The following is a 57,671-nucleotide window of genomic DNA, read 5'->3' as shown; positions in this document are numbered from 1 at the left end:
TTGGAAGAGCAACAGCAATTCGCTTTGCAAAAGAAGGCATCAACGTAGTTATCAACTATCATTCTCGTGAGGATGAAGCAAATGCACTTGTCGATATTGTAAAAGAGATTGGTGTTGATGCACTTGCAATAAAAGCAGATACTACAAACAAAAACGAAATGGAAAGTTTAGTGAAACAGACAATAGACCATTTCGGTGCATTTCACATTATGGTAAATAATGCAGGTATTCAGTCTGATATACCGAGCCATACGATGCCAATTGATGAGTTTGATAAAGTAATTGATGTTAACCTTCGTGGTACATTTATCGGTTGTCAACTGGCATTAGAGCATTTTATGGATCGCAAATTTAAAGGCAGTATCATTAATATTTCAAGTGTTCATGAAATCATACCATGGCCACATTACGCTCACTATAGCGCTAGTAAGGGTGGGGTAAAATTAATGACGCAAAGTTTAGCGTTAGAATATGCGCGCGTTCAAATTCGTATTAATAATATCGCTCCTGGCAGTATCAATACACCGATCAATGCCGAGAATTTTAAAACACCTGAAGCGAAACGTGATGCTGATTTATTTGTTCCTATGGGCTATGTTGCCGAACCAGAAGAAATTGCTAGTGTAGCTGCATTTTTAGCCAGCAAAGAAAGTAAATATATTACAGGTCAAACGATTGTGGCAGATGGTGGACTCAGCCTTTATCCTTCACATCGTAATTTCGAATATGATGCATTATTAGAATCCTTTACAGATGAAATTTAAATAAAGACTGCTTTCTCGAATTGAGAGAGCAGTCTTTATTTTATTCTTCTTTTTCAAGGTCTTGTTTATATTGAATGATAATCTCATTTTCTTTATCCGGATGAATCTTATCTAACTGACTATATACATTGATATGTCGCTCTAAATTCACAAAATGCGCCGGTAGTATCCCACCAAACTCACCATCAACATTGAGCTGTACTTTTTCAAAAGATGATACTTTAATATCTTTCGCTTTTATATAATGTACTTTTGGATGTTTAATGTGATCACCACGTGAAGCAAGTGAGAAGACATGTCCAAATTCAGCAAAATTTACTTTTTCTAAAAATAATAATGTAAAGTAGCCATCATTTATCGATGCATTCGGTACTAACTTTTCAAAGCCACCTACTGAGTTTGTCAAACCGATTAAAAATAACATGACTTCTCCACTGAAGACTTTACCATCATATTCAATACGAATATCCGTCGCTTTTATTTCCGGCAGCATCTCTAACCCTTTAATATAATAAGCTAAAGGTCCAAGGACAGTCTTAAGTTTGCTCGGCGCTTCATAACTTACTTCAGTAATCTTACCACCACCTGCAATGTTGATAAAATAACGATTGTTCATCTTACCTACATCAACCGGTACAGTGTTTCCTTCTATTATCACATCTACAGCTTGTAAAATATCTTTCGGAATGAGTAATGCTCTACCGAAATCATTTACTGTACCCATCGGTATTACACCGATATTCGGGCGGTATTCCTGTTCAGCAATACCGTTTATTACTTCATTAATCGTCCCGTCACCACCCGACGCAATAATAAGATCAAAGCGATCCTCTACAGCTTGTCGTGCTGCTTGTATCGCATCACCTTCTGCTTTTGTTGCGTAGGCACTCGTCTCATATCCTGCATCTTCAAGTTTAATTAACACATCTGCTAATGACTTCTTAAATAATTCTCGTCCAGATGTTGGATTGTAAATAATTCTCGCTCTTTTTCTCAAAAAGCACACCACCTATTTCTTCTCTTTTAAAAATCCACGTTCTCTCAAATACATTCTAAATAAAATAAATGTCACAATCACGATACATACTTGTACACCTTTAATATATATTTCGTTATTCTGGACAGTAGGTGTCATCAATACAATCATCAATGAAATATTAATTGCGATGAGTATAATATAAATCCATCCACTTTTCATTATCTTCTTCTCCCGCCGAATATATTTCGTACAATTTCACGACCGATTTGTCTGCCAACACTAGTAAGTACACTTGTCGCAACTTTTTGTAATTCTGATTTTGGTTTTCTTTTTTCAGCTTTAACCGTTTTAGCTTGTAATTTAGCTTCTGCTGCCTTTTCTTTTTCTGCTTCTATTTGTGTAAACTTTTCCTGTAACATTTCATACGCACTTTCTCGGTCGATAGCTGTGCCATATTTTGCTTGATAAGGATTTTCTGCAAGGACAGTTTGTTTAACGATACTATCGATAACACCTATCTTACTTTCAGGTGGTCGAATAAAGGCACGTTCTACAATGCTAGGTTGACCCTCTTCATTTAAACATGATATTAATGCTTCACCTGTCTTTAATTCACCGATAACAGCTGCAACATCCAGGTCTGGATTTTGTCTGAACGTTTCAGAAGCACTTTTCACTGCTTTTTGATCTCTAGGCGTAAATGAACGTAACGCATGTTGTACACGGTTACCAAGTTGTCCTAAAACTTCATCAGGTAAATCTATCGGATTTTGGGTAATGAAATACACGCCAACACCTTTTGAACGGACAAGGCGAACAACCTGTTCTACTTGCGTTATAAATGACGTTGGTGCATCTTTAAATAATAAATGTGCTTCATCAAAGAAAAATACAAGTTTCGGTTTATCCAGATCACCCACTTCAGGTAATTCCTCAAACAATTCTGTTAATAACCATAAAAGAAAAGTTGAATAGAGTACGGGTTTTGTAAATAAGTTATTTGCCATTAGCACATTGATAATACCTTCACCGTTAGCATTTACTTCCATAAAATCAGTTAAATTTAGCGCTGGTTCACCGAAGAAGTTCTCAGCACCTTGTGATTCAAATGATAACAGTTTGCGTTGAATCGCTCCTACTGATTGTTTAGTAATATTTCCATATTTGCTGCTATAAACAGATGCATTATCCGCCATTTCTTTCAGTAAAGATTGCAAGTCTTTTAAGTCTAATAGCAATAATCCATTATCATCACTAATTTTAAAGGCTATATCTAAAATACCAGATTGCGTATCGTTTAATTCTAATAAACGCGCTAAAAGCATCGGTCCCATTTCAGAGATCGTAGCTCTAACTGGTGCGCCATCAACGCCAAATATATCCCACAAACGGACAGGATAACTTCTCGGCTGGTAATCTGTAATATTTAAGTCTTTTAATCGTTGTTCAATTTTTTCATTTATCGTCATCGGTTCAGCAATACTTGCCAAGTCCCCTTTAATATCAGCCAAAAATACCGGTACACCTGACTTTGAAAATTGTTCTGCTAAAACTTTTAATGTTACAGTTTTCCCTGTACCCGTTGCACCGGCTATCAATCCGTGACGATTTGCCATTTGTAATTGTAAAGTTATATCATTCGTATTTTTCGCAATATTTACTGACGTCATCCATATCCCTACCCTTTTTGTTTTGCATCGTTACTTTTTATTTTACAATAATCTATATATTATGCAATTTTGACATAAAAAAAGGCTAAGCATAATGCTTAACCTCTTTTCGCTTCATACCAGCGAAGTGCTTTTGCTTCTAATTTCAAAATATAGTCATTCTTCGTTACATTATAAGTGTTGAAGTCATTTCTATGTTGCACTGCTTGTTGCATCTTAAATTTGGCATATGCCAGACGTTCAAGTTTATGTTCACGTAAATAGTCTCTTAATGCGAGTCTTCTTGTAATTGCATTAAAGTTTGTTCTTTCAATCATCGTTACATAGAACGTCAGTTGATTTTTCTTTGCTACAAAGAGCTTGCACTGTTCATCAGTCATCTCTTTTACTTCAACTTCTTTATAACCGATAGCCTCCATCTTATCTTTATATAAACTCACTTGTGATAAAGTTTTTACGATTGGTAATATATCTATCGTCTGATTACCAGGTAAATCTTTCACTGAAGTGCTTCCAAAATGATGAAGTTCAACGATTTCATTTCTGAAAATTTCTATCAGTTCTTTTGCCTCATGGATAAAAATCTGATGATAATCTTTTTCATTCCATGGCGTATAATCAATCATAAATATCCTCCGATTCGGGAAATGATACTATCGACACTTATATAGAGATATTTTACCATATTAATTGTAGTATTACTATCTCATTTTAATCATTTTCCAATTTGTAATGTTCACAACTTAATTTGCAGATGTGAAATATATTTACTTATATTATCCTAAAAAAGTAGTATTAAACTTAAAATTTTATTTTATTTATGTCTTAACTGTATATGTTTAGGGTATATATCTTAAAGAAAAATTTATCAAATAGTACTTGTATGTATAAATTTTCTCAGTTTTTTGTTACTATATTAGTATTGAATAAAGATGGAGGAACAATTCGCAATGAAGAATTTATTATTTTGGATTTATATCGTTGCAGCAGTTATTCTAATTGCAGTAGGTTATACATTCTGGGAAACACGTGTAACTGACTCTGATGCTAGAGAAAAAGCAATCTCTGAGCAAAGCGGTAAAGATTACTATGCTGAACAAGATAACACGACGAAAAAAGAAGTAAAAAAAGATACAAGCAAGAAACCGAACACAAATCTATTCAAAAACAAAACTTTCCAGTCTATCTATAACAATGCAGTTAAAGATAAGAAAGTTATGAATATCACGCTGGTGTCTACACCGTATCAAACTTCTGACGAGAACACGACCGTCAAAGATGAATTAGCATATGCTTCTGATGATCATATTAAAGTGAATGAGGTAGAAGTATCTGGTTCTTCTTCAACAGTAAGTATCGATAAAATTAATAAAACGAAACCTGACTTAGTCATATTAGATGCATTAACTTTAAACGATTTCTCTGAAGATGTATCTTCAAACGATCACATCGCAACGGTTGAAAGTATCTATTCTGCAGCAGGTAACGATAATACGCCTGTCGTAATCATTGGTACAAGACCTGAATATAATGATTCTAATTTTGCTAAATATCAAAAAGCAGAAGCAGATTATTTCGGTAGTCAAAATAACGAATTTTTCTATGTGAATCAATCTAGTAAATGGCCGAATAATAAGGCAATTGAAGATTATTATAACGTAGATGATGGGTTATTGACAGATCGTGGTGTAGCAAGATGGGTAACATCAATTTCAGATTATTTATTTAATGATAAAGTTGAATAGTTAAAAAGCTTGTCTCCAATAATTTTGGAGACAAGCTTTTTTTGTATTTAAAATAATCCCAGAAATTTCTTTTTCTTTTTCTTTACAGGTTTCTCAATTTTATCTTCTTTCTCTACTTCAATTGGACTGACATAACGAATCGTTTCACCCTTCAACACTTTTTGGGCATTTTCTTTATACTTATTAACGGCTTCGTCGCCATATCTCTCGGCAATTGCTTCATACGCTTCATTCATATAATAGTTTCTAGATGTTACATTATGCGCATCACTCGCTACGATATGGATTAAACGATGATCCATCATCATTTCAGCACACTGCTTACTAAATTCACCTAATTGACCACATACCACACCTGCTGTAACTTGAGCTAGCGCACCAAGTTCTATAAGTTCAGCTAATTTATTTGGATTCTTCTGCAACTCAGCATTACGTTCAGGATGCGCAATAATTGGAATATATCCTTCTAAAGCCATCTTCGTAAATAATTGCTCTGTAAATATTGGTACTTCATGCGAAGGAAACTCAATTAACACATAAGGACTATCTTCAGATAAAGTTAAAGCCTGGCCATTTTTTAAATCTTCAACAACATCTCCATAAATTCTTACTTCCTGACTAGCATGTACTTTTACTGGTATACCTTCAGAAGCAATGATTGTATTCACTTCTTCTGTCAAAGCTTTAATTTTCGGACCAAAATTTTCATACACACCAATTTTATGATGGGGTGTCGCAATAATATCCGTTATTCCTTCTGCATGTGCTGCTTTTGCCATCTCAAGCATATCTTCCTTTGTTTGTGCACCATCATCGATGCCAAATAATATATGGTTATGAATATCAATCATTCTATTTCTCTCCTCGTCCTAAGTTCATTAAAATAATAGTATCAATTTGATAATAATTGTCAATTATTTTTTAACTGTTAATTATTACGCTTAACTATCATTGTATTATAAAAGCTCTAAAAATAGGCACGTATTGTCCTATTTTTAGAGCTGAAAATAAATATATTAACGTTTTTCTAATTCTTCTTTAAGAATTTTATTAACCATTTGCGGATTAGCTTGTCCTTTAGAAATCTTCATGATTTGACCAACTAAGAATCCTGTCGCTTTGCCTTTACCATTCTTAAAGTCTTCGATTGATTGTGGATTGTTATCTAAAGCTTCAGTAACGAATGCTTTCAGTTGTTCCGGATCAGAAATTTGAACAAGACCTTGCTCTTCCATGATCACTTTCGGTGCTTTACCTGTTTCTACAGTGTCAGCAAATACTTTTTTCGCAATTTTAGAAGAGATTGTGCCATCTGCAAGCAACTTAACCATTTCACTTAAGTTTTCTGGTGTTAATGCAGTTTCATGTAATTCCTTCTGGTTTTTATTTAAGTATTCGTTTACGCCACCCATTAACCAGTTTGAAGAAAGTTTAGCATCTGCATCTAAAGCAATCATAGCTTCGAAGAAATCTGACATTTCTTTCGTTAATGTTAATACGTGTGCGTCATATGCAGGTAATCCGTATTCCGAAACATATTTCGCTTTACGTACATCGGGAAGTTCAGGAATAGAAGCACGCACGAGCTCTTTCCATGCTTCATCAATGAATAAAGGTACTAAATCCGGTTCAGGGAAGTAACGATAATCATCTGAACCTTCTTTAACACGCATCAGAATTGTTTTACCAGTAGATTCGTCAAAACGACGTGTTTCCTGAAGAATTTCTCCTCCATTTAGTAAAACTTCTTCCTGACGTTTCACTTCATGCTCTAACCCTTTTTTAACATAAGAGAATGAGTTTAAGTTTTTTAGCTCTGCTTTCGTACCAAACTTCTCTTGACCAACTGGACGAAGTGAAATGTTGGCATCACATCTTAGTGATCCTTCTTCCATACGTACGTCAGATACACCAGTGTATTGGATGATTGCTTTTAACTTCTCTAAGTAAGCATATGCCTCTTCTGGTGTACGGATATCTGGTTCAGATACGATTTCTACTAAAGGCGTTCCCTGACGGTTTAAATCGACTAATGAATAACCGTCTTTGTGGCTGAGTTTACCAGCATCTTCTTCCATATGAAGACGTGTAATACCGATACGTTTCGTTTCACCGTTGACTTCGATATCAATATATCCATTCTCACCAATCGGCTCATCAAATTGTGAGATTTGATAGGCTTTTGGATTATCTGGATAGAAGTAGTTTTTACGGTCGAATTTCGTAGATGTTCTAATATCCATGTTTAATGCCATAGCAGCTCTCATCGCCCAGTCTACAGCAGTTTTATTCACAACAGGTAATACACCTGGATATCCTAAGTCAATCACGTTAACATTTGTGTTCGGTTCTGCTCCGAAATGTGCAGGAGAAGCCGAAAACATTTTTGATTCTGTTTTAAGTTCTACATGGACCTCAAGTCCGATTACTGTTTCAAAATGCATAGTATATTCTCCTTATAATGATTGATAACGTTCAGACATATTAAATACTTGCTCGTAGTTATATGCAACGTTGTATAATGTTTTCTCATCGAACGGCTTACCGATTAACTGTAAACCAATTGGACGTCCATTTGCTTCTCCACAAGGTACTGAAATTGATGGTAATCCTGCTAAGTTAATTGGAATTGTTAAAATATCATTCGCATACATTGTTAAAGGATCATTGATTTGAGCACCGATATCGAATGCAACAGTTGGTGCAGTAGGTCCAACAATAACATCGTATGCTTCAAATACGCGTTCGAAGTCTTGTTTAATTAACGTGCGGACTTTTTGCGCTTTTTTATAATAAGCATCGTAGTAACCAGAACTTAAAGCATACGTTCCCAGCATAATACGACGTTTCACTTCATCGCCAAAACCTTCCTGACGCGTCTTTTTGTATAACTCTTCTAAGTTTTTAGCACCTTCTGCCTGATAACCATAGCGGATACCATCGAAACGCGCTAAGTTCGCTGACGCTTCACTTGAAGAAAGAATATAATACGTAGCTACACCATATTTAGAATTTGGTAACGAAACTTCTGAAATTTCAGCACCCATTTTTTCTAGTTCTTTAATCGCGTTCTGCACTGAAGTACGTACCTCTTCAGACACACCTTCACCTAAATATTCTTTAGGTACTGCCACGCGTAATCCTTTAATGTCCTTTTCAATATTAGAAGAAAAGTCAACATCTTCTACCGGCGCACTTGTAGAGTCCATATTGTCGTGTCCAGAGATAATTTCTAATACTTTTGCATTATCCTTAACATTTCTTGTAATCGGTCCGATTTGATCTAGAGAAGATGCAAATGCAACTAAACCATAACGCGATACGCGACCATATGTTGGCTTCATACCGACAACACCACAGTATGATGCTGGCTGACGAATTGATCCACCAGTATCACTTCCTAAAGAAAATGGTACTAGACTAGCTGCAACAGCAGCGGCAGATCCACCTGAAGAACCACCAGGTACTGCAGAATGATCAAACGGATTGACAGTTTTCTTATAGAATGAGTTTTCAGTTGATCCTCCCATTGCAAATTCATCCATATTTAATTTTCCGACAACAATACCGTTTTCCGCATTTAACTTATTCATAACCGTCGCATTATATACAGGATTAAAACCTGTTAAAATTTTTGATGCACAAGTCGTTTCTAAATCTTTTGTCACGATGTTATCTTTAATCCCCATCGGAATACCGAATAGTTTGCCCGTAGGTTCCTGATTGTCCATCGCCTTCGCTTTATCCATAGCAACAGCTTCATCTAATGCTAAGAAAGAATTGATTGTTGCATCAGTTTGTTTAATATTTTTAAATGTTTCTTCAATTAATTCAGAAGGTTTTACTTTTTTCTCTTGAATCAATTTCGTTAAATTTTCTATAGATTCATATCTTAATGACATTTGTTATTCTCCTCCGTCTAAAATCGATGGTACTTTAAATTGACCCGCTTCAGTACTACGCGCATTTTTTAAGATTTCTTCTTGTGTTAAACTCTTTTCTGCAACATCTTCACGCAATACATTTTGAAGATCTAACACATGGAATGTTGGTTCAACATTGTCTGTATCAACCTCTTCTAATTGATCTGCAAAGTTAAGAATTGCTTCTAATTGAGAGCTGAACTTCGCTGCTTCTTCTTCAGTAATTTCAAGACGTGCTAAATGTGCAACGTGCTTTACCTGCTCGTTTGTTACTTTTGACATGAATATATTCCTCCTGAACTTTATATCATCCTTAAATTTTATCAAATTTTTTAAGAAAAATCTAAAATTATTAAAAATTATCTATGAAAACGCTTTAAAAGGACTTATAATAAAGTGTACAAAATATTCTGATTTAATGTATTAAAGGGATAAAAGGTATAAAGGGGGATAATTAATGTTTTTATTAGGTAATACGTTTCAAAACGTAAAAATCGAAGCAACATGGATGACATATGTCATGATTGCTGTGTACTTCCTGATATTGCTTGGCATCGGATATTACGCCTATAAGCAATCAACAAGCACACTAGATGAGTATATGCTTGGCGGTCGTAATCTTGGTGCTTTAGTTACAGCATTATCAGCAGGTGCTGCTGATATGAGTGGATGGATGTTAATGGGATTACCTGGAGAAGTTTATTCTGTTGGTTTATCTGCAACTTGGATTGCAATTGGTTTAACTGTGGGAGCGTGGTTAAATTATATTTTAGTTGCTCCACGTTTGCGTGTTTATACTGAACTTGCAGATAATGCAATTACGCTACCTGATTTCTTTGAAAAACGTGTGAGTGATCATACTCGTATCTTAAAGATTATTTCAGGTTTAGTAATCGTCGTATTCTTTACATTATATACTCAAGCTGGGATGGTATCAGGCGGGGTATTATTTGAAAGTGCATTTGGATTAAATTATCATGTCGGGTTAATTTTAACGGCAGGTATCGTGATTCTGTATACATTGTTCGGTGGATATTTAGCAGTATCTTTAACTGACTTCTTCCAAGGGGTTATCATGTTAATTGCGTTAGTACTAGTTCCAATTGTTGCATTACTGAGATTAAATGGTTTAGACACATTTAATACAATTACAGAATTAGAACCAACTAACCTTGATTGGTTTAAAGGTACTACAACTATTGGTATTATTTCAGCTGTAGCATGGGGTTTAGGATATTTTGGACAACCACATATTATTGTTCGTTTTATGTCGATTAAATCACATAGAAAATTGCCTGCAGCCCGTCGTATCGGTATTTCCTGGATGGCCGTTTCGTTAATTGGTGCCTGTATGACTGGATTAATCGGTATAGCATTTGTTAATAAGTCAGGTGTTAAGTTAGAAAACCCAGAAACTATTTTTGTAATGATGAGTCAAGTACTTTTTCACCCTTTAATTGCTGGTTTCTTCTTAGCAGCTATTTTAGCAGCGATTATGAGTACAATTTCTTCTCAGTTACTTGTAACAAGTTCAGCTTTAACTCAAGATTTTTATATGTTACTTAAGAAAACTGATATCAATGATGTAACAAGAGAAAAAGAATTTGTATTAGTAGGTAGATTATCCGTTTTATTCGTAGCCATTGTTGCAGGTGCTATCGCCTGGAATCCTAATGAAACAATTTTAGCATATGTTGGTAAAGCTTGGGCAGGTTTTGGAGCTGCATTTGGGCCTTTAGTCTTATTATCACTTTTCTGGAAAGGTCTATCGAAAAATGGAGCAATGACCGGTATGGTTCTCGGAGCTTTAACGGTAATTTTTTGGATTATAATGCAATCTGTTCTAGGAGATGACAAAGGTATATTTGTACTATATGAAATCATTCCTGGATTTATCATCAGCTTCGTTTCTACTGTATTAGTATCTCTGATGACACCAAAGCCAGAACAACGTATTATTGATGAATTTGATGAAATGAAACGTATTGTAAGAAGTTAACCATAATATATTTTTATGAAAGTGACCTCAGATTTATTTTGAGGTCCTTTTTTATTTTGAAAGATGGTGAGGTGCGAAAGTGGCTTCAGACCTATTTTGAAGTCGCTTTTATGTGTATAAGTCACACAAATTACATAGATATATAATTTTTTCGAGAAAATTTAGTTATTTAAAAATTTACTTTTGAAATAAAATATTCTCTTTCATATTTTCAGTATATAAAAACTATATAATGATTTAATATTTTGTCACAATAATAAAAACAGAAAATAAATTTCTTATTTTTCGTCAATGTAAGCGGTTAACTCCCAAACTGAATTTGCTTTAAATACTCACTTCTCTATAATGAAAGACGTACATATTCAAAGATATGTCTTTTTTTATGTCGAAATTTAGTTTCTAAAAATTATAAGGAGGAGATGTCATTGTTTTTAGGTAATACCTTTCAAAATGTGCAAATTGAAGTAAACTGGATGACATATGTCATGATTTTAGCCTACTTCGCAGTATTACTTGCCATTGGTTATTACGCGTATAAACAAGCAACAGGAAATTTAGATGAGTATATGTTAGGTGGTAGAAATTTAGGTCCTTGGGTCACTGCATTATCAGCAGGTGCTTCAGATATGAGTGGCTGGATGATTATGGGCTTACCGGGAGAAATATATTCAGTTGGGTTAGCTGGATTGTGGATTGCTATTGGACTATCTGTCGGTGCGTATTTAAATTATATAATTGTAGCACCTAGACTACGTGTATTTACTGAGTTAACAGATAATGCAATAACAATTCCTGATTTCTTCGAAAAACGCGTCAATGACCATACACGTGTCTTAAAGATCATTTCAGGACTAATTATCGTCGTATTCTTTACATTATATACACATGCAGGCTTAGTTTCTGGTGGCGTATTGTTCGAAAGTGCTTTTAAATTAGATTATCACTGGGGATTAATTATTACTGGTGCAATCGTTGTACTTTACACACTTTTCGGCGGTTACTTAGCCGTTTCATTAACAGACTTTTTCCAGGGTGTCATTATGTTACTTTCAATGGTTGTAGTACCGATTGTAGCCTTTATGGAACTTGGAGGTATGGACACATTTGGAACGATTGCAGATGTAAAACCTTCAAATTTAGATTTATTTAAAGGAACAACTTTGATAGGTATTATTTCTGCTTTAGCTTGGGGATTAGGTTACTTTGGTCAACCTCATATTATCGTAAGATTTATGTCTATCAAGTCGCACAAATTATTACCTGCAGCTAGACGTATCGGTATTTCATGGATGGTTGTTTCATTATTAGGTGCTTGTCTTTCAGGATTAATCGGTATTGCATTTATTGCAAAGACTGGCACAAAATTAGATAATCCAGAAACTATCTTTATCGTAATGAGTCAAATTTTCTTACATCCATTTGTAGCAGGATTTATCTTAGCTGCAATATTAGCCGCGATTATGAGTACTGTGTCTTCTCAACTACTTGTAACAAGTTCAGCTTTAACGCAAGATTTCTACATGTTATTACGCAAAACTGATGACGGTAAAAATCGTGACAAAGAATTTGTTATGGTAGGAAGACTTGCTGTATTCCTTGTTGCTATTGTCGCTACGTTCTTAGCATGGAATCCAAATGATACGATTCTTAATCTTATCGGAAACGCCTGGGCAGGATTTGGCGCAGCGTTCGGGCCACTCGTTATCTTCTCGTTATACTGGAAGAAACTCACAAAACAAGGCGCGATTGCCGGTATGGTGTCAGGGGCGCTTACTGTTATTATCTGGATCATGTTAAAAGACAAAGGTGGCATTTTTGAACTTTATGAAATTATCCCTGGATATATTGTAAGTATACTCGCAACTGTCATAGTTAGTTTAATCACTTATAAAGATAAATATGATGTTACTTCATTGTTTAATGAAATGAAACGAAGATTACATGCATAATAAAAAAGCCATTCAATACAATTTCGTATTGAATGGCTTTTTCATAATTTACTGACGATATACATGAATCGTTGGTTCTTTATCACCTTTATTTTTCACGATTAACGCAAGTGGTTTATCGTTATCTACGATAGAGATTTCTAAATTATCGACTTGACTGAAATTCTTCATTGCTAAGTCTGCAATATATTGTGTAACCCCTACTACTTCTGCTTTACCAAAGTAGTCTAATGGCACATTAATATTCAGCTCTTTAATCGAATCGTTTACAAAATAACCTGTTCCTATGGATTGCGTAAAGTTTGGAAAGTACGTTTGTAGCTGATCGTTAAATTGTTTATAATCATTATTTAATTTCTCATTTAATTTATCTGCATCAGCTGAAGGTAGCAATACATACTTCTCATTTACAGACTTCCATTTTCCAATCTTCTTACTGCTTTCCTCACTTACAGCGTAAGAGACAAAATTCCCTGGAGTAATACTTTCTGATGATGATTGTATAAAGATTGCAAACGTAATCGGAATATCTTTTAATTCCTGTTTCACACGTAAGCGAGATAGTATCTCATCTGCCATTGCTTTCCCTTTTTTCTCAACTTCTTTTTTATCTAAATTTTCACTATACACTTCACCATATGCTTCTTTTTGATAGTAGTAAACACTATTCATCGCAAGGCCGATTGTCATACCGGAAATTCTCTTACGTTTTGCGTCTGATTCCGTAAAGAAGTCCTGTTCAATAATATGCGATAAATAAGCTGGCGATTCTTTTGCAATCTTCGTTGGATCTGTTTCACCTTTATGCGATGGATTCAAACCGAAGTTGGCATATGCATTTTTTTCGATACGTTCATCTTTGTCCATCTTGTCTATTTCAGCTTTTGTATATTGTGGTTCCAGATAACTTTCTACAGCACTTTTTGTCAGTAATTGGCCATCGCGATACAAATACTCATCAGGAGAAAAAACGTTCTTACTGATACGTAATAAACCTGTTTCAAATGCTTCTCCATTATAGCTGCTAGACATATTTGTACTTGTTAATCCACGTGCCTGACTTTCTTTAAACGGTAATAACGTTCTAAAATAGTCATTTGAAATTTGAATATCAGTAGCAATTTGCTTTTCTTCTTTTTCTTTATTCTGCTCATTAGTCGTCGTTTCAGAATTCGAACAACTTGCTAATATAAGTGTCGATAATACTAAATAGCCTAAACGTTTCATCTTTTTCTCCTAACTATTATTACTTAAGTGCTTCTATCATCATTGTTTCATTCCAGACTTCAATACCTAAAGTTTGTGCTTTTTCAAGCTTGCTTCCAGCGTCTTCTCCTGCTATGACTAAATCTGTTTTCTTCGTTACAGAACTTGTCACTTTAGCACCCAGATTAGTAAGTGCTTTTGTTGCATCACCACGTGACATTATATTTAATTTACCTGTCAGTACAATGGTTTTATTACCGAATACCGGATGAATTTCGATATCTTCTTTTTTCTGTCCATTATACGTCATATTAACGCCACTCGCAGCGAGTTTATCAATTAAATTAATAATATCTTCATTTTGCAGATAAGTAACGAGTGACTGCGCCATTTTATGTCCAATATCATCTATTTCAGTTAATGCTTCTATTGTAGCAGATTTTAAGCGATCCATTGTATGATATTCCTGTGCTAATATTTGACTTGCTTTAGCACCTAGATGACGAATGCCTAAACCGAATAATAATCTTTCGAGTGAATTGGATTTCGATGCTTCTATTGCGCTGAGTAGTTTATCTACTTTCTTCTCACCCATGCGTTCAAGCGGTAGAAGTTGTTCACGTGTTAAATTATAAATATCTGCAACATCATGAATGATACCTTCCTGATATAAGCTTTGTACAATGCGTTCACCAAGTCCATCGATATTCATCGCGGTTCTTGAAACGAAGTGTATGACTCCTTCTACAAGTTTCGCATCACATTTCGGATTAATACAACGTAATGCCACTTCTCCTTCAATACGTACAAGTTCATGACCACATGACGGACATACTTCAGGCATATGATAAGTTGTTGCACCCTCAGGTCTACGATCAAGTACGACACGGACAACTTCAGGAATAATTTCACCAGCTTTACGAATAACGACAGAATCTCCGATACGAATATCTTTTTCGTGAATCAGATCTTCATTATGAAGTGATGCACGTCCAACAGTCGTACCTGCAACATTAACAGGTTCTAAAATCGCAGTTGGTGTTACCACACCCGTCCTTCCGATAGATAGTTCAATATCGTTTAATGTCGTTACAACTTCTTCTGCAGGAAACTTATAAGCAATTGCCCATTTCGGTGATTTAGCTGTAAATCCTAATTCATCCTGTTTCGCTAAATTATTAACTTTAATAACGATACCATCAATATCGTATGCTAAATTTTCACGTTTTTCTGTCCAGAGCTTAATATATTCAAAAACTTCCTGCATATCCTTACATAATCTACGTTCAGGGTTTGTCTTAAATCCAATTGCATCAAGTCGATCTAATGCTTCACTTTGACTTGATGCATTAATCTCACGTAAATCATTCACACTGTACAAGAAGATATCAAGCTTTCGTTTAGCGGCAAGCCTTGAATCAAGCTGACGTAATGAACCTGCAGCAGCATTTCGTGGATTTGCTGCCAATTGTTCACCATTTGCAGCGCGTTGTTCATTTAATGCGATAAATGATTTTTTCGGCATATAAGCTTCTCCACGTACTTCAAACGTTAACGGTTCTTTAATCGTTAATGGTATCGCATAGATGGTTCTTAAATTTTCAGTGATATTCTCACCAGTCGTTCCATCACCACGTGTTAATCCCTGAACAAAGACGCCATCCACATATTTTAGTGAAACAGCTAGTCCATCTATTTTTAGCTCTACCATATATTCTACGTTACCTACTTCGTTTCTAACACGTGTATCAAATGCGATTAAATCTTCTTCGCTAAAAGCATTACCTAGACTTAGCATCGGTGTATCATGATTTACTTTATCAAACTTGGATAAAGGTTCAGCTCCGACACGAACCGTTGGTGAATCCTGAGTTTTCAGTTCAGGATGCTTCTCTTCTATAGCAATTAATTCGTGTAATAGCTTATCATATTCTGCATCCGGTACTGTTGGATTATCCAATACGTGATATTCATAATTATATCGATGTAAAAGTTGATGTAATTCCTGAACTCTTTTTTCCATTGGTTACTCCTTTTTTTCAATCGGTGCAAACTGACTTAATAGACGTTTCATACCAACTGATTTAAATATAATATCAAGTTCTGTTGAACCATTCTTTTCACTAACGTTGCTTACTAAACCTTCTCCCCAGGCTTTATGCATAACTTTATCGCCAACTTTATAGTCACTCGGTGCTGCACTCTGCTGGTTTGCTGTACTCGTCATTCGTCTTGCAGGTCCTCGTTTCACACCTTTAGGGTATGTTGGTCTAGTCGGTGTATCTAAAATGTCGTCAGGAATTTCAGTAATAAATCTTGACTTTCTATTCGCCTGAGTTCTACCGAATAAACTGCGCATATCTGCATGTGTTAAATAGAGATGTTCTTCAGCACGTGTAATTGCAACGTACATCAATCTACGTTCTTCTTCCATCTCACTGTCACTATTCAAGCTTCTTGAATGTGGAAAGATCGTTTCTTCAAGTCCTGCAATAAATACCACTTTAAACTCCAGACCTTTTGCTGAGTGCATCGTCATCAATGTAATACCTGCTTCTAAATCTGCATTATCAACATCTGCCACAAGTTGTAAGTCCGTCAGGAAATTAATCAATGACTGTTCTTCGTCGGGTGTTTCTTTTTCATAATCTTTCGGTACACTCATAAACTCCTGAATATTTTCAATACGTGACTGAGATTCTAATGTGTTCTCTGCTTCTAACATACGCATATAACCTGTTTGTTCAAGCACTTCTTCTGCAAGTTCAGAAACAGACAAGAATTCCTGCTGTTTCATAATGTTATCTAACATATTATAGAACTGGACAAGCTTTTCAGTCGTCTTTTTCGGTAAACCGATAAAGTCAACTTCAGCTAAGGCATCAAAATAACTCAAACCATTATTCTCAGCATAGGCTATAATTTTATCTAACGCAGATGGTCCAATGCCTCGTTTAGGCGTATTAATAATACGTGTAAAACTAATATCTTCATTACTATTGGCGATTAATCTCAAATAACTTAAAATATCTTTAATCTCTTTTCTATCGTAGAATTTTGTTCCGCCAACCATCGTATAGTTAACATTTGATTTCATCAAAGTTTCTTCCAGTACACGAGATTGTGCATTCGTACGATATAGAATCGCCATATCTTTTAAAGCATAACCTTCACGCTTTTTCTTCAATATTTCAGATACAATATATTCTGCTTCAGAACGTTCTGACTGTGCTTTATAATAATTAATTTTAGAACCGTGATCATTATCTGTCCATAATGCTTTAGGCTTACGTTCTGTGTTATTTTTTATCACTTCATTGGCAGCAAATAATATATTTTTCGTTGAACGATAGTTTCGCTCTAAAAATATTGTCTTCGCATCTTTATAATCTTTTTCAAAACTTAAAATATTATAAATATCTGCACCACGCCACCCATAGATAGATTGATCTGAATCCCCTACGACACATAAATTTTTAAACTTGTCAGCGAGCATCTTAACAAGCATATATTGCGCCCTATTTGTATCCTGATATTCATCGACGTGAATATACTGAAATTTATTCTGGTAATAATCTAATACATCCGGTACTCGTTCAAATAACTTTAATGTCATCATAATTAAATCATCAAAGTCGAGCGCATGGTTTTTAAGTAATTTCTCCTGATATTGTTTATACACTTTTGCAACCATCACACTCATAAAATCATTTGCATCCGCTTGTGCATCATCAGGTGTTTTTAGTTCATTTTTTAAATTAGAAATCTCACCGACAAACATTCTTGGATCATATTTTTTCGGATCAATATTCTCTTTTTTCAGTATATCTTTTACGACCGAACGCTGATCAGTCGGATCAAGTATTGTAAAATTCCGTTCGATACCTATTCTATCGATATCACGTCTTAAAATTCTCACACACATCGAGTGAAACGTTGAAATCCATATTACGTCTGATGCGTCGCCGATAATATTCTTCACACGCTCTTTCATCTCTTTGGCTGCTTTATTTGTGAATGTTATTGCTAATATTTTATAAGGTGATACATCTTTTTCATCGATTAAATAAGCAATGCGGTGTGTTAGAACACGTGTTTTACCGGAACCTGCTCCTGCCATGATAAGGAGTGGTCCTTCTGTCGTCTTCACTGCATTCTGTTGCTCTTCATTCATGTTCTTTAATAAATCATTCACAATATTAACCCCTAACCTTTACAGTTTGTAATGCACTTTTGATATCTGTATAAATTACATTTCCTACTACGATCGTATCTGCTACTTCGAACATCTCACGCGCTTTCTGTAATGAATCAATACCGCCTCCATAGATAAGTCGCGTTTGATTCAGTCTTTCTTTGGCTGCCTTAACCATACTTACATCTCCATATGTGCCACTATATTCGATATACATCGCTTTCAACCCATACAACTGCTCAATCATATCTGCATAAGCGGCAATATCGTCGTGATTTAAATCTGTATGACTACGCGTTAACTTCGCTACTTTACTTTCCGGATTTAACACTACATATCCTTCCATAGTAAATAAATCATAATCCATCATATGCCCCATCTGTTTAATCGCTTCGTGTAACATACCATTATGAAAATGAACGTTATCACTATTTAACACTGAAGGAATTAAATAATGATCAAACCCTGGAATCGCACTTTCGATATTTGAAATTTCTAATACACATGGTACAGGATAGCGGCGAACGCGACTCATTAAATCTAATACGTTTTCCATCGTCACATTATCTGAGCCACCGATAAAAATTGCATCTGTACCTGATTCACAAATACGTTCTAAATCAATATCGCTGATTTCTTTTGCAGGATCTAACTTGAATACATGTTGCCAGTCTTGAATCTCGTACATAAGGTGTCTCCTTTTATAATAATAATGAATATTATATCATTTTTTTGTGCATTTTTAATGCGAAACGAAACATATGTTTGCATAAAAATAACACCTACTGTGAGGTGTTAATTTCTATTGTTGGTTGCTCTGTTAATGGTTGATCTAATATGGGTTGTTCTGAAGTAAGTTGTTCTGATATTGGTTGTTCTATGGTTAATATTTCTGATGTTGATGCTTCAGTTGTTGGTTGTTCCGTTGTTGCTACTTTTCGAGAGATTTTTTTCGCAACCGGCTTTTTGTATACACCTAAATATTCTTCTAATGTTTGACCAGAGCGGTATAACTTTGCTGCATGAACTTTCCCAACATAGCGAATATGCCACGGTTCATAGCGGTAGCCGGTAATATGCGTTTTATCTTTGCCATAACGGATAATAAAGCCATATTTATGTGCATTTTCTTTTAACCAGTTTCCTTCGGGTGTTTGTCCAAACTGAATACTCATGTTGGCTACTGATTCACGTGAACCGATATCATATGCAAGACCTGTCTGATGCTCTGATTGCCCAGGTTTTGCACTATATGATTCTGCAATTTGCTGACCATCTAAAGCAACAAATTTATCATACAATGCTTTCTGGGCAGCATAACTGCGATATCCACTGCGTACAACAAGATGCATATTATCTTTTTGGGCATCCACAATCATCTTATTTAATATCTTTCTGACATTTTTATTTTCTCCAGGATTATACGTTGATGGTAAACTAATTTTTTTATTTACAATAAGAATTCCGTTAATATATGTCACACCATTTTTAACTTCTTTCTTGTATTTTGTTACCTGTTTTTTCTGCAATGCTTCTTTTTTCTGTTGTACTGCTTTATTTTTCTTTTGTGTGTCTTTTGTATCAGCTGCTTTTTCTTCGCTTTTTTCAGGCTTAATTATAGACTCCGGAAGGCTACAGCTTGTAAGTAATAACACTGATGCTAATAATATTTTCTTCATTTGTTTCTCCTTAATATCGAACTACTTCAAACCAAGGTATTCTTCTAGAGTCAATCCACTTGATTTGACTTTCTGAGCTATTTCTTTACCTAAATATCTCAAATGCCAAGGTTCATATTGATAGCCGGTAATATCTGTTTTGCCTTTAGGATATCTTATGATAAATCCATAATCCTGAGCATTTTCTTTTATCCATTTACCTTCAGCCGTGTTTTCAAAAGAAACTTTAAAATCATCTGTTCCGGCAGTATTGCCTAAATCAAATGCTAATCCTGTCTGATGTTCAGAATGCCCTGGACGCGCACTATACGTATCCGCTTTACTTTGACCGTCTCGTGCTACGTAATTGTTATATAATTCAGTTTGCGTCGCATAACTTCTAAATCCACTGCGTAATACCAGGTTTAGACCTTGTGCATTACCTTGCTGTATTAACTGATCAATCGCTTGTCTTGCTTCTTGTATTTCGCCTGGTGCATACGACTCAGGTAAGGCAATATCTTTATTCACGATTAATATATTATCAATATAAGTTATACCATCTTTGACTTCTTTTTGATGTTTTTTATGGTTTGATGGCGTTGTAGTAGCATCAGAAACAGTAGTCTCTTTTTCTGAAGACATTTCTGTCTGCTGTGTTGAGTTCTTATGTGTTTGTTGATTGGTTTCACCTTGATTACAGGCAGCTAATAGGATAGCTGACAATACTAGCAAAGATTTTTTCATGTCTTCTCCTCATTTCATTTACTATTATATGCCAAAAAAAGTACTGAATCAAATATGACCCAGTACTTGGAAATTAAGATTTTGTTTCGATATTCATTCTGTCTAAAACCATCGTATAGGCATCGTTTCCCCATTGTAAAGAGCGTTTCACTCTTGAGATAGTAGCTGTTGATGCACCTGATTCTTTTTCAATTGCAGCGTATGTATATCCTTGTTTAATCATCTTAGCAACAAGTAGACGTTGTGATAAAGATTGAATTTCATTCACTGTGCAAAGATCATCAAAGAATTGATAACATTCTTCACGAGATTCCAGCGTTAGAATTGCATCGAACAATTCATCTAGTTGTTTCCCCTTAATTTTCTCGATTTGCAATATCAACACCCCTTAAACTTTAGTACTTATATTTTAATGCATTACATTGTTAAAGTACAGCAATACAGTATATCACTCTATATCATTTAACAAAAAAACGTATAATATAATTTTATTCAAATTTTAAAAAAATGTAAATTACTTTTTAATTTAATATTGTTAAAAAAGTTTAAAAGTACTAAAAAAAAAGAATCTCCGAAGAGATTCTTTTTTAAACGTTATTCTAAACCAGCACGTTTGAATAATGTATCGATTTGATTTAAATGATGATTTTCGTTGAAGCATTCATCTAATTCTTCTTTTGATAATAAGTCAGTGATCTTGCTATCCTGTTCAACTAACTCACGGAATGGTGTCTTCGTTGCCCATGATTCCATCGCTTTCGGTTGCACTGTATCATACGCTTCCTCACGTACCATACCTTTATCGATTAACGTTAACATTACACGTTGTGAATAGATTAAGCCGAAAGTTTTTTCCATGTTCGCTTTCATGTTTTCTTCGTAAACTGTTAAGTTATCGATGATGTTTGTGAAACGATTTAACATGTAATCTAAAGCGATTGTAACGTCTGGTAACATAATACGTTCAGCAGATGAATGTGAAATATCACGTTCGTGCCATAATGGTACGTTTTCATAAGCTGTTGTTAAGTAGCCACGAATGACACGCGCGATACCAGTAACGTTCTCTGAACCGATCGGGTTACGTTTATGCGGCATTGCCGAAGATCCTTTCTGACCTTTAGCAAACGCTTCTTCAACTTCACGTGTTTCAGTTTTTTGTAATCCACGTACTTCAACAGCAAACTTTTCGATTGATGTAGCAATTAAACTTAATGTTGCAATGTAGTATGCATGACGGTCACGTTGTAATGTCTGTGTAGAGATTTCAGCGCATCCTAATCCTAATTTCTCACATACGTAGCTTTCAATTTCAGGTGGAATGTTCGCAAAAGTTCCAACAGCACCACTCATCTTACCAACTTCAATTTCTTTACGTACTTCTTTGAAACGCTTTAAGTTACGTTGCATTTCCATATACCATAAAGCCATCTTTAAACCGAAAGTAGTAGGCTCAGCATGCACACCGTGTGTTCTACCCATCATTAAAGTCGTTTTATGCTTTAAAGCTTTTTGTTTTAATACTTCGATGAATTTCTCAAGGTCTTCCTCGATAATGTCATTTGCTTGCTTGATCATATAGCTTAATGCAGTATCGACAACATCTGTACTCGTTAAACCATAATGTACCCATTTCTTTTCTTCGCCTAATGTTTCAGATACCTGGCGTGTAAATGCAACGACATCATGACGCGTTTCTAGTTCTATTTCTTTCGCACGTTCTACATCTACACGTGCATTCTGACGGATTAATTTAACATCTTCTTTCGGGATATATCCAAGCTCTGCCCAAGCTTCACTTGCTAAAATTTCTACCTCCAACCATGCTTCAAATCTGTTTTGCTCCGTCCAGATATTAGACATTACTTCTCTTGAATAACGTTCAATCATGAATAAATTCCTCCGTTTTTTAAAGTCAATAGTAGTATAACAAAAAAATTAAAATCCGTACATTGTTATTTTGATTACTAAAAAAGTTCGTAAAAATTAGCAACTAGTCATTTATTATATTTAGTTTATCATGTACCATTCATATTTGCTTACAAAAACAGACTGAAACATATGTTTCAGTCTGCCATTTCATTTATTCGGTTATCTTCTTGCCGGTAAAGATGATCTGTTCTTTATATACTTCGATTTCACCTTTTTCGTTTTCCTTGAAAATTGGTTTTTGGAATCTTTTTACCGGCGTATACCCAGCTTCTCTCATACGTTCTAAACATTCGGCAATCGTCTCATTATCTCTCACTTCAAATTTCATCTGCATCATACGCCTTTAAACGAGTACTTTTAACACCCTTCACCCAGAAACCACCGTGGATATTCTTAGGTTCATATGCGATAATAAACGCTTTTGGATCAAGATTCTTTACTGTATCCATTAATTTTAATTCATATTTACGTGGTGTTAAGATTTGCATGACTAAACGTTCTCCGTCACGACCTTGTGCAGCATAATGCGTTACACCATAACCTAAGTCACGTAACGTACGAGGGATTTCTTTATCATATTCTGCTGTCGTAACATTGACAACAATATAACCTAAAGCTATCATCTCCTCTATTTTCATTCCGACAATAATCCCTACACCAAATCCTAGTGCATAAGCAATAATATTCTCGATTTTATCTAGACTGTTCATGACAAGTCCTAGTCCTACTACATAAATAATAACTTCCACTACTGATACGGCAGCTGCTAAATAACGATAACCTTTTAACGTTAATATCATACGCATTGTTAGGCAAGTGACATAAAAAATATTAATGATAAATATCAGTGCCACTACTGCCCATTGATTACTTAATATATCCATTTCAATCCTCCTGGCTTTAATACATTAACACTATACCATTATTATCGAATGATTTCATGGACAGAAAAACGCGTAATCGGTAACATACGTTTATGTTGCGTTCTTAAATAATGCTGTTCTATTGTCTTAGCAGCTTTAGCATCGATCGATTTGCCTTCTAAATAATCATCAATTTGCTTATATGTTACACCCAGTGCAACTTCATCTGGTAATTGTGGTTTATCCTCTTCAAGATCTGCAGTCGGTACCTTATTGTAAAGATGCTCCGGGCAATCAAGAAGTTGAAGAATTGATTTACCTTGACGTTTATTTAAGCCTGCAAGCGGAAAGATGTCTGCTCCACCATCACCAAACTTCGTGTAAAAACCAGTAATACTTTCTGCTGCATGATCCGTACCGATAACAATACCACTATGAAATGCTGCGATAGAATATTGTGCTTTCATACGCTCACGTGCTTTTTCATTGCCTTTTTGAAAATCCGTTAAAGTAACACCTTGAGTATTTAATGTCGCAATACTCGCATCAACTGCATCTTTAATATTTATTGTATAAATTTTATCCGGATTGATATAGTCAAGTGCATCCTGACAATCTTGTTCATCTTTTTGCACACCATAAGGTAATCTAACAGCAACAAACTTCACATCTAATCCTTCACTTTGCAGTTCAGTTGCTGCAATTTGTGATAGTTTACCCCCTAAAGTAGAATCTTGTCCGCCTGAAATGCCTAGTACTAGAGATTTGATAAATGGATTTTGTTTAACGTAGTTTTTTATGAAGACTACGATAGTTCTATAAGTCTCTTCGGGATTAATCTCTGGCTGAACATAAAGTGATTTTATAATATCTTGTTGTAATGACATTTACTTCACTTCTTTCACTTTTTTAGATACTTCATAAATTTCCTGATTTTTCTTTTCCCAACATAGCGTACTTAAATCTACAGGATATTCTTCAGGATTTAAATAGCGCGTTGTTTCTTCCCATAATAATGCCAGATTCTCTTTTAAATATTCACGTGACTGTTCTAAATTAGGTACATCGTACACTAACTTTCCATCAACAAAGATGTCCTTATGAAGATCTTTTGCTGTGAAATCATTGATCCATTTTTGTTTATACGTATGAATCGGATGAAACATCTTTAACGGCTTTTCTTTAGATGGCTCTTCGAAATCTAAAGTGATATAATCACCTTCTGATTTTTTCGTCTGATTATTTATAATACGATATACATTCTTTTTACCCGGTGTCGTTACTTTTTCAGCATTATTTGATATTTTAATACGATCTTCTAATTGCCCTGCTTTATTTTCAATGGCAACAAGTTTATAAACTGCACCTAATGCGGGTTGATCAAACGCTGTAATTAATTTAGTACCGATACCCCAGGCAGTTATCTTTGCACCCTGTAACTTCAAATTAGTAATTGTTTCTTCATCTAAGTCATTTGAGGCAAATATTTTTGCATCCGGGAATCCCGCTTCATCTAACATACGACGTGCTTCTTTTGATAAGTATGCTAAATCTCCGGAATCTAAACGGATGCCGACAAAATTAATCTTATCACCTAATTCTTGTGCTACACGAATCGCGTTCGGTACACCAGACTTTAACGTATGGAAAGTATCTACAAGGAAGACACAGTTTTTATGACGTTCTGCATATTTTTTAAACGCAATATATTCATCATCATACGCTTGTACCATCGCATGCGCATGCGTCCCTGACACTGGAATGCCGAATAACTTACCTGCACGAACGTTACTTGTCGAATCAAATCCAGCAATATATGCTGCACGTGTCCCCCAAATTGCAGCATCCATTTCCTGCGCACGTCGTGTTCCGAATTCCATTACAATTTCATCACCAACAACTTGTTTTATACGACTTGCTTTCGTTGCAATAAGTACCTGGAAGTTCACAATATTTAATATTGCAGTCTCCAGTAACTGCGCTTGTATTAATGGTGCCTCTATACGTAATAACGGTTCGTTATTAAAGCAGATTTCTCCTTCCTGCATCGAACGGATATTACCTGTAAATCTTAAATCTTTTAAATATGCGAGATAATCATCCTGATATCCTAAAGACTTTAAATATTCCATATCCGTTTCAGAAAATTTAAATCCTTTAACGTAATGAATGACACGTTCCAGACCCGCGAACACAGCATAACCACCATCAAATGGCATACTTCTGAAATAAACATCAAAGACTGCTATTTGCTCGTGGATACCATCATTCCAGTAAGTTTCACCCATATTAATCTGGTATAAATCTGTATGTAACATTAGACTATCGTCAGCATAGTTGTACATTGCTTCATCTCCCCAACAATTTTATAATTATCTATTAATGATTTATTTTACGTTTTGAACTGATATATATTAAATTCATATTAACATACCGCTTACATTTAGGCATTACCAACGCATTCTGATACAATCAAAAATAAGGAGGTCGTTATGTTTAAGAAAAATTTCATTATACTCACCATCATTGTATCAATTTCCGGTTTAACACAAGGTATGTTATTACCTCTTATCGCCATCATCTTTGAACGTGATGATGTCCCTAGTTTTATCAACGGATTACATGCATCATCTTTATATATCGGTGTTTTTTTAGCATCATTATTTTTAGAAGGTCTGCTAAGGAAAGTAGGTTACAAGAATCTTGTCGTCATTGGCGCAATCATTATTGCAATATCGATGTCACTTTTCCCAGTGTATAAAGCAATGACATTCTGGTTTATATTACGACTGCTTGTTGGTGTCGGCGATAATATGCTCCACTTTGCTACACAATCATGGCTTACTGAAACAACACCGAAGCATAAACTCGGCCGAATCATCTCTTTTTATGGCTTAAGCTTCTCACTTGGCTTTATGGCAGGACCATTACTTGCTAAATTATACGAAGTACATACAAGCCTTCCGTTTCTATTAAGTGCAGTATTCACAATTACAGCGAGTGCCCTTGTATTTATGCTAAAAAATGAATTTCCTGAAGACAATCATTCAAAAATATCGTTTAAATCAACAACTATCAACTTTGGTAAAGTAATGAAGACGAGCTGGGTTGCATTCTTATTTCCGATGATGTACGGCATATTGGAAGCATGTCTCAACAGCAACTTTCCTGTTTATGCGATGAAGCAGGATATTCCTGTCAATCTGATTATTATTATCTTACCTGCGTTCAGTTTAGGTGCGATTATCTTCCAGGTACCTCTTGGTATGATTTCAGATAATATGAATCGTAATATCTTACTTACTATCGTGACTTTCATCGGTGCAATGCTATTTATGATGTGCCAAATCTTCAGTCACTCAGGCTATGTGTTAGTCGGACTCTTTTTTATTACCGGTATCTTTGTCGGCTCAATGTATTCTTTAGGTGTAACATTTATGACGGAGATTACTCCAAAATATTTGTTACCTGCAGGCAATTTAATGTGCGGTCTCATATTCAGTATCGGCAGTATATTAGGTCCGATATTAGGAGGACTAGTGATTCAAATATCTCATAACACACAATTTTTTAGCTATATCGCTTTTATATTACTCGCAATAAGCTGTGCTACATTTTACGATTATAAAAAGCGACAACAACCACAAACAGATTAATCAAAAAGCCCAAATCGGGCTTTTTTTATTGTAGAATAGAAATAATAAGAATAAATAAAAGTGAGGTGATACAATTGTTATTCGAAAAAGCTAAATCATTTATAAAACAGATGGGCAATGAATTAAACATTGAAGAAGATACGATTAATAAAAGATTACTGTCAATTCAACAAGAAATTGAGCATACCGGCTCTTATATACATACAACAGAAGAATTGACATACGGTGCACGTCTTGCCTGGCGCAATAGTAATCGCTGTATCGGTCGTCTTATATGGGATAAGTTAAATGTCGTTGATATGCGCCATGTAACAGAGGAAAAAGACTATCTCACTGCACTTGAAACACATATCGAGCGTGCAACAAATAACGGGAAAATTATTCCGACTATCACAATCTTTAATCAGCAAGCTAACATTAATTTCGAACTGCTAAACGATCAGCTTATTCGATATGCTGATGATCCAATTGTTAGTGATACGAAAAAATTAATTGAACATACCGGTTACAAATCATTCGGAAAATTTTTACCGTTACTCTATCGTTATGATAATCAATACAAAACATATGATATTCATCCTGACCTTATAAAAGAAGTACGTATTGAACATCCTGACTTTCCAAAGTTTAATGACTTAAATCTTCATTGGTATGCTGTACCGATTATATCTGGCATGGATTTATCTATCGGCGGTATTACTTATCCACTTTGTCCTTTTAATGGCTGGTATATGGAAAGTGAGATTGCAAGTCGTAATTTTCTAGATGATTATCGTTATAACTTACTGGAGCCTATCGCCCGCAGTATGGATTTAGATACAAGCAGAACGACGAGTTACTGGCGCGATAAAGTCGTCGTTGAATTAAACTATGCAGTTTATCATTCATTTAAACAGCAAGGCTATTCCATCGTTGATCATTACAACGCCAGCAGACAATTTTTAAAATTTGAAGAGAATGAAGCGGCAAATAATAGAAAAGTAACTGGAGACTGGACGTGGCTTATTCCTCCGATATCTCCTTCCCTTGTTCATAACTGGCACAAAGGTTACGACAATAGTTATCACGAACCGAATTTTTATTATAAAAAGAAAAAAGCAGCGTGTCCGTTTCATTAGGACACGTTGCTTTTATAACTCACCAACAGATTCATCTTTAGCAATCGTTTCTGCATAAAAATCATCTACTTCTATCTTTTTAATCTTTTTTAAGTTTTTATTTTGCATACACACGACATTTTTCGCTGCACCTATCTTTATGGTACATGTATTGTCTTCACTGAATTGATTATCGATGATATAGATATCTTTATTCTTCTTACCATCATAACTCTGAAATAATATTGCGTATTTATCATTGATAGAGTGAAAATGATTGTTACGTATAACAGTCATTTCACCTGCTTGAGCACCATGGTCTCTCCCGTATAGATCAAGTGAATATTTCCCCTGCTTCGTTGCTAAATAACGTATACCACCATTACAGTCATTAAAGGTATTATCATATACATGCAATACTTTTGATTTTAGGAAAGTAAGTGCATAATCTCCCATCTTGTCAAACGTATTATTTTTTACAGTGATATTCTCATAATAAATTTCATATGTGCTGGCATGACTGCCTATCGCTCTGTTCCACGGTTTCATCATCGGTTCATTAGAATTACCGAAATAACAGTTTTCAATGATGACATTCTTCGTCACTGTGCCATCATATTCACCGAACTTAGGGAAAGAGTCTTTCAGTTGTAGATCTAGTTGAATCGCTTCACTAAAAGCACGTTCTCCACTATCATCACGAAACCCGAGAAACTTACATCCCGATACTTTAAAACCATCGATACCACATGCATCTATCGCATGGCCCTGAACAACATTTTTAAAGGTTACATCTTTAATTTCAATTTCACGCGCATGACCAAGCGACATAATACTATTATTGAAATTTAGGACATGACCATATTGATCAAACGTCCCACCTTCAATCTTAATATAACCATTACCATCGTACCCTTTATATCCTTCACTTTTCCTACCATTTTTAAGCATTGCAAAAGGACTCATTCGGCGCAAAACAGCATCAAGATGCAAATGTAAATAAGTGTGTGCATAAATCACTAATTCTTTACCGATGTAATATGTCCCTTCTGGAACATAAACTTCTACAGGCTCTTTTTTTGCCTGATTCAGTGCACGCTGTAAGCCAATCGTATCAAAAAGAACATGGCGACCCTTCGCACCAAAATCTTTAATATTAATCTTTTTCATTTATAACACCTTCAAATCATTTATAATGTAATTAAGATTATACCCTGTTTTAATCAACAGTATACTCTAAATTTAAAACTTACGTTTAAAGGAGCGCTGACGATGAGTGAAGCTTTATTAATTATTGATTATTCTAATGACTTTGTAGCACTTGATGGTAAACTGACGTGCGGAGAACCTGCAATTGCGCTGGAAGAGACAATGGTTAAAAAATGGAATGACTATAAAGATAACAATAAGCCGATTTTTGTATTGATGGATCTACATTTTGAAAATGATACTTATCATCCTGAAACGAAATTATTCCCACCGCACAACATTAAAGATACGGATGGTAGACATCTTTATGGTAAGTTGCATGAACTCTATTTGCGTGATAAAGATAATAACCACGTATTCTGGATTGATAAAATGCGATATAGTGCGTTTAGTGGTACGCCTTTATTACAACTTTTACGCGAAAGAAATATAAAAGAGATCGAACTTGCTGGGGTATGCACTGATATTTGCGTACTTCATACAGCAGTAGAAGGGTATAATTTAGGCTTTGAAATGTCAGTCGATGAACGCGCGGTTGCTTCATTCAATCCGGAAGGTCATCGTTATGCACTACAACACTTCAAGAACGTATTAGGCATGACTGTAGAAGAGATCAAATAATCATGATAAAATAGATAAGAATTATACTAAAAGGAGACTATTATGAAAATTTTAACTTTCGGACATAAAAACCCAGATACAGACACAGTAACATCAGCTTTAGTAATGGAAGATTTACAAAAAGCTTTAGGAAAAGACATCGAAGCGGTTCGTTTAGGTGACTTAAATGGTGAAACAGAATATGCTTTAAAACACTTCAATGTAAATGCTCCCCGCGTGATCGAACGCTTACATGGTGAAGATGTTATCTTAGTTGACCATAACGAGTTTCAACAGTCAGCTGACGGCATTGAAGATGCGAATATCTTAATGGTAGTAGATCATCACCGTATTGCTAACTTTGAAACAGCAGGACCTTTATACTACCGTGCAGAACCAGTTGGTTGTACAGCAACAATCTTAAACAAGATGTATAAAGAACATGGTGTTGAAATTAAACCTGAAATTGCAGGCTTAATGGTATCTGCTATTATTTCAGATTCATTATTATTTAAATCTCCAACTTGTACAGATGAAGACGTTAAAGCTGCTGAAGAATTAGCTGCTATTGCTAACGTTGATATTCAATCTTACGGATTAGATATGTTAAAAGCTGGCGCAAATACTGCCGATAAGACAGCTGAAGAATTATTAAATATCGATGCAAAATCATTCTCAATGGGTGAGCACGAAGTTCGCGTTGCTCAAGTAAATACTGTTGATATCGATGAAGTATTAAGCCGTCAGGAAGAATTAGAAAATGCAATCAATGCTGAAACAGCACAAGAAGGATATGCATTATTTGTCCTTGTTGTTACTGACATCTTAAACTCTAACTCTAAAGTGTTAGCATTAGGACAACAACAAGCAGCAGTTGAAAAAGCATTCAATGTCGTATTAGATAAAAATACAGCTGTACTTGAAGGTGTCGTATCTCGTAAGAAACAAGTTGTTCCACAGCTTACAGATGTATTATCATAAATAGAAGAGGTGTTTGTCATGGAAATTATTCAAGGAAATAATAAATTCTATATCGGTGATGAAGCACAACCAGAAGCAGAAATCACTTTCCAGCCTTCAGGACAAGACACAATCGCAATCGACCACACATATACAGATCCAAAGTTACGTGGTCAGGGTATCGCTAAAGCTTTAGTATTAAAAGTTACAGATTATGCCAAGGCAAATAATTTAAAGATTATTCCTTTATGTTCATATGCACGTATCGTAATGGAACGTGATACCGAGTTAAAAGAACTGATTAAATAACAAAAAGAGACGCGGGGTGCGTCTCTTTTTGTTATATTTGAAAGAATGAAAAAATGGTATGGCTTTATTATAATTTAAATTTTCTGAATAATCAATAACTTATTTTATTAAAATGCCAATTTGTTTTTTTACTTCATCAATTACTTTCATTGTTTGATGTGAAGTCTCTAAATTGAGCGCCTTAAAATCTTTATTTTTAATCGCTTCTATGAAATGGGCTATTTCATATGACATAGGTGGTGCATCACTCACTATTTCATCAATAACTTCTCCATGACGATTCAACTTCTGAACTTTATTTGGTGCAGAGATTTTATCAATTAATATAATACCTTCTTCGCCAATAATCTCTGATGGTAAATGGCTATCAATAATTTTTGAATAGCTGAGTACAGATGTCATATAATGATGATTACAAATAATCGTACCTTGCCCATCAGCGCCAGTTGACAACAGTTTGCCAGTCGCCTGAATTGTTTTAGGCATTCCAAATAAATTAACTAAAGGACTAATAGTATAGACACCTAAGTCCATTAATGCTCCGTTTCCCAGTTCAGGTTTAAAAGCATTTTCTACTATACCATCTTTATATTTATCATAGCGAGAGGAATATTGATTATAGTGGAAGTTGGCACGACGAATGATTCCGATTTCTTTAATCCATTCATGAAGTTTGATAAAAGATGGTGAGTAGATACTTTTCATCGCTTCCATGAAGAACACATCATTATTTTCCATCGCCTGATACATTAAATTAAAGTTTTTTTCACTTGTGGCGATCGGTTTTTCGCATAAAACATGTTTCCCACGATTCATTGCTTGTATTGCCTGTTGATGATGTAATATATTTGGTGTAGCTATATAAATGATATCCACTGCTTCATCATTCAACAATTTATCCATATTATCTGTAAAGTTAGGAATATGATGTTTTTCTGCAAAACTTTGCGCACGTTCAATCGTTCTGGAATAGACGCTATGTAGTTCAAATTCTGGAACAGTAATACCTGCTTCGATAAATCGATCAGTAATCCAGTTTGTTCCGATAAGACCAAATTTCATTTATTTCACCCCGTAATTTTTATCGTTTGTTTATTAAATAGTATACACCTTAACAATGCTAAATGGAGGAATTTTCATGAATATTCACGAAGATATCAAAAAGATGAAAGACTATTTTGCAACGCACGAAACAAAGCAGATTAAACTAAGAAGAAAAAAATTAAAAGCGTTAAAAAAAGCAATAAAAGCCCATGAAACAGATATTATCGATGCTTTAAACAGCGATCTTGGGAAGGGAAAAGTTGAAGCGTACGCTACTGAAATTGGCATCGTGTTAAAAGAACTTTCTACATATATCAAGGAAATCAAAAACTGGAGCAAGGTGAAATCAATCAATACGCCGATGATGCAATTTCCTGGTAAAAGTTATTTAATGTATGAACCATACGGTACTGTGCTTATCATCGGACCATTCAACTATCCATTCCAACTTGTTATGTCCCCATTAATTGGTGCTATCGCAGCTGGAAACTGTGTAGTTGTCAAACCTTCAGAACATACACCTCAAACAAGCATTGTTATCGAACAAATTTTGAAGGAAGTCTTTGAACCTGAATACGTAAAAGTGATTCAAGGAGAAAAAGAAGTAACGTCAGCTTTACTGGACGTTCGATTTGATTATATCTTCTTTACAGGTAGTACAAAAGTAGGACAAATCGTCTATGAAAAAGCTAGTAAACACCTTACACCAGTTACGCTGGAACTCGGTGGAAAGAGCCCTACAATCATAGATGATACAGCTAATATTAAAGTGGCGGCTGAACGCATTGCGTTCGGTAAATTCATGAATGCCGGACAAACTTGTATCGCACCTGATTACGTATTGATTGACAATAAAGTGAAAGACAAATTTCTTAAAGCGATGCAATCTACATTGAATGAATTTTACGGGAAAAATGCTTTAGAAAGTGAAGACTATGGTCACATTATCAATGACCAGCACTTTAATCGCTTAACAGCAATGATTGATGAAGCACATGACCGTATTCTTATTGGAGGCGCTTCAAAAGCAGATGTACTACATATTGCACCGACACTTATTGATGCTCGATTAAACGACTTATCAATGCAGGAAGAAATATTCGGACCTATCTTACCGATCATCGGTTACAATTACAAAGAAGAAATTTTTGAAACAATTCAGCAATATGAAAAACCATTGGCATTATATATATTTAGCGATGATCATGATTTTATTAGAGACGTATTCACACGTGTATCATTTGGCGGCGGATGTGTAAATGATACAATCATGCATGTCGCTAATCCTTATTTACCTTTTGGCGGTGTGGGACATTCAGGTATGGGACACTACCACGGAAAATATACATTTGAATTATTCAGTCATCAAAAAGCATATATGACAAAAAGTACGAAGTTGGAATCCGGTATTATGTTTCCACCTTACAAAGGAAAATTCAGATACGTCAAACAAATATTTAAATGATATATAAATGAAAAAGGAAGATCTCAAATTTGAGATCTTCCTTTTTAGGTTAATTATTAAATTTCTTCGTCTCTTCTTTTACGAGAAGCTGCAATTAATGCGCCACCAGCTAATAATGCTGCTGCTGCACCAGTTGCAATTGCTGCATTGTTCGCTTCACCTGTATCCGGTAAATTGCTATCTGGTGTTACAGTAGCTTTCTCTGAATCATTAACGTCAGGTAATTGACCACCATCTGTTGGAGGTGTTACTGGAGTCTTATCATCTCCACCACCATCTGCTGGAGGTGTTACTGGAGTTTTGTCATCTCCGCCACCATCTGTTGGAGGTGTTACTGGAGTTTTGTCATCTCCGCCACCATCTGTTGGAGGTGTTACTGGAGTCTTGTCATCTCCGCCACCATCTGTTGGAGGTGTTACCGGAGTTTTGTCATCTCCGCCACCGTTGTCGCCAGGAGGTGTAATACCTGTATCACAATTTGGTCCAGCTTCGCCAGTACCATAGTAACCTTGGTCTACATTAGCGTTAGATTTATCTTTTAAGTTTACGATAACATCGATTGGACCATCTGAATCAACTTCATCATGTAAGTCTGCTTCGATATTAGCGATAACTGGTGACCAGTCTAATGGGTTGTGGAAGTTTACGATGTAAGTTCCTTCAGCTAAGCCATGGAACGCATATTCTCCCCAAGCATTAGTATAAGTTTCACCAATTGTATTACCAGAGTAGTCACGTAATGTTACACGTAATCCTACAACTGGGTTTTCTCCAGCGTCTTGCATGTTGTTACGGTTAGCATCCCACCATACTTTGTTTCCGATAGATAAGTTACCAGCTGTACCTTCACCGATAGAAACAACAGAACATACTTCTGGAGGTAATGGTAATTTTGTTGGAGGTGTTACTTCTCCACCGCCGCCTGGAGGTGTTACTGGTGGCGTTACTTCTCCACCGCCGCCTGGAGGTACAATAACTGGTGAACCAGTTTTTAATACATAACCTTGGTCTACATCAAAGTTACTCGCACCATTAATGACAACACGTACATCTGTTGGTCCATCTGAATCGATTACATCATGTAAATCAGCTTCTAAGTTAGCAATGACTGGTGACCAATCTAATGGATTGTGGAAATTAACGATATAAGTGCCGTTTGGTAAGTTATCAAATTGATAATGACCATTTGCATCAGTATAAGTTGTACCGATTAAGTTACCTGCTTCGTCACGAATTGTAACTTTTAAATCTTTAACAGGTGCTTCATTTGGATCTTGTAAGTTATCTAAGTTGCCTTCTTTATCTTGATCATCCCACCATACTTTATCTCCGATAGAGTATTTACCTTCAGGTCTAACTGGGTCTGGGGTTGGTTCTGGAGTCGGTTCTGGTTTACCAGGATCTGGCGTTGGAACTGGAGTAACTACTCCACCTCCACCATTATTTACATAACCTTGGTCTACATCCAGATTGTCTTTACCATTGATATCAGCTAAAACTGCCACAGGACCGTCTGAATCAATAACTTCGTCTCCTAAGTTAGCAATAACTGGTGACCAGCCAAGTGGTGTATCAAAATCAACACGGTAAGTACCGTTTGGTAAGTTATCGAATCTGTACTGACCGTTAGCATCCGTGTAAGTTTCACCTACAAAGTTACCAGCATAGTCATGTAAAGTTACTTTAATACCTTCGATACCTTTTTCGTCAGCATCCTGAACATTATTTGGCGCTTTAGTATCTTCCTCTAATTTATCTTCCCAAACTTTGTCACCTAAAGAATATTTACCAGTATCAGGTTTTTCTGTTGTTGGAGGTTCTTCAGTTGTTGCTGGTGGTTGTTCAACTGTTGGTGGTGCTTCTGTAGTTGGTGGTTCAGGGTTACCCGGTAAATCATTTACTGAATGTCCTGCACCTTTTTTATATCCTTGGTCTACATGTAATGAATCATTGTTGTTGATTACAACACGTATATCTGTTGGACCATCTGAGTCTCTATCATCACTTGCATCAAAATCAACGTTAGCGATAACAGGTGACCAAGTTAATGGGTTTTTAAACGTTACATTATAAGTACCATTTTTTAAACCAGTAAACTCATAGTAACCAGTTGCATCTAAAGATTTTTCCGCAACGATATTACCAGCTTCATCACGTAATTCAACTTTGAAAGCCGCTAACTCTTCTGGAGTAGCTAACACTAAACTTTCATTTTCATCACGTAAGTTGTTGTTCGCTTCACCGTTAGCGCCTAAAAGATCGTCAAAGATACGACCAGCAATTTTATGGTTGCCAGTGTCCTCAACTGGTGCTTCTGTTGTCGGTGCTTCTGTTGTCGGTGCTTCTGTTGTCGGTGCTTCTGTTGTCGGCGCTTCTGTTGTTGGTGCTTCTGTTGTTGGTGCTTCTGTTGTTGGCGCTTCTGTTGTTGGTGCTTCTGTTGTTGGTGGTTCTGTTGTTGGTGGTTCTGTTGTTGGCGCTTCTGTTGTTGGCGCTTCTGTTGTTGGTGGTTCTATTTTACTATCGTCATTAACGTTATAACCAGGAACGATATATCCTTGATCTAAATTAAAGTTGTCTGCTCCATTGATTTCAAATAATGCATCCGTTGGACCTACTGAGTTTTGACCAGTTCCAACGTGTTCATTTTGACGTACTCCCTGATAAGTTAAATCAGGTGCCACAAAGTTAATTTTATATTTTCCGTCTTTCAAACCTGAAATGCTCCAGTTACCATTAGCATCAGATACAGTTCTTGCTACTTCAGCTCCACCATAATCTGAAACTATAACAGTAATGTTACCAATTCCTTTATCTTCGCCGGCATCATACATATTGTTTAAGTTAAAATCATACCAAGTTTTATCTCCAATAGTATATGTCGCTTCTGATGCTGCTGCTTCAGTCGTTGCTGCCTCAGTCGTTGTTGTATCATCTGTTGCTGCAAGCGCTTGGTTTCCTGTAAATACTAAAGATCCAATTAAAATTGAAGCTGTACCCACAGATGAAAATTTTCTGATCGAAAATTTATTTAATCTGTTAGGAAGGAAATCTAATTTACTTTTGTTTGATTTTTTCATACAAAATCCTCCTTTAAAATAAAAACATGCAATAATGCTACAATGAACACATTATACACTTTAATTCTATAGACTTTATTTTCTTAAGTAAACCCTTATTAAATCGCTTAAGATTAAAATTAATATAATTTTCAGTATTCTTGAAAAAGTATTATATTTACAAATCTAAGTTATTTATTTTGAAAATATTTACATTAAACTTTATGTTAATAACATTTTGACCATTTTCATATTTTTATAAATCAATTAAATCGAAATTTAGCAGTTAGACCAATCATTATGAAATATTTTTGAATAAAATTTAATTTTAATAATATATTCTTATAATATTTTTCAGATTAATTCACTTTATTATTTAATATGTTAAAAATAATCATTCTTGTGTAGAATTATTTATCTTAAATGTGTCTAAATTGTGACAAGTTATATATAGCGATTTTTTTACATTAAGTGCTAATATATATCTGCTCTGCGTGTTTTTAATAAAGGTATTTTAGTTCTTATATTTCTAATTTCTTCTATATTAACAGTTGCTTGAATTGTCCCTTCCCCTAATATTATTTTTGTAGTGGCTTCTCCTAATGGATTTATCACCATCGATTTACCACCAAATACCGTATCATCACACTTTCCGATACTGTTGCTTGCAATGACATAAACCTGGTTTTCAATTGCTCTAGCATAGAGTAATTTTTCAAATTGACTGATACGTTCTATCGGCCACTCTGCTACAACAAATAGTACTTCAATTCTTTCTAAAGCTAATTTCCTCGATATTTCAGGGAATCGCAGATCATAACAAATAATAACGCCCATCTTTACATTATCTATTTCAAAAATTGAAATATTATTCCCTTGTGTTAAATAATTTGGTTCATCCAGCATCGGTACTAGATGTAATTTATCGTACTGATGTATATGTTCACCATTTTTATTAATAACAATTGCCCGATTGTAAATCTTATCTTCGACTCTGACTGCAATTGATCCTCCAACAATATTTATCTGATATTGTTTTGCAAGTTCACTTAATTTTTCGATTTCTCGCTGTCCTTCTTCAGATGTTATATTTACTAATTTCTCTAATGTATATGACGTGTTCCACATCTCTGGTAATACAGCAATATCAACGTCATCGAGTGTCGATAACCAATTTGCAACTTTCTCAATATTTTTCTCGGGTTCACCAGGAATAATCTCCATTTGATAAATCGCAATTTTCATATTCTCACTCCATTTTTACAATTATTTTACATGTGTTTAATACTATTTTGTTATTATTATTTTATCATTGAAATGTTAAAAGGAGATTTTTAATGATTATTAAAGAAAGAAAATTTGATATGGAATTATCCTATTTACTGCAGCTAAGTATTCGGGCTAAACTTTCTTATGATGATAATGAAGAGATTGATACGCGGATAAAAGGAATAAACGGTGAACGAAGTTTTGATGCTATTGTGAAGCAAAATCTCAAATACGGACTAATACTAAACAATTTAAGATTTTTAGTTAATAAACAATACTTTCAAATTGATGCGCTCATTATTATGAACGGACAAATATTTATATTTGAAATCAAAAATATGTACTGTGATGTCTGCTATAAAGACAATCTATTCTATTTTCTAAATGGTACACCTATTGATAAATTAAACGAACAAAGAATTAGAACACCTAAATTATTTAAAATACTTCTTACACAAAACCACATTGGCCTGCCCTTCAACTACTACACTACATTTGTTAATCCCGATTATAAAGTTTATGGTTACCAAGTTCATGACAATATATTAGAGTATCATGATATTTACAGAATAATTACAGAGAATAGTAAGATTACTATCGATAAATATGATGAACATATTGCTAAAAAATTAATAGATTTGCAATACACTGATGAAAAATTCAATTTTAGAAAGCGTATTAATATTGAAGAATTAGGCATGGGCGTTGTATGTCAATGTCATGTTGCAAAGTACGAAAAAGTTTCGAATCGAAAATTTAAGTGTCCAGCATGCAAAAAAGAAGTTAACTGTAATGACTATTTACAAAAAGCAATCGAAGACATCCATTTAATTTATCCGATGGAGCGATTAAACGTGAATCTGGTCAAAAAATGGACAGAAAATCATATTAGTAGCGAAAAGATACGTACATATTTGAATACACATCATAAAATATTTAAGAATGGGCCATTAACATTTTATCGTTAATAACTTTAATTGATGCTGAAATTGGGGGTTTATCCATTTCGTCTTTGACTCCTCTCTCAAAATTGGAGATTCACTAATTTCAGCATCAGTTTCACCCTCGAAATTGGGGGTTCACCAATTTCAGCATCAACCCCGCTCTCGAAATTGGGGGTTCACCAATTTCAGCATCTACCCCGCTCTCGAAATTGGGGGTTCACCAATTTCGAATCCTAATCCATACAAAAAAATTCCTACCTCAATTCGAGGTAGGAATTATCTCTATAAAAATTGAACACATACGCCTTCTGGTGCACGTTTATCATTTTCTAACATTGTTAATCTTCCTGTTTCCTTATCTCTTTCAAATAGCGTCAATACACCATCAGCTTCATGTGCACAAACAAGAAAAGTATCGCTTGGATCGATATTAAAGTCACGTGGCCAGTCTCCACCCGTTCCTACAATTTCAACTAATTCAATCTTTTCTCCATCACCTAATACTTTGAATACAGCAATAGATTGATGTCCACGGTTGGAAGCATATAAATATTTACCGTCATGGCTTAATCGAATTGCTGCTCCTTGTGAGTTTTCTGTAAAGTCATTAGGAATAGAAGATAATTTATCCAGCATTTCAAATTTACCTTCTGCATATTTCAATACAACAACTTCATTGCTTAACTCTGTAAACAAGTATGCATATTTGCCATTATCATTAAATATTAAATGTCTTGGTCCCATTCCCGGCTCAACTTTTAAAGTCTCAACACGTTTAAATCCATGATCTCCAAAAGTAAATGTAATCACTTCATCAGTTCCTAAATCAACAGCAACTGCATATTTGCCATCTGGTGTTTCCTGGATATAATGCGTATGTGCGTGATCCTGACGCTCTTTATTCGTTCCCGTTCCTTCTTGTTGTGCGATATCAATTAATTCTAATACTTCACCAGTCGTTTCATCTAATTTATATAATCTTACAACACCTGGCCCGTAAACCGCTTCTAATAAATATTTACCATCTTGTGTAATCCAGATATGACACGCTGAATCTGTAGATGATAAATTGTCATTAATTACTGTTAATGTTCCATCTTCATTAATTTGATAACTCTGTATACCTGCATTGCTGTCTGCTTTTTTAATACCATACAATTTATCACCATGTTGTTGAATATATGTTGAGCCAGACACTTCGTATCCTGTTTCTACCGTCTTAATCGTCTTTTCTTCTGTATCCAATGTAAAACTATAAATCCCTTTACCGTCTTGCTTTGTATATGATCCAATAAATCCTTTTACTTCACTCATTGTATCGCCTCCTGTTAATTTCATTTTAACAAAATCACTTTCAGATTGCGAAAAGTTGAAAATAATTTATCAAAATAAAAAAGTTTTTGTTGCTTATAGTTTAGTAATACATTACAATTTGTTTGGTATTAATAAATGACAGTTTTACATTACTAATAGTTAAGTAAGACTAATATTTAAATCTTTACCAATTTTAAGGAGTGGCCAATGACTCAAACATATTACTCCAAGGCTTTTCATAATATCGATAAAGCAAAGCATGCATTGACTCCTTTATTTACGGCCTTAAAAGAGTACGAAGAACAACACGTTACAAGTTTTGATGTTCCAGGACATAAACGTGGCCTGGACCCTGACTATAAATTGAACTATTATGGCATGCGCACTTTACGTCATGACGTAAATTCGATGCCAACGCTAGATAACTTTGATCATCCAACAAGTGTTATTCAGAAATCTCAAGCTTTGATGGCTGATTTGTTTCTAGCAGAGGAAGCACACTTTTTATTAAATGGTACGACGTCTGGTATACAGGCAATGATTCTGTCTACACTCAAGCCCAAAGATAAACTGTTGCTTCCAAGAAATGTTCACAAATCTGTTTTAAATGCGATGGCACTCGCTGATGTTACACCCGTTTATATGGTACCTGAATTCGACACAGAATACGGGATTGCACATAATATCAGTGTAGAAACTGTACGCGAAACGATTGCAGCACATCCAGATGCGAAAGCATTGTTTATCATGAACCCCACATATTTCGGGGCAGTAAGTGATTTAAAAGAAATTGTTTCAATCGCGCACAATGCCGGCATTCCTGTTCTTGTGGACGAAGCACATGGTGCACATTATCGATTCTCAGAGCACTTACCACTTTCCAGTATGGAAGCTGGTGCCGATATGGCAGCAACGAGCCTACACAAAACAGGTGGCTCTTTTACTCAAACGAGTGTTCTTTTGTTTAACAGCAAACTCATTGATAAACATAAAGTAAAGAGTATTATCAATATGCTGACATCAACCTCTGCTTCATTCCTGCTGATGTCATCACTTGATATTGCACGTCATCATTTAGCACTGCACGGCAAAGAGAAAATCAACAATGTATTATCACTCGTTCAGTCATTTCGACAAAGCATCAACAAAATTCCTGGATTCTACATGTTAGAACCAGAGAAGTTTAACAGGAAATATCACCAGCAGTTAGACGAAACAAAACTGACAATCTATATTGATCATCGTCTTGATTTATCTGGTTTTGAAGTGTATCACTTGTTGCGTAGCGACTACGATATACAGATGGAACTTGCAGAACCTAATATCGTCATGGGAATTGTGTCATTTATGGATAATGAAAGTGAATTGAATCAACTCTTTGATGCACTCTCAGATATTAGCGCTAAACATTTTAACCCAGACAAACCTTTCGTTCCACCGATTCTGAAGCAGATGTCGATTCCGATGCAGAAGATGGGCTTAAGAGATGTCTTTTACTCTGAGACGAAAGTCGTTCAGATTGAAGATGCACTAAACGAAGTTTGTGCAGAAAGTTTAATGATCTATCCACCGGGTATTCCGATATTGATGGCAGGTGAAATGATCACCCAGGAAGTCATCGACTACTGGAAATTTATTAACGACCAGCCAATTATTAAGATTGGCGCAGAAAACAAAAATGAAGTATTTATAATTGATAATAAGGGAGATATTTAATAATGAAATTAACTACACTTGGAAGACACGTTTTAATTGAATACTATAACTGCGACAAAGATATTTTAAAGGACCATGATAAAGTTGAAGAAATCATGAATGAAGCTGCCCGCGTAAGTGGTGCAACAATCGTTGAAAGCTGTTTCCATACTTTCAACCCATACGGTGTAAGTGGTGCTGTTATCATCTCAGAATCACATTTAACAATTCACACATGGCCAGAATATGGCTACGCTTCAGTTGACGTATTCACTTGTGGTGATACTGTAGACCCATGGCGTGCAGAAGATTACTTACAAAAAGCTTTAAAAGCTGAACTTTCTGATTCATATGAAATCGGTCGTGGTATGGCTGATAAAATTCACAAATATTCTAAAGGTGAAATCGTCGTAGAATCATTCAAACCTGTTGAAGTAGAAGTTAAATAAGGAGGAATTGTACATGTTAGATTTATGGTATACAGAAAATCACACGGATAACGTGAAGTTCTCTATTAAAACAAATGAACATATCTTAACTGAAAAAACACCATTCCAGCAAATTGATTTCTTCAAGTCCGAAGAATTCGGTACTTTCTTCACTTTAGATGGTTTAATGATGGTTAACGAAAAAGATGAATTCGTGTATCACGATATGATTACACACGTTGCAATGGCAACAAATCCTAACATCAAGAAAGTGCTTGTTATCGGTGGTGGTGACGGTGGTACTGTACGTGAGTTAACACGTTACACATCTATCGAACAAATTGATATGGTAGAAATTGATGAGCGTGTTGTACGTTTATCTCAAGAATATCTTCCAATTACTGCAGGGAAACTAGAAGATCCACGTGTCACTTTATTATTTGAAGACGGTTTAGCATACGTGAAGAACAAAGAAGATGGTTACTATGATCTTATCTTAGTGGACTCTACGGATCCAATCGGTCCTGGTGAAGGTTTATTCTCACATGATTTCTACAACAACTGTTTCCGTGTATTAACAGATGACGGTATATTAATTAATCAGCATGAATCACCTTACTACCCAAGTTACGCACATGAAATGAAACGTGCACACTCTAAAATCAAAGGTTTATTCCCGATTACACGTGTGTACCAGTTCCATATGCCGACTTATCCATCTGGTCACTGGTTATTCGGATTTGCTTCTAAGAAGTTCGATCCTTTAAAAGATGCTGACTTAGATGCCTGGAACGCGCTTGGCTTAAAAACTAAATACTATAACACTGATATTCATACTGGTGCATTCGCTCTTCCAACATTCGTTAAGGAGATGCTCGATGATGCAACCGAATAAACACGTGTATATGAGTTGCGAAGCTTCATTTGAAGAAGCAACAACAGTAATATATGGTGCACCATTTGACGGTACGGTTTCAAACCGTCCTGGTACACGCTTTGCAGCTGATGCAATCCGTTCTGAGTCCTATGGTCTTGAAACATATAGCCCATACTTAAACAAAGATCTGGAAGATGTCCGTATTATGGATTCAGGAGACGTCGATATTACAATCGGTAACAAAATGAAAGTATTAGAAGAACTTGAAGATACGGCACGCACGATTTTAAATGCAGGGAAACTGCCATTTATGATTGGTGGCGAACATTTAGTAACGCTTGGCCCTATGCGTGCTGTTCTTGAAAAGTATCCGGATGCGATCCTTGTGCAGCTTGATGCTCATACAGACTTACGTGATGACTATATGGGAGAACCATTATCTCACGCGACAGTCGTACGTCGTATACATGACCTTGTCGGCGATAACAGAATTTATCAGTACGGTATTCGTTCAGGCACAAAAGAAGAGTTCGACTGGAGCGAAACACATACTGTACTTGAGAAATTCTCAATCGATACATTAAAGGATTTACCGGGCATTATCGGTAATGCACCTGTATACATCACAATTGATCTGGATTGTTTAGATCCATCAATCTTCCCTGGTACAGGAACACCTGAACCTGGTGGATTAACTTATAAAGAACTTGAACCTGCATTTAAAGTATTCGAACAACTGAACGTTGTTGCAGCTGATATCGTAGAATTGTCACCACCATACGACCACAGTGGCGTCTCTAATGCTGTTGCAGCGAAAGTTGCACGTGAACTATTGCTTTCAATTACGAAATAAGTTAGAACTTTTGTTCTAGCTTATTTTTTTGTATATTTTCAGATTATTATGAAATATAATAAGAGAAATATATAAGAATAAAAACAACTAGAGGTATCCCGTAATGAAATTTAAAGACTTTCCATCTAATGTTAAACTGCGAATTATTTGTGGTTTCTTTGATCACGCTGCGTCAATGAGTATTATGCCTTTCATGGTTTTATATATTGCTGATGAACTCGATAAAGTCACTTCGGGTATCCTCATGTCACTGAATGTTATTTTCGGATTGCTTTGTAATCTTGTCGGCGGCTACTTTGCAGACCGCTTCAGTCGGAAAGGACAGCTTATCTGGGGACAAACTATATTTGCGATTCTTTTTACAGTGATGGCGATTTTCATTCACCCGGATATTAATCTTGCATGGTTTGTGGCCATTATCTTTATGTGTCTCGCTATTCCAAGTGCCATGATCTTCCCGGCACTTGAAGCATTGATTATTGACTCAACCGATGAAGTTAGCAGAAAATCAGTTTATGTGACGACATACTGGTCGAATAACCTCGCTACTGCTGTCGGAACAGCAATTGGTGGACTATTTTATAAAGAACATCGCTTCCTGCTCTTTATCATTATCATTGCAATCATGTTAATCAATACGTTTATCTTCTACAAATTTCTAAAAGATCCAACGACCGAGAAAGAGAAAGTCATCGTTGATATGCACTGGATGCGCGATCTATTCGGTAAATATAAAGTAGCTTTAAAGGATACGCGCTTCGTGCTCTTCACTGCTGCTGCCGTATTTATCTTTTCTGCCGAATTTGCTTTAACCAATTATATTGGCGTACGTTTACATGAAGTATTTAAACCTATTGATTTGTTCGGTGTACACATTGATGGTGTACGCATGATGAGTTTAATGCTCATTGAAAATACAGTACTTGTTGTAACGATCACTTTTCTTGTCAACAAACTCGTCGAACCATTTAATCAACGTACCATGCTTGTCATTGGTGGACTGATGTACACATTCGGGTATGCATTAACGCATACAATTACAGTATGGTGGGTGCTTATGTTGTGTATATTATTTGCAACTATCGGAGAATTGATTCAAAGTCCGATTTATTCTGTGTATATGGCGAAACTGATGCCTGATGATGCACGTGCAAGTTATATAGCATTCAGTTCGCTTGGTTATAGTGGTGCAGGACTTGTAGCAAGTTCCGGTTTAATCGTGGGCGTCGTGTTAAACAGTGTAATGATGGGTGTATATGTCGCACTGCTTGGCATTGTAGGTGTGACGCTGATTGTCACTGCGCTTAATCTTCCTGGTAAACATCAATTTAAAACGAACAAATAAGCAGTGGAAAATTCCACTGCTTATTTTTGTTGAAAAACAGAACGTATGTTCGTATAATAAAAGAAAAGAACAAGGATGTGAGACAATGATCCACCCTATCTATGGCGAAACTGATTACAGAAAAGTTGAACCGGAGCAACTGAACCGCAACATTCCTAAAGGGCGCGGTATGATTAAATGGGCGCCATTTGCTACGATGCCACAACAATTTGCCGATGTACGACGACAAATAGAAAATCAAAATAAAGTTGAACGGCCAGAGCTTTCTGAAGACCGTGTGCAGGAAATCAATGAAACATTGCACATTGCACTTGCTAAACATCAGGATGTGACAATCGAATACTATATGGATGGTTATATTCAGTCTGTCGATATGACGATAGAGAAAATAGATCAATGGGCAGCCATTATTATCGGTTCTGTGACAAGTAATCATCAGACTTTCTTTATTTCATTTATGGATATCATCAATATTTACACCCATTAGAAAAAACGCAGGACAATGTCCTGCGTCTATATTTTCGTTTCACTTTCTTCAATAATCCCTAGCTTTATCCCTTTAATTACAGCACCTAACCTTGATTCCACACCAAGCTTTCTAATCAGCTTCGTAATGTGATATTCAACCGTACGCTTACTGATAAATAAAGCTTCACTGATTTCCTGATTTTTCATATCTTTAGCAATCATTCGCAAAATTTCTTTCTCTTGATCACTCAGCAAAGGTTTCGCTAAAACCATATCATGCTTTAAATTTTGATTAAAATAATAAACTGCACGGATACCATCTACAAGTTTATCCGTAGATTCATCCTTTAAAATGAATCCAACCGCACCATTTTCATAAGCTTTAATCTTATACTCTTCTAAGTTGTACCCACTGAGCATAATAAACTTTACGTTCGGATATTTTTTAGAATACGTCTTTACGATGTTTAAACCATTCACATCTTTTATTTTAATATCACACAGCACAATATTAGGCTGTAGCGTTTTAATATAATGCGTAAGCAGATTCGGATCTGTAAATACTTTTAACACTGACAAATCGTCTTCCGCCTCAATAATTTTGGCAACCCCGTGACCGAATAATTCATGGTCATCAAGTATAATAATTTTTACCATGAAACCACCTCTATTCTAACGGCAATGTAACACTTACAATAAGACCTTGTCTGTATGCATTTTCGTCAAACACCGAAAATTCTACAGCACCATCAAACAAGTTGACCTGGTTTATCAAGTACTTTAATCCATTGTTAGATCCTCTTACTAAAATATCTGATACGTTATGATACGGGATACCTTTACCATCATCCGAAACTTTAAATGATAAAGATGAGATTGATTCAACCACTTCAACTTTAATATGTTTAGCATCGGCATGTTTTATCGCATTGTTGATCAATTCTTTAATCATACGATAACTGCTGATTTTTATGAGTTTATCAATTATAACGTTGCTTTCCTGATAATCCAGCTGGATATCAATGATTGATTCATACAGATGACGACGAATTAAACTATTTAAACTCTCATTTAATCCAAAGTCGTCTAAATCTGCAGGAAACAGATCCTCACATGCTTCACGAATCGCATAGATTGATTCATCCAGAATCTCTTCAATATGCGCACGACTTCCATCTTTGTCTAAAGTCTTCGTCTCATTCAATGCGAGAATAATATTCTGTAAAATATCATCATGTAAGAAAATCGATAAACGTTCGCGTTCTTCTTCAAGTGCAGCATGTGATAAATAAATACGATTCTTATAATCTTCATCCATTAACTTCGTAGAATAGTTTTTCATAAAGAACTCAAACTGCTCTAATAAATGAACAAATTCGTGATATTTAAACTTTTCAACCTCGGAAGAATGAATAGCGATAAATGCATTATTCATTGCAGTACGATGAACATAAACGGTAATATCCTGCAGTTGATTAATCGCAATCGTTGAACGCTCATAAATCATATGCGTCTTAGAGATGATATCATCATAATTAAATGTTCCAGCTGGGAACTTATACTGTTCAGATTGGTCCTGCGTTTCAATAAATAAATAATAATTAGATAACTGAATATTGTTCTGAATTAAAGTATCATAAATATTCTCGTTGATATTGTTTGTAATATTTGCAGCACGATATTTTACAGCATAACGGTTACGGAAGTAGTATAATGCAACACATCCAACCAACAATAAGCTATGGATGATAATTGCAGTGATGAGCATTGGATGCTCAAGGAAAAATACATAGAATACAATCATTGAACATAGCATTAACACATTCCATATCTGAAACAATCCAAAGACAATAGATAAAAATGATTCTGAAACGATTATCTTGAATTTACAGAATGAATAAAGTAAATACAATGGGAAAATAATGAGTGTCGGTAATAAATAGTAGTAAGGAATACTGCTATTAAAAAAATGCAAAAATAAATTAAGTGTAAACATCGGTAAAATACTAAGTAATAGCGAAGCAAGAATAAAATACAATTCACGACGAATCATACCGTGAGAGTTACGAATGATTGAGAAAATCACATAAAATACACTCAGCAATAAAATGATGCACACTGTGATGAGCATAATAAACGAAAATAACACAAAGTCACTTCTCTGAAGCGTAACATTCAGTATCATTGCAATAATGAAAAGGATAAAAATTAAATAATTATTGAGTTTTAAAAATGTATTTAATTTATTTGACCTTGAGAATACTGGATAGATACTAAATAACTTCGATAACATAGCTAATACAGAAAACAGTAAAAATATTTCCATGGTTGTTCCGAATCCTTTAAACAAAGGATCATAAAATGAAAAAGATATAGTGTTAGCTAGTAATATGCAAAGTATAAAAAAATGTTTTAGTACATATGAATCAAATTTATTAAATATTTGAAGTACGACAATACTTATGAAAAAGTTAAAACAAGCTGAACAACTTATTAAAATTGTCATATCATCAGTATTCTGCACAGTTAATATAGAATATTTGATAGCATAGAAAAACTTTAAATGAAATATATATGATATAACAATTAAAGATATATAGATTGTTAATGACATACGTTTTAATCTAAAAATTGAATTCATCTTTTAATTTCCTTATTCCTTCAGTTTTATCGGGAAAAGCATCTAAAAGTATACTGTATGCTTTTTCAATGTAATAATTATACAACAATCTGCAGTAGTCTAGTGAACCCGATTGTAAAATATTTTCTCGTGAATAATACTGAAGGTTTTTATCCCCGGAAAAAAAGATATATTTAATCAATGGTAGATACATTTTTCTCTGATTAAAATCATTCTTGTGTTCAGATAAGATACTATCAATATCATTCTTAATTTGGGCAGCTATTCCCACATTTTGCATAAAATATTGTAACGGTTCATTGTCTTTATCAATGATTAAGCCAATCAAACGCATTAAGTTTCCTGACTTTTGCGTAACTAAATTGATATATTCATCTTCAGAAATATTTGGATTTTCATTAAAATCAAAAGTTACATCAAAAAATTCAGCATACCCTGCATCAACAATAAGTGCCATTACCTCATCTTGAATTTCCTGATTAAACAAACGAATAGCTTGAAGCATAGTAATATGAGACAAAAGAATTTGTTGCTCTCTAGATATCCACTCTAACAAGTAATCTCCATCAACAACATCATCGACTAAATCAAAAGCCCAAAAAACAAGCTGAATAGCAACCGAATTTCTTTGCATATCAGCTTGTGTTCCCTTATTAAATAATTTGTTGATTGTTTCGTAATAACTTCCCCAGCTATCTCGCTGGATTTTATTAGTTACATAAACTAATAATTGCTCTTCGGAATCTTTAGAAAGATTTAACTTCTTTATTAATTCCGAAATGTATTGATCGATCACTTTAGAAATCGCCAGTCCAATATTTAGAAGATTGGAACTTAAGAGGTTTTTGGGCAGCAGAGTCAATTACTGTTACTACGTCTTCGCTAAATCCTAAATTTTTGTTTTGGTTTAACAATTCTTCTAGAGATAAGTTCATTTCTTTCATCTTTAAAACAACTTGTTCTAACTCTTCTCTCATAATCATTTCCTCCATTCACTAAATGATATATTGCAAATATAATATTACACGAAATATTCAAAAAATTCGATAGAATTTTAAAAAAAATACAAAATAATTACAATATTATTTCATTGTAATCAATTTATTTTTTTCACTTTATAACCATTTAATGGGTATTAGCAAAGAAAAATCAACGTTTATATGACAATATATTAAACAATATAAATTACGTTTTAACTTACTAAATCAATTGTGAATTATTGGATACTCTATAGCACTTGCAATTGAATTATGTCATAATATATTCAACAAGCAAAAAGGAGTTCCATATGAAAAAAATACTTTTATCATTTGCTATTATGGCTTCCCTCACGACAGTTTCAACAGCACATGCTGAAGCAACCCCGACAGTACTTTATTTTCATGATAAAGACGATGAACCTATTAAAGACCTTCCTTTTAGTATCAATATAAACGAAGAAGAACAATCTCTTACTGCTTTAGATGATGGTTATTCAGTGATTGCTGAAGATATCAAAGTGATTGAAATAGCCGGACAAGAATATGAAATTAATCCTGGTGAACTGAATAATATCGAAGTTGTTAATCCCGAGGAAGTTATACCTTCTTTAGAAGAGATACCGGTGACTGAAACGCCTCTTCCAGAAGATAATCTAACGATTAAAGTTCATGCAGTAGATCGTTCATTTTCAAATTTAGAAGATGGTACCACTGTATATTTAAAATATGATGGAGAGCTTGTTGATCAAGCTGACGTATCAAACGGAAGCGTAACTTTTAATACAACTGAGCCAAACAAGATCTATGAAGTAAGTTACAACAAAACTACGGAAACAGATAATGTAAAGATTGAACCTGGTGAAGAGAAATTTTTAATCTTTGAAGCACAAACAAAGCCGATTAAACGAGATCATTCTGTTGAAACGACAACTAAAAATTCACAACTAAAAGATACGATCCGCAAATCTCCTGATGATATACCACCGTTACTTGCAAGAAGTAAGAAGGAAGATAGCTCTAATGAGGTAACACATAGAGCGTCTTCACGTACACGTAATTCAACTAATAATAGTAACGTAAAATCACAGCTTCCAGTAAAACAACCGACAGTAAATCCTATGAAACGTAATAATGAGGCTTCTGTCACGTCTGGTACAACAAGTAACGAAAATGGTTCATATAGCACGGAAAGTAATAATAATGTTTCATCAAATAATTATTCCAGCACGACAACTAGTCAAGAAAATACACGTCCATCATTTACATCGGATCATACATCACAACAAAACACATCAAGTGATGACTATGCATCTGATAGCAGCTATGCTTCGGACAGCAATTATAAAGACTATCGTAATAGCAGCAGTACTAACGATTCTAGTAATCAATCTGATAGCGCTTCTGATAATCGTTCTGAAAAAAGTTCATATAATAATACTTCCACCAACAATGCAGCAACGAACCATAAACCAACAAATAATGAAGATCAATATTTACCACATACTGGTGAGGCAATGAGCTTATTATTACCGTTAGCTGGTCTTATGACCGTTACAGCAGGTGTTGCATTATTGTACTTCACACGTAAAAAGCGTGATGATGATACTATTTAAATTAAAACGCACATGTTTATGGCATGTGCGTTTTAATTTATGTAATTTGAATTCGTCCATCACGAACTGAAAAATAAGTACCGAGTTTTGAAGTGCCTTGCATACCTTCAAAGATAAAGACACCCCCACTATTAATCATCTGCTGAGATTCTAAAGAAGAAAATACAAATGTTCTATCTGCTTTTACATCTGTGAAACGATGCAATCTTCTCATAATTTGTTCAAAACCTTTAGTTTCTCCGATTGCTACGAAACCATCTGGTATGTGTCTAGCGATACGTTTAACATATTTATTAAATGAAGATGAGTGTGGGTTCCAGCTTACAATTGCAAGCACAGTTCCGCCTGTACCATCTAAACCTCCAAATTGTTCCCACAATAATTTAAACTGATATGCTTTTATCAAATCAAGATTATTCCTACTACACCCTATTACGATATCATGAATAACTGGTCTTTGTTTTCTCATCAATTGAATCAGCTGTGACATTTCCTGCTCTAAATGAATATCTTCTAAACCATGTAATTCTTCTTGTGAAATAGATTGTAATGGACTCAATTGAACACCCCAGATAAATTTATTTTATGCAAAATAAAAAGACTCTAAATTACAGAGTCTTAAACATTTTCTGATTCAATTTTAGCAACGATTTCTTTCGTACGACGTTCGATATCTTCAAAATCTTTCTTAAAGCTGATAACAAATAAAGCTGCACCAGCAGTAACAATAACAGATAATACTAAAAATATAATAAAGATTGCTTTGAATAGAGATTTAACAAATTCCATCGGTGTTTCACTCCTCTACTGATTCTTTAAGTTTATTTTACCACATGAATAAAATGGAATGAAATAATTAACATTATCTATTCAAGATTATGATATAGTGTAAATAAGAAAAAGAAGATAGGATGAGACAAATGCCACACGTACATTTATTAGCTGCATGGCAGAACAACAATATTGAAAAAATCAAAGAAATCGTCGATAAAAATGTTCAAACGAATATCATTTATGATGACGGTGTTGAATATGAAAAAGGATATGATGAATTCATCGCAGGTATACAGTGTTATCTCGATGAAACCAAAAGATCAAATTTGGAATGGCAATTTGATGTAATGCATAAAACTGAGCGTGGTGCAGCTAATGTAGTTATTATTAAAATATCTCGTGGTGATGAACATTATAATGTTTCAGACAAAGCAGCATTATGTATATTTACATTTGATACAATTGGAGAAAAAGAGCGTAAATTGATCCGAGCATATGTTGAAAAAGGTGTAGCTAATAATTAGCTGCATCTTTTTTTATTTTTAAAATTAACATCTAATAAATTGTTTATTTTGTTAAATCTCTTAAAAATAAAGGATTTTGTTCAATATAAAATTTAAATATTGCTATGAAATAACCATATGATGAGTATAATATTTTCATGTTAACTTTTTTGAGTAAAAATAATTGCGGTGTATACGAGTGTATTAAAATTGATAATCCTTATAATAAAACTTGTAATTAAATTTTAGACAAATAAGGAGTGTTATCAATGAATAAAAAGTACATTTTACCTGCTATCGTATTATCATCGACTTTACTAGCAAGTTTAACTCAAGGCGAAACAGCTTTTGCTAAAACAGAAACAAGCAAATCACTTCACCACCTTCAGAAAGTACAATCTAAAATCGATGCAAAAAACTTCTTAAAATCTTTACCAGGTGACAAAGCTGCAAAGAAATTTTATAAACAATATGAAATTACAAAAGTAGAAAAAGACGACAAAGGATTCACACACTATACATTAAAGCCTCATAATAACGGTAAAAAAGCTCTAAATAAAGAAATTAAAATTCATGTTAACGATAAAAATCAAGTCGTTCATGTAAATGGTGAACTTGACCAAAAAGATGTGGACCCAACAAACACACAAAAATTATCTCAAGATCAAGCGGTTGATTTAGCATTCAAAGCTGTCGGTGCTGATAAAGATAAAGTGAAAAATCTTGATAACCGTAAAGTCGTTAAAAAAGCTGAAGTGGCAATCAATGCAGATAAAAATAAATATGTATACAATGTTCAATTAATCTACGTTTCTCCTGAAGCAGCAAACTGGCACGTACAAATTGATGCTGAAACAGGCGAAGTTATCAAAAAACAAAATATGTTATTCGATGCTGCAACAACAGGTTATGGATACGGTGTTGATAACAGATTTAAAAATTTAAATATCTTCCAGGAAGGTAGTTACTTCTATCTAGCTGATACTACACATACTGGAAATATTGAAACTTATGATGCATATAATACACAAACAAATTTTGACATTGTAAGAGATACAGATAAATACTTCACTTCTTCTCGTCAAAAAGCAGCAGTTGATGCACATTATTATGGCGATGTAGTATACGATTACTTTAAAAATACTCACAATCGTGACTCTTATGATGATAATGGGGCTCCAATCTATTCTGTAGTACACTATGGTTCAAATTACAACAATGCTTTCTGGAATGGCGAAGCTATGGTTTATGGTGATGGTGATGGTGTTACTTTCACTTCATTATCAGGTGCTAACGATATTATCGCACATGAATTAACACATGCTGTAACTGAGCACACAGCAGGACTTGTTTATGAAAATGAACCAGGTGCAATCAACGAATCAATGTCTGACGTATTTGGTTATTTTGTAGACCCAGACTTCTTAATGGGTGAAGATGTTTATACACCAGGTAGAGCTGGAGATGCATTACGTAGCTTCTCTCAACCAGAACTTTATGATCAACCATCACACATGGATGACTTCCAATACTTACCTAACACTAAGAGCGGTGACTGGGGTGGCGTACACATCAACTCAGGAATCCCTAACAAAGCATTCTACAACACTGTAACAAAAATGGATAAATCAAAAGCAGAACAAATTTATTATCGTGCATTATCTTACTACTTAACATCAACATCTAACTTTAAAGATACTAAAGAAGCATTAATCCAATCAGCTTTAGACTTATACGGTCAAACAGAAGCAAATACTATTAAAGCAGCTTGGGATGCAGTTGGTGTTTACTAGTAGTTGATTTTAGAAATTATTATGGCCCGATTCTTACTTGGAATCGGGCCATTTTGCTTGTTTTGGCACGGTTCCTCTTGCAATCGGGCCATTTTGCTTGTTTTGGCACGGTTCCCTCTTGCAATCGGGCCATTTTGCTTGTTTTGGCACAGTTCTCGATTAGAACCGCCCATCAATATTCATGCTCAACTTAAATTTTTAATCACATGATAAATTTACTAAGAATTACTCTAGCTATTGATTGTATAAGGATACAAACCGCCATCGGAATGATAATATACATTTCTTTAGAAAGATGAAAAAAATTAAACGAAGCTCCAATGTATAATACAGCCCATATAATATATAAACACATTGTCATCCATCTAAAACTTTCAAGTAATACACGTTGATCCCTTTCATCATCCACTTCAGCACCAGGTTCTATTGCATTAATTAAATAACTTAATCCTACTGCCATAATCATAATTCCTCCATCCATAGTAAACCCTGAAGCGATATAAGCTATAAGAATCATCGAAGTAATTGCCGTACCAAAAATAATCAACTCTCCTCTACTAAGTTTTCTTCTACTAAACATACACATCCTCCTAATATTTTCGCCATAGCATGAAATTACTCACTGAAAAAGATAAAAACATTATAGCCAAAATTATCACAATTGCACTTTCTGCTTTTAAAGTGATTAATCCAAACGTATATAGTGTAAAAAATAGCATCCCTGTAAATAGGGTCACCATATAAGATGTTTTAAATGCTCTATTGCTTAATGCGACAACGCGTTCATCTAACAATTCATCTCGATTTTGTATTCCAATTAAAATCATATGAATGCCAAGTACTAACTGCATCGCATATAGTTCCGGTTTCTCGAACATCACTAACATAAAAAATAATGATATCAGTAACAATCCACCGCCAAGAAAATATAACATCGGTCTATTGCCTTCTAAATGATTAAACATACGCATCCTCCTCACTCATAGTCACTTTCTTCTAATATAAAAATTGCTTCAACACTTACATTAAAAACTTCAGCTATCATCATTCCAAGTGGTAATGATGGATTATACTTCCCTTTTTCAATTGAAATAATTGTTTGTCTTGATACCTTCAGTTGTTTTGCTAACGTTTCCTGTGAGTATCCATGTAACTTTCTAAATTCAGCTAATTTATTCCTCATACACTCACCTCTTCAATATCATGATAACGTAAAGTTTCCTTTACGTAAAGGAAACTTTACATTATCCATTCTATTTATTCTTTGTTATACTTTCTCTATAGTGTTTACGGAGGTGTATCAATGCAACAAGTTAAAAGTGTAATCACAGAGTTTCGTGGGAGTCATTTCGATTTCGGGATAGAACAGGGAAAGTGGCTTCAAACAACATTAATGATGGAGAATCGCGAGCGTGAATGGCGTATTCGTCGCCCACGTTTCGATATAGATATTCAGGAAACAAAAGCTGCATTTAAACGTTTCGCCCCTGGTATCTGGGAGGAACTGCTCGGTTTACAAGCTGAACTCAAGATGGATATGACTCAAATCATACAGAACTTCGGTCATTACCGCGTATATGCTAAACCTAGCGGATGTAGTGTATTCACCACCGAAGATTTTTTAGTTAGAAACTATGATTATCATCCTGCTACTTATGATGGCCGTTTCACTTTCTTCCAACCCACGGATTCAGGTTATGCGACTATGGCACCCGTTTCTCGCATCACAGGTCGAATGGACGGGATGAATGAACACGGTCTTACGATGGGATATAATTTCATGCATCGCAAAGTACCCGGAGATGGTTTCGTATGTTATATGATTGGTCGTATGATCCTTGAATGTTGTCAGTCGGTTGATGATGCTGTGCAATTCTTAAAGGAAATTCCACACCGCTCTAGTTTCAGCTACATTCTGCTTGATAAAACAGGTATTACGCAAATCGTCGAAGCCACACCGCGCGACATCATTGTACGTGAACATCATTACTGCACAAATCACTTCGAAGTGTTAACACATGAGAATCGACGTGTACTAACAGATTCTGAGATGCGTATGCGTAATTTAAAAGCGCAGACAAATCGAACTACGGATGCCGCTAATGCATTTAAAATAATGAATGACCCTGAAGCTGGCATATTCAGCGAACTATATTCCAGCTGGAGCGGAACGATTCATACAAGTTGTTACTTTCCTAAAGATTTAAGCATCCAATTTGCGCTCGGTGGCAACAACACACCAACAACATTAAACTTCCAGGATTGGTTAGATGGTAAACCACTACCAGTACAATCGTTTACGGGAAAAATCAACAGCGATATTACTTTTGCCAGTGAATAAAATAAACCCTGAATCGACGTAGATTCAGGGTTTATTTAAATGATTCAATTATTTTATACGGATTATTCTCATACAGATCAAATTTTTGTGCTTTTTTCTCTAATGCATTAAGTATGCGGTCTTCCGAAACTTTACGTGTCACAAGCTTCGAAATATTCTCTGAATTGATAGCATAAAATCCTACATCAGTCGTCTCTTCATCGTTATTTTGCAGCGTGCCACCAATCACTTCACCTAGAAATGTAAAGTTGACTACCCCGCTCGTTTTATTATGCGAACTGTACAATAAACCTTTAATCGCAACATCTAATCCAGTTTCTTCTTTTACTTCTCGCACAGCGCCACTAATCATATCTTCGTCTTTATCTAAGCGACCACCAGGTAATTCTAACGTATCACTACGATGTAAACTTCTAACCAGTAATACTTCATCTTCTTCATTTTGTACGAGAACATTTGTAGAAACGATATGTAAGTCCATCTTATAATCACCAGTCGGCGTTATGATCATATCTTTCTTTGAAATAATCCACTTATCATTTGCGAGCTTATCCGGTAACGAATTTTGATAATGTTTCGTCTTCTTTCGGAGTTCAAAGAAATCTCGATAATGCTTTTCGTCTAAATATCCCCAAACCTCTGTAATAATTGTCTTGTCCTCATTCACCCATCGACCGACCAATGTTACACCTAGCTCTAAATAATTGTTTAGTACATGTTTATGGAAATAGCGGTTTGTAGATTCGTAGCCATCAGGAATAATTTTAATCTCTGTTTTCACTTCAAACATCTCATACACACCCTTTA

56 protein-coding genes (1 of these 56 only partly in view) are annotated in these 57,671 nt (G+C 34.9%); 21 read left to right on the top strand and 35 right to left on the bottom strand.

The window, feature by feature from the left end; all coding sequences use genetic code 11:
* Positions 1 to 764 carry the 3' portion of a glucose 1-dehydrogenase gene (locus BHU61_RS07505; protein WP_111715833.1) on the top strand. It extends 55 nt beyond the left edge of the window, so the window shows 764 of its 819 coding nt (coding positions 56–819); its start codon lies off the left edge, out of view; its stop codon occupies positions 762 to 764.
* Between the two features lie 40 nt (positions 765 to 804).
* Here the strand turns inward: BHU61_RS07505 and BHU61_RS07500 are convergent, their stop codons facing one another.
* The 4 genes from BHU61_RS07500 to BHU61_RS07485 all read right to left on the bottom strand — a co-directional run bounded on the left by BHU61_RS07500 (position 805) and on the right by BHU61_RS07485 (position 4,039).
* Entirely contained in the window at positions 805 to 1,761 is a 957-nt protein-coding gene (locus tag BHU61_RS07500; protein WP_099581042.1) for a diacylglycerol kinase, read from the bottom strand.
* A gap of 12 nt (positions 1,762 to 1,773) precedes the next feature.
* The gene (locus BHU61_RS07495) at positions 1,774 to 1,962 is read right to left on the bottom strand and encodes a hypothetical protein (RefSeq protein WP_111715832.1); all 189 of its coding nucleotides are present in this window, start codon (positions 1,960 to 1,962) and stop codon (positions 1,774 to 1,776) included.
* Positions 1,962 to 3,413, bottom strand: coding sequence for a helicase HerA-like domain-containing protein (locus BHU61_RS07490; protein WP_111715830.1), 1,452 nt, complete (start codon positions 3,411 to 3,413; stop codon positions 1,962 to 1,964). Before BHU61_RS07490 ends, BHU61_RS07495 begins: the two co-directional genes overlap by 1 nt.
* A 98-nt stretch (positions 3,414 to 3,511) precedes the next feature.
* The gene (locus BHU61_RS07485) at positions 3,512 to 4,039 is read right to left on the bottom strand and encodes a GrpB family protein (protein ID WP_111715828.1); all 528 of its coding nucleotides are present in this window, start codon (positions 4,037 to 4,039) and stop codon (positions 3,512 to 3,514) included.
* A 324-nt stretch (positions 4,040 to 4,363) separates the two neighbouring features.
* Here BHU61_RS07485 and BHU61_RS07480 point away from each other — a divergent pair, with 324 nt between their 5' ends.
* The gene (locus BHU61_RS07480; RefSeq protein ID WP_111715826.1) at positions 4,364 to 5,158 is read left to right on the top strand and encodes a hypothetical protein; all 795 of its coding nucleotides are present in this window, start codon (positions 4,364 to 4,366) and stop codon (positions 5,156 to 5,158) included.
* Positions 5,159 to 5,205: 47 nt separating this feature from the next.
* On the opposite strand, the gene BHU61_RS07475 is transcribed toward BHU61_RS07480, so the two are convergent.
* The 4 genes from BHU61_RS07475 to gatC all read right to left on the bottom strand — a co-directional run bounded on the left by BHU61_RS07475 (position 5,206) and on the right by gatC (position 9,363).
* Entirely contained in the window at positions 5,206 to 6,009 is an 804-nt protein-coding gene (locus tag BHU61_RS07475; RefSeq protein WP_111715825.1) for a tyrosine-protein phosphatase, read from the bottom strand.
* Between the two features lie 165 nt (positions 6,010 to 6,174).
* Positions 6,175 to 7,602, bottom strand: a complete 1,428-nt coding sequence (gene gatB / locus BHU61_RS07470) for an Asp-tRNA(Asn)/Glu-tRNA(Gln) amidotransferase subunit GatB (RefSeq protein WP_111715823.1) — start codon at positions 7,600 to 7,602, stop codon at positions 6,175 to 6,177.
* 12 nt (positions 7,603 to 7,614) lie between these two features.
* Positions 7,615 to 9,060, bottom strand: a complete 1,446-nt coding sequence (gene gatA / locus BHU61_RS07465; protein ID WP_111715821.1) for an Asp-tRNA(Asn)/Glu-tRNA(Gln) amidotransferase subunit GatA — start codon at positions 9,058 to 9,060, stop codon at positions 7,615 to 7,617.
* Between the two features lie 3 nt (positions 9,061 to 9,063).
* A complete protein-coding gene (gene gatC, locus BHU61_RS07460) occupies positions 9,064 to 9,363 on the bottom strand; it encodes an Asp-tRNA(Asn)/Glu-tRNA(Gln) amidotransferase subunit GatC (protein ID WP_099581026.1) in 300 nt (99 codons plus the stop codon).
* A gap of 175 nt (positions 9,364 to 9,538) precedes the next feature.
* Between gatC and putP (BHU61_RS07455) the strand changes: the two genes are divergently transcribed.
* Positions 9,539 to 11,080 carry a sodium/proline symporter PutP gene (putP, locus tag BHU61_RS07455; RefSeq protein ID WP_111715820.1) on the top strand — a complete coding sequence of 514 codons (1,542 nt, stop codon included), beginning with the start codon at positions 9,539 to 9,541 and terminating at the stop codon, positions 11,078 to 11,080.
* 419 nt (positions 11,081 to 11,499) lie between these two features.
* Entirely contained in the window at positions 11,500 to 13,029 is a 1,530-nt protein-coding gene (putP, locus tag BHU61_RS07450) for a sodium/proline symporter PutP (protein ID WP_111715818.1), read from the top strand.
* A 48-nt stretch (positions 13,030 to 13,077) separates the two neighbouring features.
* Here the strand turns inward: putP (BHU61_RS07450) and BHU61_RS07445 are convergent, their stop codons facing one another.
* The 12 genes from BHU61_RS07445 to BHU61_RS07390 form a co-directional block, all read right to left on the bottom strand.
* Positions 13,078 to 14,256, bottom strand: coding sequence for a CamS family sex pheromone protein (locus BHU61_RS07445; RefSeq protein ID WP_111715816.1), 1,179 nt, complete (start codon positions 14,254 to 14,256; stop codon positions 13,078 to 13,080).
* 19 nt (positions 14,257 to 14,275) lie between these two features.
* Positions 14,276 to 16,258, bottom strand: coding sequence for an NAD-dependent DNA ligase LigA (gene ligA, locus BHU61_RS07440; protein ID WP_111715814.1), 1,983 nt, complete (start codon positions 16,256 to 16,258; stop codon positions 14,276 to 14,278).
* 3 nt (positions 16,259 to 16,261) lie between these two features.
* Entirely contained in the window at positions 16,262 to 18,430 is a 2,169-nt protein-coding gene (pcrA, locus tag BHU61_RS07435; protein WP_111715812.1) for a DNA helicase PcrA, read from the bottom strand.
* A 4-nt stretch (positions 18,431 to 18,434) separates the two neighbouring features.
* Positions 18,435 to 19,118 (bottom strand): heptaprenylglyceryl phosphate synthase, encoded by a 684-nt coding sequence (pcrB, locus tag BHU61_RS07430; protein WP_111715811.1) that lies wholly within the window; start codon positions 19,116 to 19,118, stop codon positions 18,435 to 18,437.
* A 94-nt stretch (positions 19,119 to 19,212) separates the two neighbouring features.
* The gene (locus tag BHU61_RS07425) at positions 19,213 to 20,109 is read right to left on the bottom strand and encodes a M15 family metallopeptidase (protein ID WP_111715809.1); all 897 of its coding nucleotides are present in this window, start codon (positions 20,107 to 20,109) and stop codon (positions 19,213 to 19,215) included.
* A gap of 21 nt (positions 20,110 to 20,130) precedes the next feature.
* Positions 20,131 to 20,835, bottom strand: a complete 705-nt coding sequence (locus tag BHU61_RS07420) for a M15 family metallopeptidase (protein ID WP_111715807.1) — start codon at positions 20,833 to 20,835, stop codon at positions 20,131 to 20,133.
* A gap of 73 nt (positions 20,836 to 20,908) precedes the next feature.
* Complete coding sequence (locus tag BHU61_RS07415) at positions 20,909 to 21,211, bottom strand: YerC/YecD family TrpR-related protein (RefSeq protein ID WP_099581011.1); 303 nt, start codon at positions 21,209 to 21,211, stop codon at positions 20,909 to 20,911.
* 218 nt (positions 21,212 to 21,429) lie between these two features.
* Positions 21,430 to 22,725 carry an adenylosuccinate lyase gene (purB, locus tag BHU61_RS07410; RefSeq protein ID WP_111715806.1) on the bottom strand — a complete coding sequence of 432 codons (1,296 nt, stop codon included), beginning with the start codon at positions 22,723 to 22,725 and terminating at the stop codon, positions 21,430 to 21,432.
* A gap of 193 nt (positions 22,726 to 22,918) precedes the next feature.
* Positions 22,919 to 23,095 (bottom strand): NETI motif-containing protein, encoded by a 177-nt coding sequence (locus tag BHU61_RS07405; protein ID WP_111715804.1) that lies wholly within the window; start codon positions 23,093 to 23,095, stop codon positions 22,919 to 22,921.
* On the bottom strand, positions 23,085 to 23,651 hold the full coding sequence (locus BHU61_RS07400; RefSeq protein WP_111715802.1) for a DUF2179 domain-containing protein: 567 nt from the start codon (positions 23,649 to 23,651) through the stop codon (positions 23,085 to 23,087). The genes BHU61_RS07405 and BHU61_RS07400 overlap by 11 nt, the downstream gene beginning before the upstream one ends.
* A 41-nt stretch (positions 23,652 to 23,692) precedes the next feature.
* Positions 23,693 to 24,517, bottom strand: coding sequence for an ammonia-dependent NAD(+) synthetase (gene nadE, locus BHU61_RS07395; protein ID WP_111715800.1), 825 nt, complete (start codon positions 24,515 to 24,517; stop codon positions 23,693 to 23,695).
* Complete coding sequence (locus tag BHU61_RS07390; protein ID WP_111715799.1) at positions 24,518 to 25,975, bottom strand: nicotinate phosphoribosyltransferase; 1,458 nt, start codon at positions 25,973 to 25,975, stop codon at positions 24,518 to 24,520. It lies immediately after the preceding gene.
* Between the two features lie 147 nt (positions 25,976 to 26,122).
* Between BHU61_RS07390 and BHU61_RS07385 the strand changes: the two genes are divergently transcribed.
* Positions 26,123 to 27,286 carry an MFS transporter gene (locus BHU61_RS07385; RefSeq protein WP_111715797.1) on the top strand — a complete coding sequence of 388 codons (1,164 nt, stop codon included), beginning with the start codon at positions 26,123 to 26,125 and terminating at the stop codon, positions 27,284 to 27,286.
* Between the two features lie 74 nt (positions 27,287 to 27,360).
* Entirely contained in the window at positions 27,361 to 28,404 is a 1,044-nt protein-coding gene (locus BHU61_RS07380) for a nitric oxide synthase oxygenase (RefSeq protein ID WP_111715795.1), read from the top strand.
* 12 nt (positions 28,405 to 28,416) lie between these two features.
* Here the strand turns inward: BHU61_RS07380 and BHU61_RS07375 are convergent, their stop codons facing one another.
* On the bottom strand, positions 28,417 to 29,553 hold the full coding sequence (locus tag BHU61_RS07375; RefSeq protein ID WP_111715793.1) for a glycosyl hydrolase family 28-related protein: 1,137 nt from the start codon (positions 29,551 to 29,553) through the stop codon (positions 28,417 to 28,419).
* Between the two features lie 102 nt (positions 29,554 to 29,655).
* Between BHU61_RS07375 and BHU61_RS07370 the strand changes: the two genes are divergently transcribed.
* From BHU61_RS07370 to BHU61_RS07360, 3 genes are read left to right on the top strand one after another with little or no spacing between them, the layout of a single operon-like run.
* The gene (locus BHU61_RS07370; protein ID WP_111715792.1) at positions 29,656 to 30,213 is read left to right on the top strand and encodes a cysteine hydrolase family protein; all 558 of its coding nucleotides are present in this window, start codon (positions 29,656 to 29,658) and stop codon (positions 30,211 to 30,213) included.
* Between the two features lie 39 nt (positions 30,214 to 30,252).
* Positions 30,253 to 31,173: a manganese-dependent inorganic pyrophosphatase gene (locus BHU61_RS07365; RefSeq protein ID WP_170122503.1), complete on the top strand. Its 921-nt coding sequence runs from the start codon at positions 30,253 to 30,255 to the stop codon at positions 31,171 to 31,173.
* An 18-nt stretch (positions 31,174 to 31,191) separates the two neighbouring features.
* Complete coding sequence (locus tag BHU61_RS07360; protein WP_111715788.1) at positions 31,192 to 31,461, top strand: GNAT family N-acetyltransferase; 270 nt, start codon at positions 31,192 to 31,194, stop codon at positions 31,459 to 31,461.
* Positions 31,462 to 31,560: 99 nt separating this feature from the next.
* Here BHU61_RS07360 and BHU61_RS07355 read toward each other — a convergent pair whose 3' ends face one another.
* The gene (locus BHU61_RS07355; protein WP_111715786.1) at positions 31,561 to 32,523 is read right to left on the bottom strand and encodes a Gfo/Idh/MocA family protein; all 963 of its coding nucleotides are present in this window, start codon (positions 32,521 to 32,523) and stop codon (positions 31,561 to 31,563) included.
* Positions 32,524 to 32,599: 76 nt separating this feature from the next.
* Between BHU61_RS07355 and BHU61_RS07350 the strand changes: the two genes are divergently transcribed.
* On the top strand, positions 32,600 to 33,970 hold the full coding sequence (locus BHU61_RS07350) for an aldehyde dehydrogenase (protein WP_111715784.1): 1,371 nt from the start codon (positions 32,600 to 32,602) through the stop codon (positions 33,968 to 33,970).
* A gap of 56 nt (positions 33,971 to 34,026) precedes the next feature.
* Here BHU61_RS07350 and BHU61_RS13405 read toward each other — a convergent pair whose 3' ends face one another.
* Entirely contained in the window at positions 34,027 to 37,047 is a 3,021-nt protein-coding gene (locus BHU61_RS13405; RefSeq protein WP_170122501.1) for an SdrD B-like domain-containing protein, read from the bottom strand.
* Positions 37,048 to 37,500: 453 nt separating this feature from the next.
* Positions 37,501 to 38,271, bottom strand: a complete 771-nt coding sequence (locus BHU61_RS07315) for a carbon-nitrogen family hydrolase (protein WP_111715783.1) — start codon at positions 38,269 to 38,271, stop codon at positions 37,501 to 37,503.
* 119 nt (positions 38,272 to 38,390) lie between these two features.
* On the opposite strand from BHU61_RS07315, the gene BHU61_RS07310 reads away from it, so the two are divergent.
* Positions 38,391 to 39,263, top strand: a complete 873-nt coding sequence (locus BHU61_RS07310) for a nuclease-related domain-containing protein (protein WP_170122500.1) — start codon at positions 38,391 to 38,393, stop codon at positions 39,261 to 39,263.
* A gap of 258 nt (positions 39,264 to 39,521) precedes the next feature.
* On the opposite strand, the gene pglS is transcribed toward BHU61_RS07310, so the two are convergent.
* Positions 39,522 to 40,553, bottom strand: a complete 1,032-nt coding sequence (gene pglS, locus BHU61_RS07305; protein ID WP_111715779.1) for a 6-phosphogluconolactonase — start codon at positions 40,551 to 40,553, stop codon at positions 39,522 to 39,524.
* A gap of 207 nt (positions 40,554 to 40,760) precedes the next feature.
* Between pglS and BHU61_RS07300 the strand changes: the two genes are divergently transcribed.
* The 6 genes from BHU61_RS07300 (at position 40,761) to BHU61_RS07275 (ending at position 46,238) form a co-directional block, all read left to right on the top strand.
* Positions 40,761 to 42,269, top strand: coding sequence for an aminotransferase class I/II-fold pyridoxal phosphate-dependent enzyme (locus BHU61_RS07300; RefSeq protein WP_111715778.1), 1,509 nt, complete (start codon positions 40,761 to 40,763; stop codon positions 42,267 to 42,269).
* Between the two features lie 2 nt (positions 42,270 to 42,271).
* Positions 42,272 to 42,697 (top strand): adenosylmethionine decarboxylase, encoded by a 426-nt coding sequence (speD, locus tag BHU61_RS07295; protein WP_086043246.1) that lies wholly within the window; start codon positions 42,272 to 42,274, stop codon positions 42,695 to 42,697.
* A 13-nt stretch (positions 42,698 to 42,710) separates the two neighbouring features.
* Positions 42,711 to 43,571 (top strand): polyamine aminopropyltransferase, encoded by an 861-nt coding sequence (gene speE, locus BHU61_RS07290; RefSeq protein ID WP_099580972.1) that lies wholly within the window; start codon positions 42,711 to 42,713, stop codon positions 43,569 to 43,571.
* Positions 43,555 to 44,406: an agmatinase gene (gene speB, locus BHU61_RS07285; protein WP_111715776.1), complete on the top strand. Its 852-nt coding sequence runs from the start codon at positions 43,555 to 43,557 to the stop codon at positions 44,404 to 44,406. The genes speE and speB overlap by 17 nt, the downstream gene beginning before the upstream one ends.
* A gap of 103 nt (positions 44,407 to 44,509) precedes the next feature.
* On the top strand, positions 44,510 to 45,751 hold the full coding sequence (locus BHU61_RS07280; protein WP_111715774.1) for an MFS transporter: 1,242 nt from the start codon (positions 44,510 to 44,512) through the stop codon (positions 45,749 to 45,751).
* Between the two features lie 85 nt (positions 45,752 to 45,836).
* Positions 45,837 to 46,238: a YolD-like family protein gene (locus BHU61_RS07275; RefSeq protein WP_111715773.1), complete on the top strand. Its 402-nt coding sequence runs from the start codon at positions 45,837 to 45,839 to the stop codon at positions 46,236 to 46,238.
* Positions 46,239 to 46,264: 26 nt separating this feature from the next.
* Here BHU61_RS07275 and BHU61_RS07270 read toward each other — a convergent pair whose 3' ends face one another.
* The 4 genes from BHU61_RS07270 to BHU61_RS07255 form a co-directional block, all read right to left on the bottom strand.
* Entirely contained in the window at positions 46,265 to 46,876 is a 612-nt protein-coding gene (locus BHU61_RS07270; RefSeq protein ID WP_111715771.1) for a response regulator transcription factor, read from the bottom strand.
* A 10-nt stretch (positions 46,877 to 46,886) separates the two neighbouring features.
* Positions 46,887 to 48,545 carry a sensor histidine kinase gene (locus BHU61_RS07265; RefSeq protein WP_170122499.1) on the bottom strand — a complete coding sequence of 553 codons (1,659 nt, stop codon included), beginning with the start codon at positions 48,543 to 48,545 and terminating at the stop codon, positions 46,887 to 46,889.
* A gap of 298 nt (positions 48,546 to 48,843) precedes the next feature.
* Positions 48,844 to 49,656, bottom strand: a complete 813-nt coding sequence (locus BHU61_RS07260; protein WP_111715767.1) for a class 1 isoprenoid biosynthesis enzyme — start codon at positions 49,654 to 49,656, stop codon at positions 48,844 to 48,846.
* Between the two features lies 1 nt (position 49,657).
* Entirely contained in the window at positions 49,658 to 49,837 is a 180-nt protein-coding gene (locus BHU61_RS07255; RefSeq protein WP_096075873.1) for a hypothetical protein, read from the bottom strand.
* A 311-nt stretch (positions 49,838 to 50,148) separates the two neighbouring features.
* On the opposite strand from BHU61_RS07255, the gene BHU61_RS07250 reads away from it, so the two are divergent.
* Positions 50,149 to 51,453 (top strand): LPXTG cell wall anchor domain-containing protein, encoded by a 1,305-nt coding sequence (locus BHU61_RS07250; RefSeq protein ID WP_111715766.1) that lies wholly within the window; start codon positions 50,149 to 50,151, stop codon positions 51,451 to 51,453.
* A gap of 37 nt (positions 51,454 to 51,490) precedes the next feature.
* Here BHU61_RS07250 and BHU61_RS07245 read toward each other — a convergent pair whose 3' ends face one another.
* Together BHU61_RS07245 and BHU61_RS13400 are read right to left on the bottom strand one after the other, a co-directional pair.
* A complete protein-coding gene (locus BHU61_RS07245) occupies positions 51,491 to 52,012 on the bottom strand; it encodes a type 1 periplasmic-binding domain-containing protein (RefSeq protein ID WP_111715764.1) in 522 nt (173 codons plus the stop codon).
* A 59-nt stretch (positions 52,013 to 52,071) separates the two neighbouring features.
* Positions 52,072 to 52,242 (bottom strand): hypothetical protein, encoded by a 171-nt coding sequence (locus BHU61_RS13400; RefSeq protein ID WP_170122498.1) that lies wholly within the window; start codon positions 52,240 to 52,242, stop codon positions 52,072 to 52,074.
* A 131-nt stretch (positions 52,243 to 52,373) separates the two neighbouring features.
* Between BHU61_RS13400 and BHU61_RS07240 the strand changes: the two genes are divergently transcribed.
* Both BHU61_RS07240 and BHU61_RS07235 read left to right on the top strand, forming a co-directional pair.
* Positions 52,374 to 52,751 (top strand): hypothetical protein, encoded by a 378-nt coding sequence (locus BHU61_RS07240; RefSeq protein WP_111715763.1) that lies wholly within the window; start codon positions 52,374 to 52,376, stop codon positions 52,749 to 52,751.
* Between the two features lie 248 nt (positions 52,752 to 52,999).
* Complete coding sequence (locus BHU61_RS07235; protein WP_111715761.1) at positions 53,000 to 54,523, top strand: M4 family metallopeptidase; 1,524 nt, start codon at positions 53,000 to 53,002, stop codon at positions 54,521 to 54,523.
* Between the two features lie 202 nt (positions 54,524 to 54,725).
* Here BHU61_RS07235 and BHU61_RS07230 read toward each other — a convergent pair whose 3' ends face one another.
* From BHU61_RS07230 to BHU61_RS07220, 3 genes are read right to left on the bottom strand one after another with little or no spacing between them, the layout of a single operon-like run.
* Entirely contained in the window at positions 54,726 to 55,103 is a 378-nt protein-coding gene (locus tag BHU61_RS07230; protein ID WP_111715759.1) for a hypothetical protein, read from the bottom strand.
* Positions 55,104 to 55,113: 10 nt separating this feature from the next.
* The gene (locus tag BHU61_RS07225) at positions 55,114 to 55,488 is read right to left on the bottom strand and encodes a hypothetical protein (protein ID WP_111715757.1); all 375 of its coding nucleotides are present in this window, start codon (positions 55,486 to 55,488) and stop codon (positions 55,114 to 55,116) included.
* An 11-nt stretch (positions 55,489 to 55,499) separates the two neighbouring features.
* On the bottom strand, positions 55,500 to 55,706 hold the full coding sequence (locus BHU61_RS07220) for a helix-turn-helix transcriptional regulator (protein ID WP_111715756.1): 207 nt from the start codon (positions 55,704 to 55,706) through the stop codon (positions 55,500 to 55,502).
* Between the two features lie 120 nt (positions 55,707 to 55,826).
* Between BHU61_RS07220 and BHU61_RS07215 the strand changes: the two genes are divergently transcribed.
* Positions 55,827 to 56,864 (top strand): C45 family autoproteolytic acyltransferase/hydrolase, encoded by a 1,038-nt coding sequence (locus tag BHU61_RS07215; RefSeq protein WP_111715754.1) that lies wholly within the window; start codon positions 55,827 to 55,829, stop codon positions 56,862 to 56,864.
* A 31-nt stretch (positions 56,865 to 56,895) separates the two neighbouring features.
* Here BHU61_RS07215 and BHU61_RS07210 read toward each other — a convergent pair whose 3' ends face one another.
* Positions 56,896 to 57,654: an NUDIX hydrolase gene (locus BHU61_RS07210; RefSeq protein ID WP_111715752.1), complete on the bottom strand. Its 759-nt coding sequence runs from the start codon at positions 57,652 to 57,654 to the stop codon at positions 56,896 to 56,898.
* Positions 57,655 to 57,671 lie beyond the last annotated feature (17 nt).

It is taken from the genome of Macrococcus epidermidis (assembly GCF_003259695.1).
Taxonomy (GTDB): domain Bacteria; phylum Bacillota; class Bacilli; order Staphylococcales; family Staphylococcaceae; genus Macrococcoides; species Macrococcoides epidermidis.
The sequence above is the reverse complement of the archived record's forward strand: the minus strand, read 5'-3'. Positions and strand labels throughout refer to the sequence as shown.

What these genes read in the sequence shown, in the direction of transcription:
- BHU61_RS07280 (WP_111715774.1), top strand. Translation starts at nt 44,510, where the DNA reads ATGAAATTTAAAGACTTTCCATCTAATGTTAAACTGCGAATTATTTGT.
- BHU61_RS07405 (WP_111715804.1), bottom strand. Translation starts at nt 23,095, where the DNA reads ATGAAATTTGAAGTGAGAGATAATGAGACGATTGCCGAATGTTTAGAA.
- ligA (WP_111715814.1), bottom strand. Translation starts at nt 16,258, where the DNA reads ATGGAAAAAAGAGTTCAGGAATTACATCAACTTTTACATCGATATAAT.
- nadE (WP_111715800.1), bottom strand. Translation starts at nt 24,517, where the DNA reads ATGTCATTACAACAAGATATTATAAAATCACTTTATGTTCAGCCAGAG.
- BHU61_RS07310 (WP_170122500.1), top strand. Translation starts at nt 38,391, where the DNA reads ATGGAATTATCCTATTTACTGCAGCTAAGTATTCGGGCTAAACTTTCT.
- BHU61_RS07240 (WP_111715763.1), top strand. Translation starts at nt 52,374, where the DNA reads ATGCCACACGTACATTTATTAGCTGCATGGCAGAACAACAATATTGAA.
- BHU61_RS07420 (WP_111715807.1), bottom strand. Translation starts at nt 20,835, where the DNA reads ATGAAAAAATCTTTGCTAGTATTGTCAGCTATCCTATTAGCTGCCTGT.
- BHU61_RS07300 (WP_111715778.1), top strand. Translation starts at nt 40,761, where the DNA reads ATGACTCAAACATATTACTCCAAGGCTTTTCATAATATCGATAAAGCA.
- gatB (WP_111715823.1), bottom strand. Translation starts at nt 7,602, where the DNA reads ATGCATTTTGAAACAGTAATCGGACTTGAGGTCCATGTAGAACTTAAA.
- BHU61_RS07400 (WP_111715802.1), bottom strand. Translation starts at nt 23,651, where the DNA reads ATGGATATATTAAGTAATCAATGGGCAGTAGTGGCACTGATATTTATC.
- BHU61_RS07360 (WP_111715788.1), top strand. Translation starts at nt 31,192, where the DNA reads ATGGAAATTATTCAAGGAAATAATAAATTCTATATCGGTGATGAAGCA.
- BHU61_RS07355 (WP_111715786.1), bottom strand. Translation starts at nt 32,523, where the DNA reads ATGAAATTTGGTCTTATCGGAACAAACTGGATTACTGATCGATTTATC.
- gatC (WP_099581026.1), bottom strand. Translation starts at nt 9,363, where the DNA reads ATGTCAAAAGTAACAAACGAGCAGGTAAAGCACGTTGCACATTTAGCA.
- BHU61_RS07445 (WP_111715816.1), bottom strand. Translation starts at nt 14,256, where the DNA reads ATGAAACGTTTAGGCTATTTAGTATTATCGACACTTATATTAGCAAGT.
- BHU61_RS07370 (WP_111715792.1), top strand. Translation starts at nt 29,656, where the DNA reads ATGAGTGAAGCTTTATTAATTATTGATTATTCTAATGACTTTGTAGCA.
- pglS (WP_111715779.1), bottom strand. Translation starts at nt 40,553, where the DNA reads ATGAGTGAAGTAAAAGGATTTATTGGATCATATACAAAGCAAGACGGT.
- BHU61_RS07475 (WP_111715825.1), bottom strand. Translation starts at nt 6,009, where the DNA reads ATGATTGATATTCATAACCATATATTATTTGGCATCGATGATGGTGCA.
- BHU61_RS07315 (WP_111715783.1), bottom strand. Translation starts at nt 38,271, where the DNA reads ATGAAAATTGCGATTTATCAAATGGAGATTATTCCTGGTGAACCCGAG.
- speD (WP_086043246.1), top strand. Translation starts at nt 42,272, where the DNA reads ATGAAATTAACTACACTTGGAAGACACGTTTTAATTGAATACTATAAC.
- BHU61_RS07235 (WP_111715761.1), top strand. Translation starts at nt 53,000, where the DNA reads ATGAATAAAAAGTACATTTTACCTGCTATCGTATTATCATCGACTTTA.
- BHU61_RS07265 (WP_170122499.1), bottom strand. Translation starts at nt 48,545, where the DNA reads ATGGAAATATTTTTACTGTTTTCTGTATTAGCTATGTTATCGAAGTTA.
- BHU61_RS07390 (WP_111715799.1), bottom strand. Translation starts at nt 25,975, where the DNA reads ATGTACAACTATGCTGACGATAGTCTAATGTTACATACAGATTTATAC.
- BHU61_RS07385 (WP_111715797.1), top strand. Translation starts at nt 26,123, where the DNA reads ATGTTTAAGAAAAATTTCATTATACTCACCATCATTGTATCAATTTCC.
- putP (WP_111715820.1), top strand. Translation starts at nt 9,539, where the DNA reads ATGTTTTTATTAGGTAATACGTTTCAAAACGTAAAAATCGAAGCAACA.
- BHU61_RS07250 (WP_111715766.1), top strand. Translation starts at nt 50,149, where the DNA reads ATGAAAAAAATACTTTTATCATTTGCTATTATGGCTTCCCTCACGACA.
- BHU61_RS07230 (WP_111715759.1), bottom strand. Translation starts at nt 55,103, where the DNA reads ATGTTTAGTAGAAGAAAACTTAGTAGAGGAGAGTTGATTATTTTTGGT.
- BHU61_RS07480 (WP_111715826.1), top strand. Translation starts at nt 4,364, where the DNA reads ATGAAGAATTTATTATTTTGGATTTATATCGTTGCAGCAGTTATTCTA.
- BHU61_RS07215 (WP_111715754.1), top strand. Translation starts at nt 55,827, where the DNA reads ATGCAACAAGTTAAAAGTGTAATCACAGAGTTTCGTGGGAGTCATTTC.
- BHU61_RS07275 (WP_111715773.1), top strand. Translation starts at nt 45,837, where the DNA reads ATGATCCACCCTATCTATGGCGAAACTGATTACAGAAAAGTTGAACCG.
- BHU61_RS07350 (WP_111715784.1), top strand. Translation starts at nt 32,600, where the DNA reads ATGAATATTCACGAAGATATCAAAAAGATGAAAGACTATTTTGCAACG.
- BHU61_RS07495 (WP_111715832.1), bottom strand. Translation starts at nt 1,962, where the DNA reads ATGAAAAGTGGATGGATTTATATTATACTCATCGCAATTAATATTTCA.
- putP (WP_111715818.1), top strand. Translation starts at nt 11,500, where the DNA reads ATGTCATTGTTTTTAGGTAATACCTTTCAAAATGTGCAAATTGAAGTA.
- speB (WP_111715776.1), top strand. Translation starts at nt 43,555, where the DNA reads ATGATGCAACCGAATAAACACGTGTATATGAGTTGCGAAGCTTCATTT.
- BHU61_RS07485 (WP_111715828.1), bottom strand. Translation starts at nt 4,039, where the DNA reads ATGATTGATTATACGCCATGGAATGAAAAAGATTATCATCAGATTTTT.
- BHU61_RS07490 (WP_111715830.1), bottom strand. Translation starts at nt 3,413, where the DNA reads ATGACGTCAGTAAATATTGCGAAAAATACGAATGATATAACTTTACAA.
- BHU61_RS07270 (WP_111715771.1), bottom strand. Translation starts at nt 46,876, where the DNA reads ATGGTAAAAATTATTATACTTGATGACCATGAATTATTCGGTCACGGG.
- pcrB (WP_111715811.1), bottom strand. Translation starts at nt 19,118, where the DNA reads ATGTACGAGATTCAAGACTGGCAACATGTATTCAAGTTAGATCCTGCA.
- purB (WP_111715806.1), bottom strand. Translation starts at nt 22,725, where the DNA reads ATGATTGAACGTTATTCAAGAGAAGTAATGTCTAATATCTGGACGGAG.
- BHU61_RS07210 (WP_111715752.1), bottom strand. Translation starts at nt 57,654, where the DNA reads ATGTTTGAAGTGAAAACAGAGATTAAAATTATTCCTGATGGCTACGAA.
- BHU61_RS07220 (WP_111715756.1), bottom strand. Translation starts at nt 55,706, where the DNA reads ATGAGGAATAAATTAGCTGAATTTAGAAAGTTACATGGATACTCACAG.
- BHU61_RS07255 (WP_096075873.1), bottom strand. Translation starts at nt 49,837, where the DNA reads ATGAGAGAAGAGTTAGAACAAGTTGTTTTAAAGATGAAAGAAATGAAC.
- gatA (WP_111715821.1), bottom strand. Translation starts at nt 9,060, where the DNA reads ATGTCATTAAGATATGAATCTATAGAAAATTTAACGAAATTGATTCAA.
- BHU61_RS07425 (WP_111715809.1), bottom strand. Translation starts at nt 20,109, where the DNA reads ATGAAGAAAATATTATTAGCATCAGTGTTATTACTTACAAGCTGTAGC.
- BHU61_RS07225 (WP_111715757.1), bottom strand. Translation starts at nt 55,488, where the DNA reads ATGTTTAATCATTTAGAAGGCAATAGACCGATGTTATATTTTCTTGGC.
- BHU61_RS07375 (WP_111715793.1), bottom strand. Translation starts at nt 29,553, where the DNA reads ATGAAAAAGATTAATATTAAAGATTTTGGTGCGAAGGGTCGCCATGTT.
- BHU61_RS13400 (WP_170122498.1), bottom strand. Translation starts at nt 52,242, where the DNA reads ATGGAATTTGTTAAATCTCTATTCAAAGCAATCTTTATTATATTTTTA.
- BHU61_RS13405 (WP_170122501.1), bottom strand. Translation starts at nt 37,047, where the DNA reads ATGAAAAAATCAAACAAAAGTAAATTAGATTTCCTTCCTAACAGATTA.
- speE (WP_099580972.1), top strand. Translation starts at nt 42,711, where the DNA reads ATGTTAGATTTATGGTATACAGAAAATCACACGGATAACGTGAAGTTC.